The following is a 54,733-nucleotide window of genomic DNA, read 5'->3' as shown; positions in this document are numbered from 1 at the left end:
GATGCTGCCCGCGTTCAGCTCTTGCGCCACCTTCGCCAGCTCATCACGCAACGGCTGGAACTCCTCGTCATTAAACAGACGGCCGCCGCCAAGGCATGACCAGGCCATCGGGCGAATGCGCAACTGCTGCAGCTGATCCAACGTGCCGTCGAGCAGCGTCGGTTGGAAAATGGGCGAAATTTCAACCTGATTGGTTGCCAGCGTAAACGGCAGACGCGACTGCAGCAGCGCGAACTGCGCTGGGGTGAAGTTAGAGACGCCAAAATGGCGCACTTTGCCGCTCTGGTGCAGGGCGGTAAACGCCTGCGCCACTTCATCGGCATCCATCAGCGGATCCGGGCGGTGGATCAGCAGCAGGTCGATAACATCGGTCGCCAGATTACGCAGCGACTGCTCAGCGCTGTGAATAATATGGTGGCTGTCGGTAATGTAGTGACCGAGCGCATGTTCTGGCTTCGCGGTGGTGGCGATACCGCACTTGGTGACAATTTCCATTCGCTCACGCAGATGCGGCGCCAGCTTCAACGCTTCGCCGAACGCTGCTTCACACTGATAACCGCCGTAAATATCCGCATGGTCAACGGTGGTGACGCCAAGGTCCAGGTGTTCTTCAATAAAGCTCACCAGCTGGCGCGGGGACATATTCCAGTCCATCAGACGCCAGTAGCCCATCACGAAGCGCGAAAATTCCGGGCCCTGAGGCGCCAGGGTAATACGTTGAACCATAACCACTTCCTCAATGTAAAATTTGGATTGAGTATACGCACTTTTGCGCTTAAAACAGTGAGGGCTGCTGAGGTTCTTCCGCGTCGGGGGCCTTAGCCGCGCGTAATTTGCGCAGCAGTCGCTGACGGCATAGCCGCAGCACGTCCTGTTTTTGCGCGTCGCTCATTTTCTGCCAGTTAAAACGTTCGTCGCGACTGCGAAAACAGCCGCGGCAGAAACCGCGCTCGTCCGACTGACAAATTCCCCGGCACGGACTTTGAACCGGGAAAAACTCCAGTTGCTCCGCCACGTTGGCCCCCTTTTTACCTCATCATCTCTTCATTGAAGACGTTTAATTCGCCGGACGCAACTTTTCTCCCTTTTGGTGCGGGCCTGACGGCCGGTTTAAAAAATGTATTTGCATTAGACCAATTGGTCTATTACAGTGCCTGCCATGAGCAAATCAATTGAACATGATACCCGTGAACACATTCTGGCTACCGGCGAGCGTCTTTGTATGCATCGCGGCTTTACCGGAATGGGTCTGAGCGAACTCCTGAAAACGGCGGAAGTGCCGAAGGGATCGTTTTATCACTATTTCCGTTCAAAAGAGGCGTTTGGCGTCGCGATGCTGGAGCGGCACTTTGCCGATTACCATCAGCGGCTGGAACAGCACTTCACGCAGGGGGCGGGCAACTACCGCGATCGCCTGCTGGACTACTACCAGCACACGCTCGAACAGTTTTGCCAGCAGGGGCTGATTAGCGGCTGTCTGACCGTCAAGCTCTCTGCTGAAGTGTGCGATCTTTCCGAAGATATGCGCGCTGAAATGAACAAAGGCGCCAGCCAGATTATGGTTTTGCTGGCGCAAGCGCTGGAACATGGCCGCCGCGAAGGCTGCCTGAAGTTCAACGGCGATGCCACCACCACCGCCCAGGTGCTCTACTCCCTGTGGCTGGGGGCGAATCTGCAGGCGAAAATTTCGCGCTGCTCGGCACCGCTGGAAAGCGCGTTGACGCACGTCAGGAATCTGATTGCCGCGCCGGACTAATCCCGGCGTTTTTATTTAACTCATTACTAGACGACCGGTCTACTCAGGAGTCATTATGTCGCAAGAAAAACTGTTTACCCCACTGAAAGTGGGTGCGGTTACCGCCCCGAATCGCGTGTTTATGGCCCCGCTGACGCGTTTGCGCAGCATCGTACCAGGCGACATCCCTACCCCGCTGATGACGGAATATTATCGCCAGCGCGCCAGCTCGGGCCTGATCATCTCTGAAGCGACTCAGATATCTGCCCAGGCGAAAGGCTATCAGGGCGCCCCTGGTCTGCACAGCCCGGAGCAAATTGCCGCCTGGCAGAAAATTACCGCTGGCGTTCACGCTGAAGACGGCCGCATCGCCGTTCAGCTGTGGCATACCGGGCGTATCTCACATAACAGCCTGCAGCCAAACGGCGAAGCGCCGGTTGCGCCTTCGGCGCTGAGCGCGAATACCCGTACCTCGCTGCGTGACGAAAACGGCCACGCCATTCGCGTCGATACCTCGATGCCGCGCGCGCTGGAGACCGCTGAAATCCCGGGGATCGTTAACGATTTCCGTCAGGCGATTGCCAACGCCCGCGAAGCCGGTTTCGACCTGGTTGAGCTGCACTCCGCTCACGGCTACCTGCTGCACCAGTTCCTGTCGCCTTCTTCTAACCACCGTACCGACCAGTACGGCGGCAGCGTTGAAAATCGCGCCCGTCTGGTGCTGGAAGTGGTTGATGCAGGGATTAAAGAATGGGGCGCCGAGCGTATCGGGATCCGCGTATCGCCGATTGGCACGTTCCAGAACGTCGATAATGGCCCGAACGAAGAAGCGGATGCGCTGTATCTGATTGAAGAGCTGGGTAAACGCGGCATTGCCTATCTGCACATGTCTGAACCGGACTGGGCGGGCGGCGAACCGTACAGCGACGCGTTCCGTGAAAAAGTGCGCGCCCGCTTCCACGGCCCGATTATCGGCGCAGGCGCCTACACCCCGGAAAAAGCGGAAGATCTGATTGAAAAAGGTCTGATTGACGCCGTGGCGTTTGGCCGCGCCTATATTGCCAACCCGGACCTGGTTGCCCGTCTGCAGCATAAAGCCGAGCTGAACCCTCAGCACCCGGAAAGCTTCTACGGCGGCGGCGCGGAAGGTTACACCGATTACCCAACGCTGTGATCCCGCATTGATAGCGGCGGCCATCCGCCGCTATACTAGTCAGATTATTCATAAGTAAGGACGAGGGATATCATGCGTTTACTGCATACCATGCTGCGCGTCGGCGACCTGCAACGCTCCATTGATTTTTACACCAAAGTTCTGGGCATGAAGCTGCTGCGCACCAGCGAAAACACCGAGTACAAATACTCTCTGGCGTTCGTCGGCTATGGCGAAGAGCGCGATGAAGCGGTGATTGAGCTGACCTACAACTGGGGCGTGGATAAATACGACCTGGGCAACGCCTACGGCCATATCGCCCTGAGCGTGGATAACGCCGCCGAAGCCTGCGATCGCATCCGCCAGAACGGCGGCAACGTGACCCGTGAAGCTGGCCCGGTAAAAGGCGGCACCACGGTGATTGCGTTTGTTGAAGATCCGGACGGTTATAAAATCGAACTGATCGAAGAAAAAGATGCCGGCAAAGGGCTTGGCAACTGATTATCCCCGGGTGCGGCTGCGCACCCGTTTTTTTACCCGCCTTTCCAAGCCGCGGCAAAATTTGCCATAATGCGCGCTACTTTTTCTAAGTTAAGAGATTCTGATGTCCGACAATGTGCAACTTAATGGTCTATGCGACCGTTTTCGTGGGTTTTATCCTGTAGTCATTGATGTTGAAACTGCGGGATTCAATGCCAAAACGGATGCCCTGCTCGAAATAGCGGCAATTACGTTGAAAATGGATGAGCAAGGCTGGCTGATGCCGGACACCACGTTACATTTCCACGTTGAACCGTTTGAGGGTGCGAACCTCGAACCCGAAGCGCTGGCGTTTAACGGTATCGATCCGAATAATCCGCTGCGCGGCGCGGTGAGCGAATATGACGCCCTGCACGCGATCTTTAAAATGGTGCGTAAAGGCATTAAAGACAGCGATTGTAACCGCGCGATTATGGTGGCCCACAACGCCACCTTCGATCACAGCTTTATGATGGCTGCCGCCGAACGCGCGTCGCTCAAGCGCAATCCTTTCCACCCGTTTGTCACCTTCGACACCGCCGCGCTGAGCGGTCTGGCGCTGGGACAGACGGTGCTGTCTAAAGCCTGCGCCGCCGCAGGCATGAACTTCGACAGCAGCCAGGCCCACTCGGCCCTGTACGACACCGAGCAGACGGCCATCCTGTTCTGTGAAATCGTCAACCGCTGGAAGCGTCTCGGCGGCTGGCCGTTGCCTATCTCCAGCGAAGAATAGCGCCATAAAAAAAGCGACCCGCGGGTCGCTTTTTGCTTTCTGTGCCTGGCAGCCGATTATTCAGCTTTCGGCTCTTCCGCATATTTCGCCGCGGTTTCTTTGATCAGCGGCTGCAGTTCGCCACGCTGATACATTTCGATGATGATGTCACAGCCGCCCACAAGCTCGCCGTCAACCCACAGCTGCGGGAAGGTTGGCCAGTTCGCGTATTTTGGCAGCTCCGCACGAATGTCCGGGTTCTGCAGGATATCAACATAAGCAAAGCGCTCGCCGCAGGCAGACAAAGCCTGTACGGCCTGGGCGGAGAAACCGCAGCTTGGCAGTTTCGGGGAACCTTTCATGTACAGCAGGATCGGGTTTTCAGCGATCTGGCGCTGAATTTTTTCAATTGTTTCGCTCATTGTCTTGCTTCCTCAAACTTCTTTTTACGGCAGTAGTCCACCATTGTAGCGTCTTGCGGCGTGAACAGAAAATAACATTTTATTCACGCCTTACTATTTTATCGTCTGATGGGATAAGTTGCCTTATCAATATGTGTTTATCGGCCGACAGATGAAAAAGCTGCTCGTTTTTTAACTCAATCTGTATCAAATGATGTTTTTTTTTGCACTTGCTAACGAAACAACGTTTTAGACTGACAAACACTATTAACATTTCGTGTTTTTATGGATTAGAATCGTTGAGTTTTGTAAACCATACCCAGGCAAGGATATTAAGCCTGCATACTCAGAGGGTTGTTCAGTGGCGCAGATAAAAAAATGGTCGTTCACGCTCTGTGCATTGTTGTTTACATCGTTATCCTTCACGCCGTTGGCGCATGCAACAGGGCATGCCAAAACACCCACGGCGCAAAAGTCTCTTCCGGTAAAAGGCAGTGAGCGTAAGAAAAAGAATACGGTCAGCAAATCAAATACCCGAAAAAAGACCACCACCACCGTGGCGAAGAAAAAAACGACTCCGGTCACCGCAAAGAAAGCGACCACCACGTCTCGTAAAACCGCCGCAACGAAAACCCGCAAAGCCAGCGCGGTAAAAACCGCCAACGTGGTGACCACCTGTAAGCCCTCGCGCAAAGGCCACAAAAAAAGTTGCACCACCAGCCCGGTAGAATCGCAGCCCACCACCATTGCTCAGGCGCACAAAATTCGCGTGCAAAAAGCGCAGAAAACCGCCATGAACAAACTGATGGGTCAACTGGGTAAACCGTATCGCTGGGGCGGCAATTCCCCACGAACCGGTTTCGATTGCAGCGGCCTGGTTTACTATGCGTATAAAGATCTGGTGAATATCCGTATTCCGCGTACCGCCAACGAAATGTACCACCTGCGCGACGCGCGCCCGGTTAACCGTAGCGAACTGGAAAGCGGTGATTTAGTCTTTTTCCGGACGCAGGGTCGCGGCACCGCCGATCACGTCGGCGTGTATGTCGGTAACGGTAAGTTTATCCAGTCACCGCGCACCGGCCGTGATATCCAGATTACCTCGCTGAGCGAAGACTACTGGGTTCGCCATTATGTTGGCGCCCGCCGCGTCGTCACCCCGAAGACCATTCGTTAATTACTTACCCCGTTTGTTAATAAACGGGGTAAGCTTATCTTTTCTCTCACCTTTTAATTTGCTACTCTATCCCCACTCAATACAGGGTTATTGAGAGTACACAATAATAAAAGGAGAGTAGCAATGTCGTTCGAATTACCTGCATTACCGTATGCCAAAGACGCACTGGTTCCACATATTTCCGTGGAAACGCTGGAGTATCATTATGGCAAACACCACCAGACTTACGTTACCAACCTGAACAACATGATCAAAGGCACCGCGTTTGAAGGCAAAACGCTGGAAGAGATCGTGCGCACCTCAGAAGGCGGTGTGTTCAATAACGCCGCTCAGGTCTGGAACCACACCTTCTACTGGCACTGCCTGGCACCAAACGCCGGTGGCGAACCGACCGGCGCTGTGGCAGAAGCGATTAACAAATCCTTCGGCAGCTTCGCAGAATTCAAAGCGCAGTTCACCGATGCCGCAGTGAAAAACTTCGGCGCGGGCTGGACCTGGCTGGTGAAGAAAGCGGACGGCTCCCTGGCTATCGTATCGACCTCTAACGCGGGCACTCCGCTGACGACCGACGCCACGCCGCTGCTGACCGTTGACGTGTGGGAACATGCTTACTACATCGACTACCGCAATGCCCGTCCGAACTACCTTGAGCACTTCTGGGCGCTGGTAAACTGGGCGTTTGTGGCCGAAAATCTGGCAGCGTAAGAAAAAAAACCGGCGTCGCAATGCTTCGCCGGGGTGTTGATTAACGCAGAAGGCTGCTCCTTCTGCGTTTTTTGTTTTACTGGCTGGCCAGCGCCTCTGCACTGCGACGACGTCCGCTCAGCAGGACCACCAGCAGCGCCAGCGCGGCGATAATCGCCCCCATCACCGGCACAAAGCTGTAACCCAGGCCGCCGGAAATCACCGCCCCACCGGCCACCGCGCCCAGCGCGTTGCCAAGGTTAAACGCCCCGATATTCACCGATGACGACAGGCCCGGCGCTTCGTGTGCCACGCGCATGACGCGCATCTGTAACGGCGGCACCACGGCAAAAGTTGCCGCGCCCCACACCACCATGCTGAACGCGGCGCCAACCGGCGTTTGCGCAAGGAACGGGATTGCCAGCATGATCGCCATTAACAGCAGCAGAAAGCCTTTCAGCGTACCGCTAACCGAACGGTCGGCAAACTTACCGCCGAGATAGTTACCAATGGAGAAGCCCACGCCAATCAGCACCAGCATCAGCGTAATGAACCCTGGCGTCGCATTGGCAATCGTGCGCAGCACCGGCGAAATATAGGTGTAAAGGGTGAACATCGCGCCCGCCCCCAGTACAGTCGTCAGCAGCGCGGAGAGCACCTGCGGACGCACCAGCACCGACAGTTCGCGTTTCACATCCGGCTTCTCCCCCGCCCCGCCCTTCGGCAGCGACAGCCACAGACCGATAATGGCGATAATCCCCAGCCCGGCGGTAGCCAGGAACGACATGCGCCAGCCAATGGTTTCCCCCATCCAGGTCGCAGCTGGTACGCCGCCGATATTGGCGATAGTCAGGCCCATAAACATGGTCGCTACCGCGCTGGCCTGCTTGTGTTTTGGCACCACGCTAGCCGCCACCACCGACCCCAGGCCGAAGAACGCGCCGTGGTTGAGGCTGGTGATAATCCGCGACAGCATTAAGGTGGTGTAGTCCGGCGCAATAGCCGACAGCACGTTACCGAGGGTAAAAATAGCCATCAGAAAAATCAGCGCGTTACGACGCGCGCGGTGAGAGAGCAACAGCGTCATCAGCGGCGCCCCCACCATCACCCCAACCGCATAGGCGCTAATCAGCATCCCGGCAGCAGGAATCGAGACGTCAACGCCCTTTGCGATGACCGGCAACAGCCCCATCGGTGAGAATTCTGTGGTCCCTATGCCGAATGCCCCGATGGCAAGCGCGAGTAACGGAAAATTGATTTTCATGCAAAAGCTCCAGGTGGCCGCACGACGGACGCGGCATGGCAATATGGGGCAAAAGCATGACATTAATCACAGAAAAACAGAAGTGTACAAAACAGCAAAAGATTATTGCTAATTTGATAACAATAAGACAGGAGGGAGCGTGCGCTCCCTCACAGAGGAATTAATGCAGAACAGCGGTAAGACCTGCGGCGACGATCAGCCCCAGCACAATAACGGTTGTGGTGAGCGACATCTTAAGTTCGGTACTCATCAATTTTTCTCCTTTTCATTACCACAGTAAAACTGAGCTCACTCATTTTTGCACAGATAATCGTAAAAATCTTCACAGATTTAGCAGGATGTTGGTTTTTGCTCTTCCACTTTGCGTCCAGATACGTCAAAATTCGACGCTTATTTATAAGCGTACCGGCCATTGACCCCCTCCTGTCGTCCTGTATCGTTTTCCCGGCGAACCGCAACCCACAAATTGCGTCAGGGTGTGTAAAGGCAAACGTTTTCGTTTCGGGTTTATCAGGGGCAGGCCAGGGTCTGGAGTGAGATGGAATGGCAACAATTAAAGATGTAGCGAAGCGCGCAAACGTTTCCACTACAACCGTATCACATGTAATTAACAAAACGCGTTTTGTCGCTGAAGAGACGCGCGAAGCAGTGTGGGCGGCGATCAAAGAACTGCACTATTCACCGAGCGCCGTGGCCCGCAGCCTGAAGGTCAACCACACCAAATCGATTGGTTTGCTGGCGACCAGCAGCGAAGCGGCCTACTTTGCTGAGATTATCGAAGCCGTTGAGAAAAACTGCTTCCAGAAAGGCTATACCCTGATCCTCGGCAACGCGTGGAACAACCTCGAGAAGCAGCGGGCCTACCTGTCTATGATGGCGCAAAAGCGCGTCGACGGCCTGCTGGTCATGTGTTCCGAATACCCCGAGTCGCTGCTCACCATGCTGGAAGAGTACCGCCATATCCCGATGGTGGTGATGGACTGGGGCGAAGCCAAAGCCGACTTTACCGACTCGGTGATTGATAACGCTTTTGAAGGCGGCTATATGGCCGGTCGTTATCTGATTGAGCGCGGCCACCGCGATCTTGGCGTTATTCCAGGTCCGCTGGAACGCAACACCGGCGCAGGCCGTCTGGCGGGCTTTATGAAGGCGATGGAAGAAGCGCAAATCAACGTTCCGGCGAACTGGATAGTCCAGGGCGACTTTGAGCCGGAGTCGGGCTATCGCGCCATGCAGCAGATCCTGTCCCAGCATCCGCGCCCTACCGCCATATTCTGCGGCGGCGATATCATGGCGATGGGCGCACTGTGCGCCGCCGATGAAATGGGCCTGCGCGTGCCGCAGGATATTTCGCTGATCGGTTATGATAACGTGCGTAACTCGCGTTTCTTTACCCCGGCGCTGACCACCATTCACCAGCCGAAAGATTCGCTCGGTGAAACGGCCTTCAATATGCTGATGGACCGTATCGTCAGCAAGCGTGAAGAGTCGCAGTCGATTGAAGTGCACCCGCGCCTGATTGAACGCCGCTCGGTAGCCGACGGCCCGTACCGCGACTACCGTCGTTAAGTATTATCTGCGGGCGTCCTGAACGGGCGTCCGCAGCCACTCCTCGTTCAGCGTCTCGCTATCTCCCAGATACTCCAGCAGCCAGCTTAACGCCGGTGACGCTTCACTCTGTTGCCACGTCAGGCAGCAGGCCGCATCCGGGAACGGATTCTCCAGCGCCAGCGCCACCCACTCCCCGCTCTCGAGCCACGGCTGCGCCAGATGCCCCGGCACCATCGCCGCACACAGCCCTGCTGAAATACAGGTTTCCGACGACGCCCAGTCCGGCACCACGACGCGTTTCTGGTTATCCAGCAGCCAGGTCGTGCGCTTGGGCAGCGAGCGCGAGGTGTCTTCCCGAACCAGCGACGGCCAGTTTCGCAATACGTCATCGCTTAGCGGCCCTGCCATCTTCGCCAGCGGATGAGAACTGGCCACCACGCAGTGCCAGTTGAGCATGCCCATATCGCGAAAGGCAAAGCGCCCCCCGACCGGAATCGCCTGGGTGGCGCCAATTGCCAGCTCCACGCGCCCATCCGCCAGCGCGTCCCAGACGCCGTTGAACACCTCCTGGTAGACAATCAACTCGACATCGCTGAAGTGGCGATAAAAATCGACAATCAGCTGGCGCGTACGCTGAGGTTTGACGATGTTATCCACGGCAATCGCGAGCTGACCGCGCCAGCCGTTGGCAATCTGCTGACACTGTTGCCGCGTGATCTGCATTTTTTTGATAACAGAACGCCCTTCCTTCAAAAACCACGCCCCGGCTGGCGTTAATTCGACGTCACGGTGGCGGCGCTCAAACAGCGGTACCGCCAGCCACTCCTCAAGCTGTCGCACGGTGTAGCTTACCGCAGAAGGCACCCGGTGTAGCTCCTGGGCCGCCGCGCTAAAACTGCCGTTGCGCGCCACCGCATCGACCACTTCCAGAGAATATTCAGACCACATTTTCTGCCTGCAAAAATTTTGAATCCATGACTCAAATATTAGCGTTTCACAACCGTGAATGCACTCTCTACACTCGGCGGCATAGTTTGAACGACGATAAAAAGGGTAATTTATGCAACCTGGGAAAGGTTTTTTAGTCTGGCTCGCGGGGCTGAGCGTGCTGGGCTTTCTGGCGACCGATATGTACCTACCGGCGTTTGCCGCGATTCAACAAGACCTGCAAACCCCGGCTTCCGCCGTCAGCGCAAGCCTGAGCCTGTTCCTCGCAGGTTTCGCCGTGGCGCAGCTGCTGTGGGGGCCGCTGTCCGACCGCTATGGTCGCAAACCGATCCTGCTGACCGGTTTAACCATCTTTGCCGTCGGCTGCCTGGGCATGCTGTGGGTTCGTGACGGCACGACCCTGCTGGTGCTGCGTTTTGTGCAGGCGGTGGGCGTATGCGCCGCGGCGGTCACCTGGCAGGCCATGGTCACCGATTATTATCCGGCCCAGCGCACTAACCGTATTTTTGCCACCATCATGCCGCTGGTCGGCCTGTCTCCGGCGCTGGCCCCGCTGCTCGGCAGCTGGCTGCTGGCCCACTTTGACTGGCAGGCCATCTTTGCCACCCTGTTTATCATCACTCTCGTGCTGATGCTGCCCGCTCTGCGTCTGAAGCCTGCGCACCCTAAAAAGGCCGCCAGCGATCAGAAGCTCACCTTTATGCATCTGCTGCGCAGCAAAGACTACCGCGGTAACGTGCTGATCTACGCCGCCTGCTCTGCCAGCTTCTTCGCGTGGTTGACCGGTTCGCCGTTCATTTTGCATGAAATGGGCTACAGCCCGACGGTCATCGGCCTGAGCTATGTGCCGCAGACGATCGCCTTCCTGATCGGCGGATACGGCTGTCGCGCCGCGCTGCAAAAATGGCAGGGTGCCCAGATGCTGCCGTGGCTGCTGGTATTCTTCGCGCTGAGCGTCATCGGGACCTGGGCTGTCGGCCTGGCGGAAGGTGTCTCCCTGACCGCGCTGTTGATTCCGTTCTGCATTATGGCCACGGCCAACGGTGCGATTTATCCGATTGTCGTGGCGCAAGCGCTGAAGCCGTTCCCGCAGGCAACCGGCCGCGCGGCGGCGCTGCAAAACACCCTCCAGTTGGGGCTGTGCTTCCTGGCAAGCCTGGCGGTCTCTACGCTGATTGCCACCCCGCTGCTGACCACCACCAGCGTCATGCTGGCCACCGTGGTTCTGGCCGGGATAGGCTACCGCATGCAGCTGTCGGCGCGTCGCGCTGAACGTCAAAACAAACACGCCACCTCTCACGCCTAAATATCACTCATATCAATGCCATGAGTAACGATTAGGACGCTAAGTTTTATGTTGAATCAATGAACTTAGCGTCCTATACTGGATCGGCATCACACAATTAATATACATTTAACTAATTAAACGGGCGCAGGATGGCGTCTCGTTAAACCATGGATTGGCTTTCGGCAAGGGGTTCTTCCCTTCCTCTGTGCTACGTCGGATAGCAGACTCACGAATTTTTCGTGACATTTCTCACAAACCAGAAAAAAGCGTCTACGCTGTTTTAAGGTTCTGATCATCAGGTCGGGATGGAGAAGCTATGAGTTCATCGTGTATAGAAGAAGTAAGTGTACCGGACGACGACTGGTATCGTATCGTTAGCGAGCTGCTAAACCGAGCAGGCATTGAAATCAACGGCAATGCCTCCTGCGATATTCAGGTCAGAAATCCGCGTCTTTTCAAACGTGTTTTACAAGAAGGTTCGTTAGGTCTTGGCGAAAGCTATATGGACGGTTGGTGGGAATGTGACCGTCTGGATATCTTCTTCGACAAGGTGCTGCGTGCCGGATTAGAAAACCAACTCCCACACCATTTCAAAGATACGCTGCGCATTGCCGGCGCTCGCCTGTTTAACCTCCAGAGCCGCAGACGCGCCTGGCAGGTCGGTAAAGAGCACTACGACCTCGGCAATGACCTTTTCAGCCGCATGCTCGACTCCCATATGCAATATTCCTGCGGTTACTGGAAAGAAGCCAAAACCCTGGAAGAGGCCCAACAAGCCAAGCTGGATCTCATTTGCCAGAAATTGCAGCTGAAACCGGGTATGCGCGTGCTGGATATCGGCTGTGGCTGGGGCGGTCTGGCCGCCTTTATGGCGAAAAACTACGGCGTGACCGTTAAAGGCGTGACGATTTCCGCTGAACAGCAAAAAATGGCGCAGCAGCGCTGCGAAGGGCTGGACGTCGAAATATTGCTCCAGGACTATCGTGACCTGAACGATCAGTTTGACCGTATTGTCTCGGTAGGGATGTTCGAGCACGTGGGGCCGAAGAACTACGACACCTATTTTAACGTGGTCGATCGCAACCTCAAGCCCGATGGGCTGTTCTTACTGCATACCATCGGCTCGAAGAAAACCGACAATAACGTTGACCCGTGGATCAATAAATACATCTTTCCGAATGGCTGTTTACCGTCTGTTCGCCAGATTGCCGTCGCCAGCGAGCCTCACTTTGTGATGGAAGACTGGCACAACTTTGGCGCCGACTACGATACGACGCTGATGGCCTGGCATACGCGTTTCCTCGCCTGCTGGCCGGAAATCGCTGACAACTATTCTGAACGATTCAAACGGATGTTCAGCTATTATCTCAACGCCTGTGCGGGTGCCTTCCGCGCGCGCGATATCCAGCTGTGGCAGGTCATGTTCTCCCGAGGGGTGGAACAGGGTCTACGCGTCGCACGTTAGTGCTTAAACGCCTGCGCCGTCCGACGCAGGCGTTTTTCTTTACTCTGCAATCGCCTGGGCCGCTGCCGCTGCTTTCGCCGCCATCACCCGTTCAACGGTATCGACTACCGCCTGGGTCTGCGGGTCAATCTCGATATTCACGCGATCGCCGAGGCGTTTTTTACCCAGCGTGGTGCGTTCCAGCGTTTCCGGGATCAGGTGCACGCAGAAACGGGTGGCCGTCACCTCCCCGACCGTCAGGCTAATACCGTCGATGCCGATAAAGCCTTTATACAAGACATATTTCATCAGCGACGGATCCTGGATTTTAAACCAGATTTGCTTATTGTTTTCCGAGGTCAGAATTTTCGCCACTTCCGCCGTGGTCATAATATGGCCCGACATTAAGTGGCCGCCAATTTCATCGCTGAATTTCGCCGCGCGCTCAACGTTAACCACATCACCCACCTGTACATCGCCCAGATTGGTAATACGCAGGGTCTCTTTCATCAGGTCAAAGCTAATCTGGTCGCCGTTGATTTCCGTTACCGTTAAGCAGCAACCGTTATGCGCCACCGACGCGCCCGTCTCCAGGCCGGACAACATATGTTCCGGCAGCGCCACGACGTGGGTGCGGAAGTTCGGTTTTTCATCAATGGACACGATTTTTGCCGTGCCCTGCACAATACCAGTGAACATATCCTTAACTCCTGTTAATCATTGTGCCGGTATCGCTACCGGTTCATCTGCTACGCACAATAGCAGTTGATAAAACAGGTTGCCACCTTCCGCGACGATACCCCTTTTTTTTGACTAGATTAATAGCAAATCCTCGCTACAATATCGGAGCAATTCCTCTATTTATTCTTCTTGCTGCCGGTTAAGGCGGCTTTTCTGTCTCCCGTGCCCGCGCGCGGCGAGAATAAATAACAACAATACAGGTGTTCACGTGCAGAAGTATTTTAGCGAAGCGCGTCAGTTATTAGCTCTGGCTATCCCGGTTATCCTTGCGCAGGTTGCCCAAACGGCAATGGGGTTCGTCGACACAGTTATGGCCGGGGGCTACAGCGCCACCGACATGGCCGCCGTGGCCATCGGGACCTCTATCTGGCTACCGGCGATTCTCTTCGGCCATGGCCTGCTGCTGGCCCTGACGCCGGTGATAGCCCAGTTGAATGGTTCCGGCCGCCGCGAACGCGTCGCGTTACAGGTTCGCCAGGGGTTCTGGCTGGCCGGATTTGTCTCGGTGCTGATCATGATCGTGCTGTGGAACGCCGGTTATATTATTCGCTCGATGCATAACATCGACCCGGCATTAGCCGACAAAGCGGTTGGCTATCTGCGCGCGCTGCTGTGGGGCGCGCCGGGCTACCTTTTCTTCCAGGTGGCGCGTAACCAGTGCGAAGGGCTGGCGAAAACCAAGCCAGGAATGGTCATGGGCTTTATCGGCCTGCTGGTGAATATTCCGGTCAACTACATCTTTATTTACGGCCACTTTGGCATGCCGGAGCTCGGCGGCGTGGGCTGCGGTGTCGCCACCGCCTCGGTTTACTGGGTGATGTTCTTTAGCATGCTCTACTACGTGCGCCACGCGGGATCGATGCGCGATATCCGCCATAGCGAGCGTTTCAGCCGCCCGGATTTCTCCATCCTCAAGCGTCTGACCACGCTCGGGCTGCCGATCGCGCTGGCGCTGTTCTTTGAAGTGACGCTGTTCGCGGTTGTTGCCCTGCTGGTGTCACCGCTGGGGATTGTTGACGTCGCCGGGCACCAGATTGCGCTCAACTTCAGCTCGCTGATGTTCGTCCTGCCGATGTCGCTGGCGGCGGCGGTCACTATCCGCGTCGGCTTCCGTCTGGGCCAGGGCTCAACGCCGGACGCACAGGTTTCTGCCCGCACCGGTCTGGGGGTTGGCGTGTGCATGGCGGTTTGTACGGCAATCTTCACCACCCTGATGCGTACCCATATCGCGCTACTGTACAACGATAATCCGGAAGTCGTTACGCTGGCCGCCCAGCTGATGCTGCTGGCGGCGCTGTACCAGATTTCCGATTCTATCCAGGTTATCGGTAGCGGCATTTTGCGCGGTTATAAAGATACCCGTTCGATCTTCTTTATTACCTTTATCGCCTACTGGGTGCTGGGTCTGCCGTGCGGCTACATCCTGGCGCTGACCGATCTGGTCGTGGAACGTATGGGCCCGGCGGGCTTCTGGTGGGGCTTTATTATTGGCCTGACGTCAGCGGCGGTGATGATGATGCTGAGAATGCGCTTCCTCCAGCGCCAGCCGGCGTCGGTCATTCTGCAACGCGCCGCGCGTTAATGCGGTAAGCCCCCTCGCCTTTCAACGGTCGAGGGGGCGCTGCGCTTAGTGATGCAGCATCTCATCCACCACCTGCTTTTTGGTCAACTGGTACGGATAATACGTCGGCCAGTTGTCCATTTCCGTCAGTAGCGCTTCCTGAGATTTATTGCCCATAAAGATGTGGAAATGCGCCGATTTTCGCGGCCCGATGATATGGTCGCTGAACTGCACGTATTTTGGCGCCGCGCTGTTAGCATCCTCGCACTCAAAGAGATAACGTACGCCCTTCTTGCCAGACGCGTAGGTTAAGACTTTATGCCCGGCGTAGCGATACTGGCAGGCGCTGACCTTATCGCCGACGTGAAATTCCATCACCCCATTTTCAATGCCGATCATATTGACGTCGGTCGCATAGCCGACGCGGTAATACTCTTTAATCTGCGCGAAGTTTTTGCTCTTATCCTTCGCCGCTTTCTGCTGGAACACCGGATCCAGATCGCCGGATAGCAGCAGCCCATTCACCGATTCCCAAACCCCCTCCCAGTCTTCCAGCGTGCGATCCTTCACGTCGCTGACGTCAAAAATACCTTCCGCCGCCTTCTGCTCTTTCTCGGTTAGCGGCTGCCCGCGATCGTGATGCCCGTGCGACAACGCCTGGCCGCTGACCAGCAGCGAGCCCAGAACCAAAGCCATTTTTCCCAGATGTTTCACGTGTGTTTTATCCTGATGGTTAGCATGAGACTCAAAACGTTATAACATAACATTACAAATTTCAATCATCGCTAACAAAAAGGATCAATGAGCGGATTGTGCAGGAAAGAGACGAAATGACGCCCGGATAAAATCGAGGGAGATCAAAGGAGTTTGACACGCCGCAGAAAAATGCAGCAGAGCTGGGCAAAAGTTCTCCAGTCGGGTGAAATCACACATTTTCCGCTTGCCACAGCCCGTCGCTGCCGCTAATATTCGTCCCCGTTGCCGCAAGCAACAATGCGTTCGTAGCTCAGTTGGTTAGAGCACCACCTTGACATGGTGGGGGTCGTTGGTTCGAGTCCAATCGAACGCACCATTATGCGTTTATAGCTCAGTTGGTTAGAGCACCACCTTGACATGGTGGGGGTCGTTGGTTCGAGTCCAATTAAACGCACCATTACGCGTTCGTAGCTCAGTTGGTTAGAGCACCACCTTGACATGGTGGGGGTCGTTGGTTCGAGTCCAATCGAACGCACCATATCTTCCCGATATGGTGCCTCTCTTCTCTCTTTATTTTCCCTTATTCTACAGCTTCGTTAATCGTTGCACGCTGATGCTATCCAGCTTTCCATCCAGCGTTTCCAGAAAATCATCGTGATACGGCATCGCCACGTGTTGCTTCAGCGCCTCCTCCGACGTCCAGCGCTCGATAAAGACAAACGATACCCTGCCCTCATTCCCCAGCTCGCGCACGTCGGGAATCGCCCGGCTTTCATGCAGGTCGTACTGCAGGCATCCGGCTTCCTGATGCGTGAGGGGGACCATAGCCTGCGCGGCTTTTCTAATCGTGTCGATATGCTCCGGGCGGGGCGTCAGGGTAGCGACAATTTTAACTTCACTCATGTGAGATCCTTTTGCGTCAATAACGAAACCTGGGGCTTCACAAGGAAACCTGGATTATTCAGGCTAGCAACGGAGTCTCAATTACGCCAACCGAACGCTATTCCCGACGGAGAAATCGGGCTACCACGAGCGCCCGCTTCGACGCCCGTCGGCTGGCTGGGGAGGATTATTTTACCAGCGGTTGTTTTTTCTCGACGTCTTTCAAACCGCCTTCGTTAACGGCATTCTTATAGCCCATCTTCTGCAGCAGCGTTTCCGCTTTGCCTGACTGATTGCCGGTATTGCAGTACAGATACAGCGTGTCATTTTTATCCTGTGTTACTTCGCCGATGCGATCCGCCAGTTGCTTCAGCGGGATATTCACCGCCCCCTTAACGTGCGCCTCCTGATACTGGTCCGGCGTGCGGACATCAATCCAGTGTTCAGCGGCCCAGGTGGCGGTGGAGGCCAGCAGTACTGCGCCAGCAAGCAGCAAGTTTTTCAGCAGTCGGGCTTGTGTAGACATAATATTTCCTCGTTAGTGAATGTCACATCGGATTATAGCCCTCTGTTTTATAAGGGATAGGTAGAAAGAACGGTAAAAAGTGACCGGTGTCGTGAAATGGGTCTTTACACCACCGTCCGGGGCATCCGAGGCCGTAACGGCTAATCCTGTTTCAGATACTGGGCCAGTACGGCGACAAAAGCGTGAAGTTGTTCCGAGGTAATGCCGTTATGACGGCCGATCGCATAGTGGCTTTTCAATCCGAATAACGCGGTTATCCGGAAACAACAACGGGCACCTCAGGTGCCCGCTTCAAGAAAAACGGGCCACATGCGGCCCGCTAATGATTAACACACTTCCAGCGCTTGCTCTTTGGCCCTTTCAGCCTGCTTTCGATAGTGGTCATACCGTGCACAAAACCACAGCCTTTGCTGCTCATTCATGTTGCCGGTGATCGTGCTGATGTCGATGGGATGGCCCACCGCGTGCATATGCGCAAAGCTGCGGGCCAGAAAATCAAAATTTGTTAATGCCTGTAGATCCTGTTTCTGCATTGCATATCCCTCCGATCTGGTACTCGTTTTTAAGGTTATATGCTTTCCTGTTTCCAGTATTCGCCTGTTATCGATCTCTCTTTGAACACTGCGTGCGCATTCAGCCGCGCTACGTCACATTTCAGCGGGAATGTGGATGTGGATAGCGAAATGACGGTTTGTGCTGAATAGACGATCACGTCCATAAGCGGGTACATCAATCAACATTTTTGCAATATACTCTGACAAGTGTAGAACAGAGTGAGTACATAACTAATGGAAATCGATCTTAATAATCTGATTTTTGACGGTCTGGAAGAAGCGGAAGAGCGCAATGCGGAACGTCTGGAGGATGCAGATAAGAAAGCGCAGGCGATTGTCGCCGATGATGACTGCGGCGACGCCTGCAAAATCTGATAACGGAGCCGGCATTCAACGCCGGCTTTTTTTTACTCACTACCGGCGCTGAATGCGCGTCATCTGTCAAGGTTTACGCTGCATACGGCGCATGGCGCAATGATAAGCGCCGTTACGCACCGAGCGCCGCAGGACCGCCGCAATCAGATGCACGCCGCCCCGCACCGCCCGCTGCTCCAGCGGGTGCAAGCGTAACCCCAGCATCTCCTGAGCCCATTCGGGCAACAGATCGATACCGGCCTTCATAAATATCATGCCCGCCGGCTGCGCCAGACGCCCCGGTAGCCGCGTGGTCATCAGCACCCTCGCCACTTCGCGCGTCCGTTCATCACAGCGCAGCTGCGGACGCATTGCGGCGAGATAATCGGCCACCGCATCCGGCGTTTTCGGCACGTTGCGCGCCCCCAACCGCTCAGCAATGCTGGCCGACTCGATAAAGTACTGTGCCTGACGCGCAGGCGTGACCACCGTGCGTCGATAGCGCAGGTGCGAGGCCATAAACGAACTGCATTCCGCGACGTGTACCCAGGTCAACAGATCCGGGTCACTGGCGGCATACGGTGCCCCGTCGGCGTCAATGCCGCTGATCCGCGCGTGAATGGCCTTCACTTTCGCAATCAGCCGCTCGGCATCGGGTTCAGTGGCAAAGGTGGTGGCGGAGATAAACTGGCTGGTGCGGCGCAGGCGGCCAAAAATATCCTCGCGAAAGGAGGAGTGATCCCAGACGCCCGCCAGCGCCAGCGGGTGCAGCATCTGCAGCAATAGCGCGCTGATGCCGCCGCACAGCATAGAGCTAAAATCACCGTGCACCGGCCAGATGGCCGACTGCGGGCCAAACAGCCCCGGTTCACCGACCGGGCGCTCAAAATCAATTTCGTTGAGCGCCATCCCCGTCAGGCCGAGCACCTGACGTTCAATGCGCTGGCGTAGCCATTCCATTGCCGCCCCCTCGTTGGTTAGACCTGACGCGCGTTATCCAGCCACGCGTAGACCGCCGCCAGATCCTGCTCGGCCAGCCCGTTCTGCGCCGCCGTCTGCCAAAGCTCGGCAATATCGCTCATCATCGGCATCGTGCCCTGCGGCGCACTGGCCAGCGCCAGACGCGCATCTTTCAGCGCGTGCTGAAGCTGCATCTGCGGGGTGTAATCGTCATTGCGGATCATCTCCAGCTTACCCTTCACATAAGGTGCCGCCAGCGGGCCGCCTTCCAGCGTTTCCCACAGCTGGTTGGGGGTGAAACCAAACTGTTTTGCCAGCTGCATGCTCTCCGCAACGCCCTGCATCATGGCGATAAGCCAGGCATTGATCACCAGCTTCATTTTCTGACTGTTACCCGCCTCGCCGTACCACTGAGTGCCACGAGAGATCGCGTCGAACACCTGCTGTGCGGCGCCCGCTCGCGCCTGGTCGCCGCTGGCCATCACCAGAATTTGCGCGTTTTCCGCTGGCGCTTTGGTGCCAGACACCGGCGCGTCGAGATACAGCATGTCCGGTCGCAGCGAATGAAGCAGCGCGATCGCCTCTGCCGTCTCCTGAGTCCCGATGGTGCCCATCTGGCAGAAGGTCGCGCCCTCCGCGCAGGACGGCGCGATGGCGCGGATAATCGCCTGAGTGGCAGCGCCATCGGTGAGCATCGCGATAATCACCTGTGCGTCAGTCACCGCCAGCGCAGCGTCGTTGCACAGCTGAAGACCCTCAGGCTGGAGATCTTCGCCGCGCCCCGGCGTACGGTTCCAGCCGTACACCGTGAACCCTTTTTTCAGCAAATTGGCGGCAAACGCGTGGCCCATTGCGCCCAATCCCAGAACCGCTACCGCGGGCAGTGCCTTCATCTTTTTCTCCTCACATGTTCGGTCATTTTTTGTAGACTGCTGATTTTTCGGCCGCAATGCAACCGGATAATCCACTGCCGCCGTCCCTCCTTTCTAAGCAATAAAGGCCCAACCTTTACATACTCTTTCAATCCCTCGTCACTTCCCTACAGTCTCCTTACGCATAATACTCGTTTTAACTTTTAGACAACATTTGCAACTTTGAGGGATTAGAGTGATGCGTCAAACTCTGCAACTTTCACGCTGGCTGGCGGGCCTGGTCCTCGCCGTTAGCGTTGCGCTGCCGGCCAGCGCTAACTCCTGGCCGTTACCGCCTCCCGGCAGCCGGCTGGTTGGTGAAAACCGCTTCCACGTCGTCGAGAACAACGGCGGCTCGCTGGAAGCCATCGCCAAAAAATACAACGTCGGTTTCCTGGCGCTGTTACAGGCTAACCCCGGCGTCGACCCTTACGTGCCCCGCCCCGGCAGCGTGTTGACGATCCCGCTGCAAACGCTGCTGCCTGATGTACCGCGTGAAGGCATCGTGCTTAACCTGGCCGAACTGCGGCTGTACTACTACCCACCGGGCAGCAATACCGTCACCGTCTATCCGATTGGCATTGGTCAACTGGGGGGCACCACGGTGACGCCAACCATGGTCACCACCGTTTCTGATAAACGCGCCAACCCCACCTGGACGCCTACCGCCAATATCCGTGCGCGCTATCGCGCCCAGGGCGTTGAGCTACCGGCGGTGATGCCTGCCGGCCCGGATAACCCGATGGGCCACCACGCCATTCGCCTCGCGGCCTACGGCGGCGTGTACCTGCTGCACGGCACTAACGCCGATTTTGGCATCGGAATGCGCGTCAGCTCCGGCTGTATTCGCCTGCGCGATAACGATATTAAAGCCCTGTTCGATCAGGTGACGCCTGGCACGAAGGTCAACATTATCAATACGCCAATTAAGGCCTCGGTGGAGCCAAACGGCGTTCATCTGGTGGAAGTTCATCAGCCGCTATCCGAGCATATTGATGACGACCCGCAGACGCTGCCAATCGTACTTAACGCGAGCATGAAAGCCTTCAGCCAGAGCCCGAATACCGATGGCGAGGTGATGAACAAAGTGATGGATGTGCGCTCCGGGATGCCGGTTGATGTCACCCGTCATCACGAGGTTGCGCAGCAAAATATGTAGCAGATAACAGAAAAGAAAAGGCCCTGAGCGTATTCCGCTCAGGGCCTTTTTTATCGCAGTGGCATAAGCATTATGAGGGTTTTAATGCTTATTTATAGATTACCGCAGTACCGTGGAGGGAGTTCGGACCGCTAACGGAAGTGATGCGGAAAGATTTCGCCCCCATTTCATCGGCTTTCTGTGACAGTTCTTGTTCCAGGGATGCCAGGTTCGGGCCCGCAGAGGCGGCAATGTTGCCGACTTTGTGCTGGTCTGCTGGAGTGGATTGCACTTCAACAGCGGCAAAACTTGCAAATGATAGTGAGCTCAGGACTGCGGCGATGGCCAGGGTTTTTACGTTTTTCATGATTTATACCTTGCAGATGAATTTTTGTAGGTCAGACGTTATTAACTTAACGATCGATAAAATAATAATAATGAGATCCAGGTCACACGTCAACGTATTTTTATAACGATCGTTTATTTAATTAGATTTCATATATTTTTCATATGAATATGCTCATCTCTTTTTTACGCCGGAAGCGCTAGCCCCCGTCGACGATTATTTTTATAATGAGCATTCACTAAACACCGACTAAGGTAGGCGGCACGATGACAACTGACACGCAAAGTTGCGCGAAAAAAGGCCGTGGTCGACCTAAAGTATTCGACCGGGAAGCGGCGCTTGATAAAGCAATGACGCTATTCTGGCAATATGGCTATGAAGCAACCTCCCTCTCCGACCTGGTCGAAGCCACCGGAGCCAAGGCCCCCACGCTGTACGCTGAGTTTGTGAATAAAGAGGGGCTCTTCCGCGCCGTTCTTGACCACTATATCAGCCGTTTTGCGTCGAAAAATGAGGCCTGTCTGTTCTGCGATGAGCAGACGCTGCTGGAAGCGCTGCGTAACTATTTCACCGCCGTCGCGACCTGCTTTACCAGCAAGGATACCCCTGCTGGCTGCTTTATGATTAACACCTCTGCGGCGCTGGCGGCCTCTTCAAAGGAGATCGCCAAAACCATTAAGTCGCGCCACGCGGTGCAGGAACAGACGCTGTGCCAGTTCTTACAGCTGCGACAGGCGCGCGGAGAGATTCCGGCCGAGAAGAACGTTGCCGAGCTGGCGCAGTTCCTGAGCTGTATTTTACAAGGGATGTCGATTAGCGCGCGCGAAGGCGCAGACTTTGCAACGCTGATGCAGATTACCGACACCACGCTGCGGTTGTGGCCGCACATGATTGCCGCGTAATAAAAAAACGCCCCTCAGTCTGGGAGACTCAGGGGCGAACAGCACACTAACGCTTTTTTAGGCTTTATTCAGTACCAGCTGACCGTTGCTATCCAGCGGAATCTGGTCGCCAGGCTGTTTATCCATCCGGATTTTCCCCTGCTGGTCGCCGATTTTGTAGGTTACATCGTATCCGAGCGTCTTCTCAGACTTGTCGTACACGGTTTTACAACGCTGTTCAGTCGTCGTATAGGTGTCATTGTTCTGCATCGCGCCCTGCACCTGGTTACCGGCATAGCCGCCCCCCAGCGCGCCGACGACGGTGGCGACGTCTTTACCGCGCCCACCGCCAAACTGATGGCCAATCACCCCACCCGCAACGGCACCCAGCACCGAACCGGCAATACGGTTTTCATCCTGTACCGGACGACGGTGCGTCACCGTCACATTACGGCACTCCTGACGCGGGTTTTTAACGGTTTCCTTGATTGGCGTAGCGGAGATCACCTGCGCATACTGCGGGCCACGATCGAATACGTTCATACTCGCTACGGCGGCAACCCCAAGCGCGGCTGCAACGCCAATACCAATACCCGCCAACATTGATTTATTCACGGGACTTCCTCCTTTGTTGCTATTGCTAACAATTGTGCAACTTAACGCAAACGGCAGCTATCAGACAAAAGCGCAAAAAACAGGATTTTGTGTGGGAATAGAGGTGTTTGAGAGAATTCTGAAGACGGGAACGAGCAACATGGGCGCATGGCCGGAAGGCGCTGCGTTTATCCGGCCTGCATGCGGATCGGCATGCAGGCCGGGAGCAGATTAGTGCAGTTTCAGGCGCGGGCGAATAACGCGGTTGATGCTGCCCACCAGCATCATCAGGCCGGTTTTGCAGTAGCCGTGCAGCGCAATCTGGTGCATACGATACAGTGAGATATACACCATACGCGCGATACGCCCTTCAATCATCATGGAGCCACGCATCAGGTTACCCATCAGGCTACCCACCGTAGAATAGTTGGACAGCGACACCAGCGAGCCGTGATCTTTGTAGGAATACGGCTTCAGCTCTTTCCCTTTCATCTGCGCCAGAATGTTGTTCAGCGCGCAGGTGGCCATCTGGTGCGCAGCCTGGGCGCGCGGCGGCACAAAGCCCCCTTCCGGACGCGCGCAGGACGCGCAGTCGCCGATGGCGTAGATATCCTGGTCGCGGGTGGTTTGCAGCGTCGGCTCAACCACCAGCTGGTTGATGCGGTTAGTTTCCAGGCCGCCAATCTCTTTCATAAAGTCTGGCGCTTTAATCCCTGCCGCCCAGACCATCAGATCGGCCTGAATATACTCGCCATCTTTGGTGTGCAGACCACCTGCATCGGCGCTGGTCACCATCGTCTGGGTCAGCACGCGCACGCCCATTTTGGTCAGCTCGCTGTGCGCTGCGCCGGAAATACGCGGCGGCAGCGCCGGCAGAATGCGTTCACCGGCTTCCACCAGCGTGACGTTGAGCGCTTCGTTGCTCAGCCCTTTATAGCCGTAGCTATGCAGCTGTTTCACCGCATTGTGCAGTTCTGCCGACAGCTCTACGCCGGTCGCCCCGCCGCCAACAATGGCGATGTTCACCTTGCCGTTGGCGCCAAGGTTAGCGGAATATTTGAGGAACAGGTTCAGCATTTCCTGGTGGAAACGACGCGCCTGATGCGGGTTGTCGAGGAAGATGCAGTGCTCTTTCACACCCGGGGTATTGAAGTCGTTCGAGGTGCTGCCCAGCGCCATCACCAGGGTGTCGTACGCCAGCTTGCGCTCGGGTACCAGCAGCTCGCCCTTCTCGTCGCGCAGCTCGGCCAGGGTAATGGTTTTGGCTTCACGGTTGATATCCATCACCGAACCCAGCTGGAACTGGAAGTGATGATTACGCGCGTGCGCCAGATAGCTCAGCGCATCCACGCCTTCGTCCAGAGACCCCGTCGCCACTTCGTGCAGCAGCGGTTTCCACAGGTGGCTATGGTTGCGATCCACCAGCGTGATTTTGGCTTTTTTACCCTTGCCGAGTTTACGCCCCAGCTGAGTCGCCAGTTCCAGGCCGCCAGCGCCGCCACCTACAATTACAATTTTCTTCATTGGCGTAGTCACGAGACCCCCTTAAAATTTATTAACCAATTGTTAATTAAAAGTTATAAGCATAGCTCTTAATTAACAACAAGTTACTAACAAGAAACCATTCAGCTGCAATGAGAATAACATGAATGGTGCATTGGTCATACCAAAATTGATGTGCATCAAGTTTTATCGCGCAGAAGTTGAACGAACGGCGTTCTGGCGGCCTGAAAAATCCGCGGTGCGGTTAAAAATTAACAAAAAAAAGCCCCGGCAACCCATGGCTGCCGGGGCGTTAAGCCACGTCATTTAACCTAACGTTTTAAACGCTTTAATTCGCTGCAGGTGCGGCGAGATATTTTTAAACTTATGGCCCTGCTCTTCATCCCAGATGATTTCATAGTAATGATGCAGCATCTCGGCTGAACGCTGGCTGTCCAGCGCATCATCGTGACGGGATAAAATCGCCAGGCAGCGGTCGCGGTTCTTCTCGCGGAAGTTATTCACGCATTTGGTGGCAATATCGATGTACTCTTCCGGGCGATCGATCTTGCCGTCCATGTTCTCGTTCGGGAACAGGTTCGGGTTAAACATCACCTGGCGGATATCGCACAGAAAACCAATGCGCTCTGCCCAGTAGCCGCCCAGCCCCACACCGCAAATCAGCGGGCGCTCGTCAGCGTTCAACTGCAGCATTTTGTCGACTTCTTTCAGCAGATGCTGCATGTCATGCTTCGGGTGCCGCGTACTGTAGCTAATCAACCGCACGTCCGGGTCGATAAACTGCAGCTGTAGCACCTTTTCATGGTTGCCTGGGCTATTCGAGTCAAAACCGTGTAAATAGATAATCATCGCGTCCTCACCACACCATTACTCCCACACCGGGAGGGTTAATGACCAGCCTTCACTTCCTGCCAGCGTTCATGGAGTTGCTCCAGCTGAGCGCTAACCGTTTTCCAGCGGGCGGAGTCCATCAGTTCCTGACGGCTAAATGAACCTTTATGATACAACTTCGTAACACGCTCTGCGTTGATCGGCGACAGGTTATCCAGCACGCTCACCGCCCCCTTACGATTATTGCAGACGAGGATCATATCGCAACCGGCATCGAGCGACGCCTGCCCGCGTTCGGCGTAGCTGCCCATAATCGCCGCGCCTTCCATTGACAGATCGTCAGAGAAAATCACGCCGTCAAAGCCCAGCTCGCCGCGCAGCACGCTTTGCAGCCAGTGCGCAGAGCCGCTGGCCGGGCGCGGATCAACGGCGTCGTAAATGACGTGCGCGGGCATAATGGCGTCGAGCGCGTTTTCGCTAATCAGCGTTTTAAACACTGCCATATCCTTCGCGCGGATGTCCGCTTCCGGACGCGGATCGTGCGGCGTCTCTTTGTGCGAGTCGGCGGTCACCGCCCCGTGTCCCGGGAAGTGTTTGCCGGTGGTTTTCATCCCGGCGGCGTGCATGCCGTCAATAAAATGACGCGCCATCACCAGCGCTTTCTGCGGATCCGCATGATAAGAGCGCTCGCCGATAGCGGTACAGATATGGCCCACGTCCAGCACCGGCGCGAAGCTGATATCAATATCCATGGCGATCATCTCGCTGGCCATCAGCCAGCCCGCATCGGCCGCCATCCGGCCGCCTGCTTCTTCCCCCAGCACGGCGGCAAAAGACTGCGCGGCCGGTAAACGGGTAAAGCCCTCGCGGAAGCGCTGCACGCGGCCGCCCTCCTGATCGACGGCCACCACCAGCCGATGGTGAGACGCGCTGCGAATCTGGCGCACCAGTTCGCGCAGTTGCTCGGGGTCATGGTAGTTACGGCTAAACAGAATTAAGCCGCCGACCAGCGGGTGCGCCAGAATTTCACGTTCTTCGGCATCCAGCTCGTAGCCTTCCACATCCAACATTACTGGCCCCACACGGCCTCCTTTTTGTTCTTAAGCTGCAGCCAGGTTTGATTGGCCAGCGTGATAAATTGTTCGTCGCCGGTTTGTTGCCAGCGACACTCGAACCAGCCCGCCATCAGCATCAGCACCCACGGGCGCCAGCGCAGCGTCTGTCGCCACAATAGTTCCGGGGCGATGTGCGCCAGCTCGGCGTAGACCTGCGTCAGCTGATGACGCTGTTGATTATCCGGCGTCCATACGGCCGCCAGCTCCAGCGCGATATCACCGTCGCCGGCGTATTCCCAGTCGATCAGCTTTAAGCCCCCTTCCGCGTGCACAATATTGCCCGCGTGGACGTCCATATGCAGCGGCGCCAGGCGTAACGGCTGTGGCTCGCCCTGACGACGCAGCCGTTTCAGGCTACGCAGCCAGAAAGGCGTGCGGCGCGACGGACTACACTGCTGCCAGTACTGCTCCAGCAGAGGCAAAAGCGCCAGCCGCCAGCCGAATCGACGTTGCTGGTGTAAATCATACAGGAGAGTCGCCAGCGGTCGATGCGCCGGGAGCACGCTTTTGATCTCTCCGGCTAAAAAATCGACGGCCATCCAGCCGGGCGTATAAAAAACCGGCTTTGGTGCCAGGGTGGCGGGTAACTGACGAAGGGCATGATATTGACGAAGGAATTCGCTTTCCGGCGCGTCGGGCGCATGGTGCTGGCGAAGGACCAGCCGCCGTTCAGCGTTTTGCAGAATACAGCTGCTGCCGCTCAGCCCCGAGGTTTCGGGGCTGGCGACGATGCGGTAGTGCGGAAATTCGCGTGACAGCAGCGCGTCACGCGAAAGCTTATTGTTGCGCAACCGCACCTTTACCCGACCAGACAATCTCACCGGTCTGCACCAGCATCAGCTGCATTTGCAGGGTTGGCGCATTTACGTTGCCGGTGGCGTTAGAGTACAGCACGTACTGCGCGCCCACGGTACGGGCAATGCCCATCGCTTTACTGCGCGAGCCGAGGCTATCCTGCGGCGACAGACCCAACTGCTGTTTCGCGACCGCCAGCTGCTGAGCGGAAACCAGCGTGAAGGTACCGTTGCCCGCCAGCGCATTACGCAGCGCGGTGGTCGCCTCACCGGCGTTCAGCGAACCGTTGGTACGGTTGTTGACGCTGTCGACCAGCAGAATGCTGCCCGCCGTCACGCCGCCGGTTTGCAGCATTTTGCCAACCAGCGGCTGCACTGCGCCGTTCCAGTCATAGTGACGCACGCGCGGCGTTGGCTGCGCAGGCTCACCGCCATGTTCAATCGGCCCCGGCTGCTGTGGGATCGTCGGCACGCTCGGTACCGTCGGCACCGGCTGCTGCGGTTCGACAGGCTGCTGTGGCTGCTGCGGATTGGCCGTATCTACCGGCGCCGGTTGTTCGCGCACCACACACCCTGTCAGTACCAATGCCAGCGAGGCAATCAACGCGTAGCGACCCAATTTACTCATTCCAGCTTACCTCTCAAAGATAAAGATAAAGTCGGGCTTTATGCGCCCCTAAACCGTTAGCCGTCCCGTAGAGCGTAACCGAGCCCATCGCGGGAACGGTGATGCTGCGCGGCGCTTCCAGCGGGTGCATTTCCAGCCCTCTGGCGTCATACCAATAAAAACGGTAGTGGACGGTGACCGGCTCACGCCTTTCGTTGAACAGCTTTGTGCTGGCGGTAGCCTGAATATCTGACGACGCGATCTCGGGCTTTTCCGCGCTGATGCCTGCCGCCAGAACGTTAGACTCCATCACCAGCGTCTGCTGCTCGCTGACGGCGATTTCCGGGCGCGAATGACACCCGGCGAGGAGCGCCGTACCCAGCAAAAGACCCAGATATGCCGATTTCATAGTTTAGCCTTTATGCGCCAGCATCGGCCCCAGCGGGCGGCCGCCCAGCAGGTGCATATGAATATGGTAAACTTCCTGCCCGCCGTGGCGGTTGCAGTTCATGATCAGACGGTAGCCGTCTTCCGCAATACCTTCATCCTGCGCGATTTTCGCCGCCACGGTAATCATACGACCCAGCGCCTGCTCGTGCTCGGCGGTCACGTCATTAGTGGTGGCAATCAGGGTATTAGGGATAATCAGAATATGGGTCGGTGCCTGCGGAGAGATATCGCGAAACGCGGTGACCAGCTCATCCTGATACACGATATCCGACGGGATTTCACGACGAATAATTTTGCTGAAAATGGTTTCTTCTGCCATAAATAATTCCTTTATTATTCTCATATGCCGTCGGTAAAATCGTTGCCGACGAACAGCTTAGATGCCAGAGTATGAGCGAGTTACGCTACCTCTTTCAACAGTAATACGATTTTTCTTACCGTCTCACGTTACTTACGTACCCACTGGCCGTTAATGCCCTGCACATATTCGCCCGGCAGCGCTTTATCGATCAGCTTTTTCCCCGCCAGCCGCGCCACGTCCTGCTGCGACATATTGTTGCTCTGCGCCAGCTGCTGATAGCTTTCGCTACGGGCTTGATTGATTTTTTTCACCAGCGCCAGCGTGTCATTATCCTGAACCCGCGCTGCCAGATAGCCGCCCTGGGTTTCGCCCACCCGCCCTTGGGTTCTCGCCTCTGCCAGCGTTAGCGCCTGTGCCTGAATGCTAAACAGACCTAACAACAGCACCGCGATTATGCGTATTTTTCTCATCATGGACGGCCTCAGAATAAGTCGCTACGCGATTTCAGCAGATCCTCAACGTCCTTATCGGCCTTGATGCGGATTTCGTGCTCAATCTTAACGTTCATATTGATGGTAATCGGCTCTTTTGGCGCCGCCACCTCAATGCGGGGTACGCAGCCCGATAGCAGTGCCGTGGCCGCGACGCCCAGCATGGCGATGGTTAATTTCATTGTTGCTCCTTACATTCCGTGCCGCGGCGACACGGTACACCGGGAAGGGTCGCGTGTTGCTCAAGCCATGACTGAAGTTTGTCGCCAAAGCGCAGGCTTCGCCACAAATCAAAAACATTCTCCTGGTGCGTGTAATTCAGGCGCACCGTACTGCGCTTCTCGTCCATCACCCCGGTGCCGGTCACCGTGGCCTGCAGCGTCAGCATGCCCAGGCTATCGAGGTTGATTCGCGTCCACGATCGAGAGATTTCCATATAGCGCAACCAGTTGATGGCCGCGCCCGCGGCGATATTATCGGCGGCTACCGCGTCGGCGGTGTCTTTATCCAGCCGCAGGGTCATCGGGCCAGGATTATGCAGCCAGCCGTCCTTAATGATCCATTTGCTGTCGTTCAGCCACAGCGGTAATGCGCCGTCAACGGGGCCGGACATGGCAAACTGTTTCGGGTTAACCGCGCTCACCAGCTCGCTGGTAGAAATCTGCTGCAAGCGCAGCAGCGCCGCATCGCGCTGCGGCATTCGTAGCTGCTGCATCGTCACTTTCCCGCCAAGTACATCAACGCTGACGTTGCTTAACTGTAGCGGCTCGGCATCGCTCCACGGCCAGGTGCCCTGCAGGTCGGCGGTCACGTTGCGCGCGGTAACCTGGTTGACGATTTCGGCAATGCGCAGCGACACCGGGCGGCGCGTGCCTAACTGCCAGACGCCTGCCTTCAGGCGGAACGGCAGCACAAAATCGACGCCGTTGATTTCGTTATCCGGCATCCACGCGCTGCCGTTGCGCAGCACGCCGTGACCACCGGCCTCAAATCCTTGCCCGGCGGCGGCAGAAAACGCCACCTGTGCGTACAGCGTGCCGTCACGTAGCTTCATTTTCCAGTCCGGCGGTACCAGCGGCTGGAAGACCTCCAGTGACTGTTTTGGCCACCACGCTTGCCCGCGCAGGCGCTCGCCGTCCCAACGGCCCATCACGCGTACCGGCCCAATCTCCTGCGCTTTCAGGTCGCCTTTAAACTGGAAGAAGGTGGGATCGCGCCCCTTGACGCTGAAGGACAACGCCGACGCGGGCAGCACGCTACCGCCGGTAAAACGGGTTTCGCTCGCCTCCAGCGCCAGCGCGCCGGTAAAGGAAGGATGCTGCTCATTGCGGAACCAGTGAATCGGCCGTTCCAGCTTGAGACGCGGCTTATCAATAGTCATGGTGCCGTATTGCAACTTGTCGAAGCCGGTCGACAACGCGTTCAGCACAATCGCGCTGTCGCGCCACTCGCCGGTTCCGGTCACATCCCAGCGCGCCTGCATCGGCGTAAAGTGGCCGTCGCCCCAGTAGCGCCACTGCCAGGTGCCTTTATCCGGCAGGAAATTGTCCGCCTGGCCATCCAGATGCAGCACAAAATCGCCGGTCTCCTGTTCGTGGGCACGCAGGATCGCCTGCAGGCGGCCATCGATTCCCTGGGTGGAAATCTTCACCCCCGCCAGCGGCCAGCGCACCTCATCAATATTCAGCGCATCAATTATTCGGCCGCGCGAGCGCAGTAGCGCCCCGGGCTGGAACGCCAGCACCGGCGTCACCAGCGGGCCGCTGAGGTGAGCGGGCAGCTTCGCGTAAAAGATCAGGTCGCCCTGCTTCGCTTCGCCCACCAGCTGGAGCGGCATGTTGCTGTTATCCATACTCAGCACGCCCGGCCCGACGTTCAGAACCGCCACGCCCTTGCCCGCATCGCCGGCGGTCAGCACGCTGAGGCGGCCGGTTACCTGCGTTTTATCGACGCCCTGCTGCCAGTTTTCCAGCTTCACGCCCACGCGGCCGCTAAGCGGTATCCCCGCCTGATACGGCCAGCTCCAGCGCCCATCGCTGATGGTGAGCTGCTGTTCCGTTAAGGTCCAGGGCAGATCCAGCAGCGGGTCGCCTTCGCCGCGGGCCATCACGATCAGTTGCCCCTGATTGCCGTCCCAGTTGAGTTCGGCATCCACCAGAGACGGCACCTGCGGCACCTGGAAAGTGGATTCCAGATGCCCTTGTACCGGCAGCCCGTCGGGTACCAACGGCATCGTGAATTCGCCGAGCAGCTTAACCGGCGGCTCGCCTTCAATCAGGCTGGCGTGCAGTTCGCTCACCGTCAGCGACTGGCCGTGCAGCCGGGCGCGTAGACGGATCTGTTCGCCGCTATATTCCACTTCCTGCCGCTGTGGGGTGAGTGAAACGGTGAGTTTGCCCTGCCATTTCTCCCACGGCGAGATACTCAGCGCGTCAATGGTTAGCCAGGTATTGGGCAGCATCGACTGCCACTCCGCCAGCGTGCGCGGCGCGCCGGGCACCGCATCGTTTTCCGGTAGTTTATTAAAACAGAGGGAGTTGAGATTGGCCGAGGCGGCATGCAGCCGCCAACGGCTAGGATGTGACAGGGTCACGTCCTTGAAGCTCGCCAGCTCGCAATCCCCCGCAAGATAGCGCAGATCGGGAATACGCAACGCTGTACGCGTCAGCCGGGGGCTTTCATTGAACGCAATGCGCGTACCTGCCGGAAGCCAGATGCCCACCAGCGTAGGAACCCAGTACCCCAGCGTCATCACCAGCGTGAGCGGCAGCAGTACTAAAAGCAGGAGTAGCGCAATGATGGCTTTATATTTACCCTTCATGGGTGCAGTGATATCCAGATTGAACAAGCAGTGATGCCAGACCGCGCAGCGAGCAGCCCAAAGGCACATATTGTGTCATGTCAGACCAGAGAGTGAAAGCCGCCGTGATGATTTAAGAATAGCGGCTGTAAAACAAAACGTGAGGAATTTCAGTTGATTCTGATTGAGAACTGCGATTCGCGCCCCCATTTAAAACGCGTATACTGAAGAGAGTTTCTTTACCTATCCTTAGCTTTCAAAATATTTTTATACTTTGTAAGATTTTTTGAAATATGCTAACTTGACTCTAAAATCATTGGAGAAAAGTCTCATGAAAATAGCCGTTTACAGTACTAAGCAGTACGATAAAAAGTATCTGCAAAATGTTAATCAGGCATATGGCTTTGAGCTTGAGTTTTTTGATTTCCTGTTAACGGAAAAAACCGCCAAAACCGCCCATGGCTGTGAAGCGGTTTGTATTTTCGTTAACGATGACGGTAGCCGTCCGGTGCTGGAAGAGTTGAAAAAGAACGGCGTGAAGTACATCGCGCTGCGCTGCGCGGGCTTCAACAACGTTGACCTCGACGCGGCTAAAGAGCTGGGTCTGCGCGTAGTGCGCGTGCCCGCCTATGACCCGGAAGCCGTGGCCGAACACGCCGTTGGCCTGATGATGACGCTGAACCGCCGTATTCACCGTGCCTATCAGCGTACCCGCGATGCTAACTTCTCGCTGGAAGGGCTGACCGGTTTCACCATGTTCGGTAAAACCGCAGGCGTGATTGGCACCGGGAAAATCGGCGTGGCGGCCCTGCGTATTCTGAAAGGTTTCGGCATGCGTCTGCTGGCGTTTGACCCGTATCCAAGCGCCGCCGCGCTGGAGCTGGGCGTGGAGTACGTCGATCTGCCGACGTTATTCGCCGAGTCCGACGTCATTTCGCTGCACTGCCCGCTGACGCCGGAAAACTATCACCTGCTGAACGCCAGCGCCTTTGAGAAAATGAAAGATGGCGTGATGATCGTCAACACCAGCCGCGGCGCGCTGATTGACTCGCAGGCGGCGATTGAAGCTTTAAAAACGCAGAAGATCGGCGCATTAGGGATGGACGTGTATGAAAATGAACGCGATCTGTTCTTCGAAGATAAGTCTAACGACGTGATTCAGGATGATGTGTTCCGCCGTCTTTCCGCCTGTCACAACGTGCTGTTCACCGGCCACCAGGCGTTCCTGACCGCAGAAGCCCTGACCAGCATCTCCGAAACTACCCTGCAGAACCTGCAGCAAATCGACGCTGGCGCAGACTGTCCTAACGCTATCGCCTGATGCCCTTCACTCCCCGGCAACCGTCGGGGAGCATTTTCGGATAAGCCCCACAGACACCGCCCGCTGTACAGTTATGCTTCTAATACATTCACACGACTAATAGTTAATAAGAAGCACTGTACAATGAAGAACCTGTTTTTCCTGCTGACTGCGGCTGCCCTTCTTTCTGGCTGCGTCTACAACAGCAAAATGTCAACGAACGCTGATCAGCTTCAGCATCACCGCTTTGTATTAGAGAGCGTGAACGGTAAAACGTTAAGCAGCAAAGGCGCGCCGCTCGAACTGAGCTTTGGGGAAAAGCAGCCGATTCTTGAGAAGATTTATGTGTCGGGCAATATGTGTAACGGTTTTTCCGGCACCGCTACCCTGCACAAAGGCGAGCTAAAGACGAGCGAACTCGCCATGACGCGCAAACTGTGCAGCGACGCCCAGCTTAATGAGCTGGATGCCACGTTCAGCAATATGCTTCGTCAGGGCGCGCAGGTGGATTTAACCGAGCAACAGCTGACCCTCGCCACGGCAGACCAGACGCTGGTCTATCGCCTGGCCGATCTGGTGCACTAAGGCTTAGTAGCTGCCGCAGGTGCCGGTAGCAAGAGACTGCTCGCTGCAGCGTTTACCATTTGGCAGCGCGCACATACCGATACTGGAGCCGTCCAGCTGACGCGCGGCGGACAGTGAGCCACCGATCATCGCACAGTTCGCTTCACCCGAACTGGACATCGCCGCCCTCATCCCCGGCGTCACGTGTGCAGCCGTTGCCTGCTGAACAGGTTCGCTGCTGCACGCGGATAATAACAGTGCCGCACAGCCCACTAAAAACGCAGCTCGCATCTCTTCTCTCCGTATCGCAAAAATAAGAACAAACCTAAGCATCATAGGCAGCGCAGGCCGCTCCGTCGAGAGACGAAGTGCGCATTTATGCGCTACAGAAACATTTTCTGGCAATTTTGTGGCTGAAATCGGCGATTGCCCCAACACCGACACACATCAAGGACACAAAAGCAAAAATGATTCAGCCTGCCCTTTGCTAGACTTAACACAACAACATCCACCAGAGTGATGTGTCAGTCAGGGATGATTTCCGGTTGGCGGCACTGTCCGTGAACCTCTTTTTTGCGCAATGTAAGGTGTCATAATCAATGATCACAATTGACGGTAATGGTGCAGTCGCCTCGGTTGCGTTCCGTACCAGTGAAGTCATCGCCATTTACCCGATCACGCCAAGTTCGACCATGGCTGAGCAGGCCGACGCGTGGGCGGGCAACGGGCTGAAAAACGTCTGGGGCGATGTCCCGCGCGTGGTAGAGATGCAGTCAGAAGCCGGCGCGATTGCCGCCGTGCACGGGGCGTTGCAGACCGGGGCGCTGTCGACCTCGTTCACCTCGTCGCAGGGGCTCCTGCTGATGATCCCCACGCTGTATAAACTGGCCGGGCAGCTGACGCCGTTCGTACTGCACGTGGCGGCGCGCACCGTGGCAACCCATGCGCTGTCCATTTTCGGCGACCATTCTGACGTGATGGCGGTGCGCCAGACCGGCTGCGCCATGCTGTGCGCCGGTAGCGTGCAGGAAGCGCAGGATTTCGCGCTGATTTCCCATATTGCGACGCTCAAGAGCCGGGTGCCGTTTATTCACTTCTTCGATGGCTTCCGCACGTCGCATGAGATTAACAAAATCGTGCCGCTGGCCGACGATACGATCCGTGGCCTGCTGCCGCAGGAGGACATCGCCGCCCACCGCGCCCGGGCGTTAAACCCGGAGCATCCGATTATTCGCGGCACCTCCGCTAACCCAGACACCTACTTCCAGTCTCGTGAAGCCACCAACCCGTGGTACAACGCGGTGTACGACCACGTTGAGCACGCGATGGATGATTTTGCCGCCGCGACGGGCCGCAGCTATAAGCCGTTTGAATATTACGGCCATCCGCAGGCGGAACGCGTGATTGTGATTATGGGCTCGGCGATCGGCACCTGTGAGGAAGTGGTGGATGAACTGCTGACGCGCGGCGAAAAAGTCGGCGTGCTGAAAGTCCGTCTCTACCGCCCGTTCTCAGCGACACATTTATTACAGGCGCTGCCGGACAGCGTCCGCAGCGTCGCGGTGCTCGACCGCACTAAAGAGCCGGGCGCCCAGGCGGAGCCGCTGTATCTCGACGTGATGACGGCGCTGGCGGAAGCCTTCAACCACGGCGAACGCGAAACCCTGCCGCGCGTGATTGGCGGGCGTTACGGTCTCTCCTCCAAAGAGTTTGGCCCGGACTGCGTGCTGTCTATCTTCCACGAGCTGTCGCAGGCGAAACCGAAACCGCGCTTTACCGTCGGCATCTATGACGACGTGACCAATCTCTCCCTGCCGCAGATGGAAAACACCCTGCCGTCGCATGCGCGTCTGGAGGCGTTGTTCTACGGCTTAGGCAGCGATGGCAGCGTGTCGGCCACCAAAAACAACATCAAGATCATCGGCAACTCTACGCCGTGGTTTGCCCAGGGCTATTTCGTCTACGACTCCAAAAAAGCGGGCGGCCTGACGGTCTCTCACCTGCGCGTGAGCGATAACCCGATCCGCTCTGCCTATCTGGTAGCGCAGGCCGATTTTGTGGGCTGCCACCAGCTGCAGTTTATTGATAAATACCAGATGGCTGAGCGCCTGAAGCCCGGCGGGATTTTCCTGCTCAATACGCCGTACAGCGCCGATGAAGTTTGGGCGCGTCTGCCGCAGGAAGTGCAGGCGGTACTGAACCAGAAACGTGCGCGCTTCTTCGTGATCAACGCGGCGAAAATCGCCCGTGAATGCGGGCTGGCGGCGCGTATTAATACCGTCATGCAGATGGCATTCTTCCACCTGACGCAAATTTTACCGGGCGACAGCGCGCTGATGGAGCTGCAAAACGCCATCGCCAGAAGCTACAGCAGCAAAGGCCAGGAGCTGGTTGAGCGCAACTGGCAGGCGCTGGCGCTGGCCCGCGAATCGCTGTTTGAAGTGCCGCTACAGCAGGTGAACGCCAGCAGCCCGAACCGCCCGCCGGTGGTCTCCGATGCCGCGCCGGACTTCGTCAAAACCGTCACCGCCGCGATGCTGGCTGGCCTCGGCGATGCGCTGCCGGTCTCCGCCCTGCCGCCGGACGGCACCTGGCCGGTCGGCACCACGCGCTGGGAGAAACGCAACATCGCCGAAGAGATCCCAATCTGGAAAGAGGAACTCTGCACCCAGTGTAACCACTGCGTCGCCGCCTGCCCGCACTCGGCGATTCGTGCAAAAGTGGTTTCGCCAGACGCGATGGAAAACGCCCCAGCGTCTCTGCATTCTCTGGACGTGAAATCGCGCGACATGCGTGGTCAGAAATACGTGCTGCAGGTGGCGCCGGAAGACTGTACCGGCTGTAATCTGTGCGTCGAGGTGTGCCCGGCAAAAGATCGCCAGAATCCAGAAATCAAAGCCATCAATATGATGTCGCGTCTGGAGCACGTCGAAGAAGAGAAAGTGAACTATGACTTCTTCCTCGACCTGCCGGAAATCGATCGCAGTAAACTGGAGCGTATCGATATCCGCACCTCGCAGCTGATCACCCCGCTGTTTGAATATTCCGGCGCCTGTTCCGGCTGCGGTGAAACCCCGTATATCAAGCTGCTGACCCAGCTGTACGGCGACCGCATGCTGATTGCCAACGCCACCGGCTGCTCGTCTATTTACGGCGGTAACCTGCCTTCAACGCCGTACACCACCGATGCCAACGGGCGCGGGCCGGCGTGGGCTAACTCGCTGTTTGAAGATAACGCCGAGTTTGGTCTGGGCTTCCGCCTGACGGTCGATCAACACCGCCAGCGCGTGATGCGTCTGCTGGACGGCTTTGCCGAGCAGATCCCGGCCGAGCTGAACGAGGCGCTGCACGCAGAAGCTACGCCGGAGGTGCGCCGTGAGCAGGTTGCCGCATTACGCAGCGCGCTTAACGGCGTGCAGGGCGCGGAAGAGCTGCTGACCGATGCGGACGCGCTGGTTGAGAAATCCATCTGGCTGATCGGCGGCGACGGTTGGGCCTACGATATCGGCTTCGGCGGGCTGGAGCACGTGATGAGCCTGACCGAGACCGTCAATCTTCTGGTGCGTGATACCCAGTGTTACTCCAACACCGGCGGTCAGGCCTCGAAAGCGACCCCGCTCGGCGCGGTCACTAAGTTTGGCGAGCACGGCAAACGTAAGGCGCGTAAGGATCTTGGCGTCAGCATGATGATGTACGGCCACGTCTACGTCGCGCAGATCTCGCTGGGCGCGCAGCTTAACCAGACCGTGAAGGCGATTCAGGAGGCGGAGTCCTATCCGGGGCCGTCGATTATTATCGCCTATAGCCCATGTGAAGAGCACGGCTATGACCTGGCGCTCAGCCACGATCAGATGCGTCAGCTTACCGCCACCGGCTTCTGGCCGCTGTTCCGCTTCGATCCGCGTCGCGCTGACGAGGGTAAAATCCCGCTGGCGCTGGATTCCCGCCCGCCGTCAGACGCGCTGGCTGAGACGTTGATGAATGAACAGCGCTTCCGTCGCCTGAACAGCCAGCAGCCGGAAGTGGCCGAACAGCTGTGGAAAGATGCGGCAGAGGATCTGCAAAAACGCTACGACTTCCTCGCCATGATGGCCGGGAAAGCGGAAAAGCCAGCGCCGCAGGAATAACCAGATTAAGGTCATTCTGAAACCATAAAAAAAGCCCGAATATCAATTCGGGCTTGTCATTTTAAGATGACGAAGAAGATTAAAGACACACGGCAACATAAATAGATTGTGTGACAAAAAGGCATATAACGGCCGTAGCTTACGTCAGCGTCTTTTATTTGTATAATTTTTATTTTATATATATCAGAACAAATCATTCACGAAAATTATCATCATTTCCAATGAATTATATCCTTTAGATTTTACTCATGCTGTAACAAATGTTTTTTACCATATCAGATTCGTCTCTATTAGCATGACAGTGCTTTCTTAGTCAGAAAGTGCGCGAATAAAAAAATACTAAAGGAATATATTCAATGAACAGAAAAGTACTGGCCCTCGTTATTCCTGCCCTGTTAGCCGCAGGCGCAGCTCATGCCGCAGAAGTTTATAATAAAGACGGCAACAAATTAGACATCTATGGCAAGGTAGATGGTCTGCATTATTTCTCCAGTGATTCCTCTAAAGACGGCGATCAGAGCTATGTCCGTTTTGGTTTCAAAGGTGAAACTCAGATTAACGATATGCTGACTGGCTACGGTCAGTGGGAATATAACGTACAGGCGAACAACCCAGAATCCACAGGTGACGACGCCAATCAAGCCTGGACCCGTCTGGGCTTTGCTGGCCTGAAATTCGGCGACTACGGTTCTTTCGACTACGGTCGTAACTACGGCGTACTGTACGACGTTGAAGGCTGGACCGATATGCTGCCTGAGTTCGGCGGCGACTCCTACACCTATTCTGACAACTTTATGACCGGCCGTGCCAACGGCGTTGCAACTTACCGCAACAATGACTTCTTCGGTCTGGTTGATGGTCTGAACTTTGCCCTGCAGTACCAGGGTAAAAACGAAAACCCGGGCAGCGGTGAAGGCACCAATAATGGCGATCGTAGCGTCCGTAACGCTAACGGTGACGGCTTCGGCATGTCGACCTCTTACGATCTGGGCATGGGTGTCAGCGCTTCCGCCGCTTACGCCACCTCCGACCGTACTAACGATCAGCTGACCAGAACCACCGCTGGCGGCGATAAAGCAGATGCCTGGACCGTTGGTCTGAAATACGATGCTAACAATATCTATCTGGCATCAATGTATTCTGAAACCCATAATATGACGCCGTACGGCGACAGCAATGGTGTTGCGAATAAAACGCAGAACTTTGAAGTTACCGCACAGTACCAGTTCGATTTCGGCCTGCGCCCAGCCATTTCTTACCTGCAATCTAAAGGTAAGGACCTGAACAGCACCACCAGCGATCTGGCAAAAGGTCAGAACGTCACTGGCGATAAAGATCTGGTCAAATATATGGATATTGGCGCGACTTACTACTTCAACAAAAATATGTCCACCTACGTTGATTACAAAATCAACCTGCTGGACGGTAACGATAGCTTCTACGCGAACAACGGTATCTCTACCGACAACATCGTCGCAATGGGCCTGGTTTACCAGTTCTAATACGATTAAAAAACCCGCCTTCATGGCGGGTTTTCTTTATTTACTGCACCACGCTTTCGCCGTGGATTTCACCTTTAAAACCGGTTTTGGCAATCGCCGCTAATAACCGTTGATTATCAAAACTCTCCGGCACCACCACCACCGCCTGGCGCGTTTTCAGCGAAGCTTTGGCCTTAATCACGCCGTCGGTGCTGCGCAGCGCCTGGTTAATGGAAATCACGCACAGCGGGCAGTTCATTTCACCGACATCAATGGTGACCTGTTTATCGGCCGCCCAGCTCAACGGCGTAAACATCAGCAACGCCAGATACAGCCATTTTTTCATTCCATCCACTCCCAGACCCACGGTAAGACATACGGATAGGTAATCAGGGCCAGCACCAGCGGCACCGCCAGCCAATACAGCCACACCAGCACCCGACGGCTCACCACGTTAACGCACACCGGTTTCGGCGATAAATGTAGACGCCAGAATCCTCGCGCCATCAGGCCAACGGCGACAATCACCATCGGGATTTGTAACCAGCTGGCGCCGGGGATTCCCACCAGCCCGGCGGCAGAAATGCCAAAAACCAGATACAGCAGTGGCCCAATGCAGCACAGCGTTGATGCGCCAGCGGCGACGACCGCCGCCAGCAGCGTCAGCAACCCGCCCTTAATGCTGTTCGACGCTGACATAGTCATAGCTAAAGGCAGCAGGATCGTAGAAGTTCAGCGGATCGCCATCCACTTCGGCGTACGGGTAGCCCAGATTGTTCACATCGCCCTGCTCTGCGGCCGGCGACAGCGCGAAATCACGCGCGTGGTTAAAGCCCACCCAGTTCATTTCCCAGTTGCCGAACAGATAATCGTTCACCGCGTTCACCGCCGGGTCGCCGTTCTCTTTCTTCTCGGTCAGACGCATTTTGGTGACGTCCGCCGGATCCGCCGGCATCCAGCCGAAACCGGCCAGCCAGAACATCGCGCGGCAGTGCTGGCCGCCGCTGATTTTGGCCACGCCTTTATCGTCGGCGCTGCCAAACGCTTTCGCCGAATAGTGATTCAGCTTACGGCTCGCCCCCAGACGGATGCCGAACATTTCTCGCGCCGGGATCCCCACCGCGCGGCACAGCGCCACAAATACCGAGTTAATATCGGTGCATTTGCCGCCCAGCTTGCCGGTTTTAAGGATTTCCCCCACGTCGCCGGTACCGCAGCCAATCACCGCGTCATCACGATGCATATGGGTGCTGACCCAGTCGTGAATCAGACGCGCCTGCTTCAGCGGGGCTTTTTCGCTGCCGATAATCTTCAGCGCGGTCTCTTTCACCAGGCCATCAACCGGAATATGCGGGGTCGCCAGCAGGAACGGTTTAATCTCATCCGGGATCACCGCGCCTTCAACCGGCAGCTGCCAGTCGGCCAGACGGTTATCTTTCAGCACTTCCCAGTCGCGGGTTTCAATGTCCATTTCCACTTTAATATCCAGCGGACCGCTTGAGGCCGGCCAGGTCACGTACAGCACTTTCGCGCCGTAGCGGTTATTGGCATTCAGGGTGGCGGTCTGGTAGTTGCCGCTGAAGGAGAGATTCAGCAGCTGCTGGAAGGCGGTATCTTCCGGGATGGGGATCCACAAATTGACCTTCCCGGAAGAGCCTTCCGGTGCTTTCAGGCTGTAAGTTTGGGTCATAACAAAACGACGGAATTTGCCAGAAGCCGCAACGGCAGGCTGAGCCTTCGCGTCCGTTTTAGCAAAAACCGGGCTTACCAGGCCCAGCGTCGAGAGGGCCGCGGCACCTTTCAGGAAGTTACGCCTTTGCATTGTGTATCCTTCATCACCAGAAAAAGCTGGCGCTTAACCCCGCACCTGCGGAGGTTGGCCGCTATTATGCGACCATGCATTCATCACCACAATGAATTAGAGGCCATAAACCCGCTTTCAGCGAAAATAACGGCCAAAAAATAGCGTTATGTTATAACAAGAGTCGGGTATGTCTAATTCTGATAACCATGCCTTTACATGCACAATACCCACAAAGTTACTGGCGTTTAATATCTGCTATTGGCTATTTTTTGACGCCATCGTTCACTCTTTAGCTAATAACCGCCCTCATTTAACACCCGGTAATAAACAGGCAACGATGAAATAATCTGTTAACTTAATTGCTTGTTATCAATCATGTTACCTGTAAACTGTTTTGCGAGTTCGCCGGGTAATGGGTATTTATATTGCCTCAGCGCAGCCGTGCTGAATCACGGCAGGTGGGCAATTGATTATAAAAAATAAAATTCATGTGGTTTTATGTTACAAATGAAAAGAAAATCAACAGAAAAACAAAATAAAGACTCATTTATTACGTCTCGTTACACAATAATCTGTCTGGGGATCCTTGGCTGCCTGGGCGTGTTATTGGTGAGAGTGGCCGACCTGCAATTTTTAAATCACCCGATGCTGGCAAAAGAGGCCGACCAGCGTTCGCTGCGCACCGTGGTGCTGCCCACCAACCGTGGCACCCTGGTCGATCGCGATGGCGAAGCCCTTGCCATGAGCGTGCCATCCCGTGACGTGGTGGTCGACCCGGTAAAAGTGGTGGAGGCCAGCCCGAATTTCCACGATGCCAAATGGCAATATCTCGCCTCCGCGTTGAATACCACCGTCGATCGCATTGCGAGCAAAATTTATCAGAACGCCCACCGTCATTTTCTATTTCTGGATCGCAAAGTTGAGCTTGGGATTGCGAAAGATATCGCCGACCTGCATATAAAAGGCATCAGCGAAGTTTATGACGACAGCCGTTTCTATCCGATGGGCGAAGCGGCGGCCCCGTTAATAGGTATCGTCGGCGCGGATAATAACGGGCTGAACGGCGTTGAGCGTGGCTACGACACTATTTTACAGGGCGAGCCGGGGAAAGAAATTTATCGTAAAGATGCCAGCGGCGGCATTATTAGCGTTCTCGATTACGATGCGCCGAAACAGCCGCCCACCGTGCAGCTCAGCATTGATAAATTCGACCAATACACGCTGTACAGCAAACTGCGCGACGGCGTGCTGCTGAATAAGGCCGATTCTGGCGCGGCGGTGCTGGTTAAAATCGATACCGGCGAGATCCTCGCGATGGCTTCCTACCCGTCGTATAACCCCAACAATTTCGATAACGCCACGCAAACACAGATGCGCGACGTAGCGATTAACGACAGCTTTGAACCGGGGTCGACGGTTAAGCCGCTGGTGATCGTCGAGGGGCTGGAGAGACACATCATTCAGCCGAATACCCTGCTGGACACCACGCCGTATCGCGTCAACGGTCACCTGATCCGCGACGTTGGCCATTGGCCGCAGCTAACGCCAACTGGTATCCTGCAAAAATCGAGCGATATTGGCGTCTCGCATATTGCGCTGGCGATGCCGGCGCAGGCGCTTGTCGATACCTATCAGGCGTTCGGTCTCGGCAAACCGACCGGCCTTGGGTTAAGCGGAGAAAGCGTGGGCTATTTCCCGCTGCACCGTCGGCAGTGGGCCGATATCGAACGCGCCACCTTCTCTTTCGGCTACGGTTTGCGCGTCACCCCGCTCCAGATTGCCCGCGAGTACGCGACGCTCGGCGCTTTTGGTGTTTACCGCCCGCTGTCGATTACCAAAGTTACGCCGCCGGTGATGGGCCGACAGGTAGCGGACCCCGAGATCGTTAAAACCGTGGTGCATATGATGGAGAGCGATGTGCTTCCCGGCGGCAGCGGCGTGCGCGCGGCGGTGCCGGGCTATCGCCTGGCGACCAAAACCGGGACCGCGGAAAAGCTGGGTGATAGCGGCAAATATGACGGCGGCTACGTCAACTACACCGCTGGCGTCGCGCCGGTGAGCCATCCGGAAGTGGCGCTGGTGGTGGTGGTCAACAACCCGACCGCCGGGACCCACTTCGGTGGCTCGGTGGCGGCCCCCATTTTCGGCAATATTATGGGGCCGGTGCTGAAGAATATGAACATCGCGCCGGACGCGCTCATCCAGTAATCCCCACGATTTGGCTGCGGTATTCACCGCTCCCGCAGCCATTTTTCATACTGCGCAGGCCACGCGAGAGTTTTGGTTCCTGCTCTGCCCATCCCAAAGCCATGCCCCCCGGAAGGATAACGGTGCATTTCTACCGATACGCCTGCACGAAGACAGGCCGCCTGCAAAATTAAGGTATTGTGCGGATCGGACACCGAATCATCTTCCGCCTGGGCCAGAAACATCGGTGGAGTCGTCGGGGTCACGTAATGTTGTACTGACCAGGCGGCATCCTGCGCCTCCGTCGCATTCTTCCCCAGTAATACCCGATGCGTCGAAGTGTGGGTGTAAGGTTTCTCCAGCGTCACGATGGGATAAATCAGCGCCGCGCCATCGGCTCGCGGCGGTAGGTTATCCAGCGCATCAAGTGGCGTATAGCTGCGCTCGTCAGCGCGCGTTACCGCCATTCCCAACAAATGCCCTCCGGCGGAAAATCCCAGCACGCTCACCTGATTCTCCCGCTGACGGATGATGCGCAACGCCCGCTGGGCATCCTGTAAAGCAACGCGAGAGCCGTCGCGCCAACCTTCCCTCGGCAGACGGTAGCTGAGTATATAGGCGGTATAACCTCGAGCTACCAGCCAGCGTGCGGCGGGCCAGCCCTCCTTCGCGACCTCAACGCGGGTATAACCACCGCCCGGCGCGACCAGCACGCCGTGCCCATTTGCCTTTAACGGCGTCAGTATCGTGAAGAAGGGAACCGCGATATGACGCTGCGCCCCGTGCACGCTCAGTTGCAATGGCCCTGTTGGACCGCCGCCGCCGGGCGGAATATCCGGCCATAGCGGCAGCATCACTGTAGATATTTCTGAAGGTGTAGATGAAGACAGCCCCACCCTCGCCGCCAGCAGCGTGGCACTCAAACTGAGAAGAAATTGACGACGACGCATAGTGTCACTCTGACGCGAAAAATGTTTTCAGTTAAGCACATAAATAAAAGGGGAAAATGAAGGTCGTCGGGCTAAATTCTGAAAAAAAGCATAATACTGTGTATTTATACAGCACCTTCATTGCAAGGGTTATACGCGCTGCTATAGGATCGCGGTAATCCCACGTTGTGGGAGAGGCGCAGCGTTGCGGGGGCTTGATCCCCGGCGGCATCTGTTGCTGGAAAGAGAAAACCCCCGCACGTTGTTCGATATCATCTGGCAACATAACGGGGGCTAACCTTGATCCTAGCAGTTCAAGAATAGCCGCTAACCATTGCCATTGCAATCAGGATGGCTTTATGACACTGATGCAGTGGGCACTTATGTTCTGGCACGATCTGGCCGCTCCGGTCATGGTCGGCGTGCTCACCGGTCTGATCCTCGGCTGGTGGCACAGGCGGAAGTAAGCGCCCGGGCGTCAGGCTGCCTGAATGGCAACATGCGCCCGAACCGGGCCGCAGGGGAAACCTTGCGGCTCTTTTCGTTGCTGGGTATTTTCTCATAAGCCATTCGGGGTATTCCGCCTACAGGATTTGCATTTTCCTTCGTTATATAATCAAATATACATCGTTTATTTCCCTCCGCTATGAGCGACTCATGTCTACATTACAACGATTACTCTTTTGCCTGGCCCTGGCCTGTGCAAGCCTGACGGCGGCGACTCCCGCGCTGGCCGACCGTACCGTGACCGACCAGCTTGGCCGCCAGGTCACCCTGCCCGATACCGTGAACCGCGTGGTGGTGCTTCAGCACCAGACGCTAAACCTGCTGGTACAGCTCAACGCCGCTGACGATATCGTCGGCGTACTGAGCAGCTGGAAAAAACAGCTCGGCCCCGACTTCGCCCGCTTTATGCCCAACATTAAAACGCTGCCGATGCCGGGCGACCTGACCCAGGTGAATGTGGAAAGCCTGCTGGCGCTGCACCCGCAGGTGGTGTTTATCGCTAACTACGCGCCGGCGGCGATGATTCAGCAGATAACCAACGCCGGTATCCCGGTGGTAGCGATCTCCCTGCGCCAGGACGCGGCGGGTGAGAAAAACAAAATGAACCCGTCGATGGCCGATGAGGAACAGGCCTACAACGAAGGGCTCAAGCAGGGTATTCGTCTGATTGGTGAAGTGGTTAACCGCACCGCCCAGGCGGAGGCATTGATTGACTACACCTTTGCCGCACGCGCCAGATTTAACGCCCCGGTGGCGGATATCCCGGCGGCGGATAAAGTGCGCGTGTATATGGCAAACCCGGATCTCAACACCTACGGATCCGGGAAATACACCGGCCTGATGATGCAACACGCGGGCGCGATGAACGTCGCGGCCGCCACGGTGAAAGGCGCGCGTCAGGTTTCGCTGGAACAGGTATTACAGTGGAACCCGCAGGTTATTTTTGTACAGGACCGTTACCCTGAGGTGGTCAAACAGATCGTCAACGACCCGCAGTGGCAAGCCATTGACGCGGTGAAAAATCATCGCGTGTGGCTGATGCCGGAATACGCCAAAGCCTGGGGCTACCCAATGCCGGAAGCGCTGGCCATTGGCGAATTGTGGATGGCGAAAAAGCTCTACCCGCAACGCTATAAAGATGTTGATGTCGACGCGCAGGCGCAGGATTACTACCACCGTTTCTATCGCACCGACTGGCAGGCGAATGCACATCAGTAGCCGCCCCAAAACGTTACAGGGTGGGCTAGTGCTGCTCACCCTGGCCGTCGCCGTCGTCTCCCTCTGCTTTGGCCAATATCGCTTATCGATTGGCGACGTGCTGGCCCAGCTTGCGCATCCGCATAATACGGCGGATATCGCCCATCAGATTGTCTGGTCAGTTCGCCTGCCGCGCATTCTGATGGCCCTGCTAGCGGGCGGCGCGCTCGGGCTGTGCGGCGCCACGTTGCAGGGCGTTTTCCATAATCCGCTGGTTGATCCCCATATTATCGGCGTCACCTCCGGCTCCGCCTTTGGCGGTACGCTGGCGATCCTGCTCGGGCTGAGCATGCCGCTGATGATGACCACCACTTTCTTCTTCGGCCTGCTGGCGCTGACGCTGGTGTATCTGCTGGCCGCGCTACAGGGGCGTGAAAGCACGCTGGTGCTGATCCTCGCGGGAATTATTCTCAGCGGTTTCTTCGCCGCGCTGGTCAGTCTGATGCAGTATATGGCCGACACGGAAGAGGTGTTGCCGACGATTGTCTTCTGGCTGCTCGGCAGTTTTGCCACCGCCAACTGGAACAAAGTGCTGCTGCTCGCCCTTCCGGTGGCGGTCGCCGCGCTGGTGCTTTACAAACTGCGCTGGCGCATCAATCTGCTGTCGCTGGACGACAAAGATGCCCGCGCGCTGGGCGTCAGCGTCACCGCACTGCGTCGCGGCGTCCTGTTGTGCTGCGCGCTGCTGGTTGCCGCGCAGGTCGCGGTCAGCGGCAGCATTGCCTGGGTGGGGCTGGTGATCCCGCATCTGGCGCGGATGCTGTCCGGTGCCGATCATCGGCGTCTGCTCCCCTGCGCCTTCTGGATGGGGGCCAGCTTTATGGTGCTGGTCGACGATCTCGCCCGCACGCTGACCGCCGCCGAGATCCCGATTGGTATTATTACCGCGCTGGTTGGCGCGCCGATATTTGCCGTGATGCTGGTACGCGCCAGCCGAAAAGGAGTGCTCAAATGACGCCGACGTTAACGCTATCACAGCTGGAATATGGCCATCAGTCGCCGCTGTTTACTCCGCTAGATCTGCGCTGCCAGCCAGGTGAAGTCTGGGCCATCCTCGGTGCCAACGGCCGCGGTAAAAGTACCTTGCTCGATACCCTGACCGGCGTGCTGCCCGCGCTATCGGGCACCGTGGCGATCTCCGGCGGCGTGGGCATTGTGCCACAGTCGTTCCGTACGGCCTTCGCCTGGCGGGTGAAAGAAGTGGTGCTGATGGGGCGCGCGCGTCATATCGCCCTCTTCGCCCAGCCGCAGGAGGAGGATGAGCGCCAGGTGCTGGAGGCGCTGACACAGCTGAATATTTGCACGCTGGCCGACTCGCTGTTCAGCAACCTATCCGGTGGCCAGCAGCAGCTGGTGATGATCGCCCGCGCGCTGGTCAGCGCCAGCCAGAACATCCTGCTGGATGAGCCCTGTTCAGCGCTAGACCTCGGCAACCAGCAAACGGTCCTGCAGCTCATTAGCGACCTGTCGCATACCCAGTCGCGCACGGTGCTGTTTACCACCCACGATCCCACCCACGCCCTGCAGGTCGCCAGCCATACGCTGCTGCTGATGCCGGGCGGCCAGTGGCTGGCCGGGCCGACCGCTGAGGTGGTGCAGGAAGAAAATCTCCAGCGCGCTTACGGCGTGCAGGTGCGCAAGCTGCAGCTTGACGATTATCCTGCTCCGGTGATCGCGCCGCTCTTTACGCTTCGCCGCTCGCCGGTATAAACCCGGCGTCGCGCAGGCAGCGCTGCCCCTCTTCAGCGAAAATAAACTGGCAGAACCGGCGCGCGGCGTCGCTTTCCTCAAGGCAGGTCAGGTAGTATTCACAGTGGATATTCCACGGCGCAGGGATAGCGACGCTGCGCACCGCATCCTGATTCGTCAGCGCCGTGGCGTAATGCGCGTAGCCAATAAACAGATCGGCGTGCCCTTGCTCAATCAACCATTGGCTGGCAATCACCCCGTTCGGCAGCGTGAGCGAATCGCGCCCGCCGACCAGCGGCATCGCCCGCTGCTTCAGCGCCTTTCCCACTCCCGGATGGCGGGACTCAATACGCTCAAACAGCTGCCAGGTGTAGTCGCCCGACGGGTCGCACAGCGGCGTGGAGGTACCTAACCGCAGCGTGGGGTCCGTCAACAATTCCAGCCACGTTTTTCCCCTTGTCTGGGGCGTATTGCGGGCGGTAAGCATCAGCGCGTTACGGGCAAACAAATGGAGACCGCTGGCGCGCCCCGCCTCACACAACGCCTGCGGATGCTGACGATTGGCCGAGGCGAACAGCGAACACGGCGCACCGTTTTCAATGCGCTCCCGCAGCAAGCCTGCCGGGCCAAAAACCGGCTCAACCGCGATGCCGGTTTGCGCGGTGAAGGTTGCCATCAGGGGGATAAATGCGCGGCGAAGGCTGCCGGCCGCCAGAAGCGTTAAGGTAGAGTGCATAAGAGGGTACGTAATAGCCCGAACATAACCGTTATATTATCCGGGCTATTACGCTATTGACCAGCGCTTTAGTAACGAATTTCCGCCAGCGCCTGGAGCTGCTCCGGCGTTGCCACCGGCAGATGGAAGAAATCCAGATAGGCCGGGATCATCTCAAACAGCATGTCGGTGCCTCGCTGCACCGGCAAACCCCGAGCCATCGCGGCCTGCAGGAACGGCGTATATTCCTGCTTCATAACCACCTCGCCGACAAAGGTTCCGGCATCAAGACGTTCGATGTCCACCGGCAGCGGATCGCCGGGTGCCATGCCGAGCGGTGTGGCGTTGACCACCAGCGAGTGGCCCGCCGGATCGTTGGCCATCAGCGTGATATTCAGCCGCGGGTAGTGGGTGTGCAAACGGTCCGCCAGCGCCTGTGCCGCGCTTTCGCGGGCGTCCACCAGCGTCAGCGCGCTGACGCCCGCAGCGGCCAGCGAGGCGGCAATCGCCGACCCTACGCCGCCGCTGCCCACCACCAGCGCCCGCGCGCCGATGGTGCGAAAGCCCTTACGCTGAATACCGCGCACAAAGCCGTCGCCATCAAACATATCGCCGGTCAGCGAACCGTCGGCTTCCCGGCGCATCGCGTTACAGGCCCCGGCAATCTGCGCCGTCGGGCTAAGACGGTCCACTAACGCGCAGGTCGCAACTTTATGCGGCATGGTCACCAGCGCACCCGCGATGTTGGTCAGCGAGAACAGCGTGGGGATCAGCGCCGCGTAGTCTTCCGGCTTCACGCCCATCGGCACCACTTTGACATCCACCCCCTGGTCGGCAAACCAGGGGTTGTAGATCATTGGCGCTTTAAAACTTTCGGTTGGATAACCCAGATGAGCAATTAACCGCGTATGCCCACTAATTTGCATTTGTGCCCTCCTGCTCAGGCAGATCCAGTTCAATGCGTTTCACATCGCCGAGAATAAACACGTACGCCACCACGCCGAGCAGCGCCGCGCCGCCGATGTAGATCATCGCGTAGAAGAAGCTGCCAAAGGCCGCCACGATAAAGCCAATCACCAGCGGCGTGAGAATGCCCGCCAGGTTGGCGCAGAAGTTAAACAGGCCGCCGGTGAGGCCGCCCAGCCCTTTTGGCGCCATATCAGAGATTAAGGTCCAGCCGAGGCCGACCATTCCTTGTCCGAAGAAGGCAAAGGACATCACCAGGATCACCGCCGTGTCGCTGGTCAGCCAGTTGGCGCTGATAATGCAGCTCGCCATCAGCAGCCCGGCGATAATCGGCAGTTTACGCCCGAGGTTAGCGCTGCCGGTGGCCTTCAGCAGTTTGTCGGAAACCCAGCCGCCAAACATCACGCCGCCCGCCGCCGCGAGGAACGGCAGAATGGCGAAGAAACCTACCTTCAGCCACGGCATATGACGCTCGGTCGCCAGATAGGTCGGGAACCAGGTGAGGAAGAACACCAGTACGGTGTTGCCAGCAAACTGGCCGATGCTGGCGCCGATAATCTGCCGTTTGCGCAACAGCTGGCGCACCAGCGGCCAGCTGAAGGCTTTACGCTGCTCTGCACCGGTGGTCATGCCGCCGCCGGCGGTGATGTATTCGCGCTCCTGCTGACTCAGACGGCGGTCTTCATGCGGTTCGCGATAGTGACGCCACCACACCAGCGCAAACAGCAGCCCGACCACGCCAACGGTGATAAACAGCGTACGCCAGCCAAAACCGTCCATAATCCAGAACAGCAGCGGCGCGAAGCAGGCCAGCCCGAGATATTCACCGACGGTGTAGACCGCGGTCGCCTTGGCCCGCTCGTGCTGCGGGAACCATGCGCTCACCACCCGGCTATTAACCGGGAAGCACGGCGCTTCGCTGACGCCGAGGCCAAAACGGCACAGCAGCAGCGTTTTCAGACCGACGGCGAAACCGTGGAACAGCGTAAACAGCGACCACAGGCTGAGCGCCAGAAAATAGGTCACCTTATTACCAAAACGGTCGAGGAACATGCCGCCCGGAATCTGCGCCAGCGCATAGGTCCAGGCGAAGGCGGAGAAAACAATCCCCATCACCGCGGCGCTGATGCCCAGCTCCTGGGTCAGCTGCGGCGCGGCGATGCCCAGCACGGTGCGGTCGAGATAGTTAATCATGGTGCCTACCGCCAGCAGCGCCAGAATACCGATGCGCCGCCGGGAGCGGGGTACCGCGTTAACCGCCTCAGCGGTAGCCACGCGATTTTGGCCGAGTGAGTTCATAGTGTTTACCTGTCGTTGTCGAGTGCAGATGAAAGTTTATTGTTATGGTCTGTCTGCTAGCGTACCGGGTGGTACATCCCCTCCGCTAACGGTACTGCATCGCCGCCAGCCGCACGGCGGCGTTCACCGCGCCGTATTGCGCGTAGCCGTGGCGTCTTTCGGTTAATTCAAAGAAGAAGCGTCCTTCGCTGAACGGCCAGGTGTAGCGATGGAGAAATTCGCCGCCCGCCCCGTCGCGATCGTAGAGGATCTGCTGGCGCTGTAGGATATCCGCCTGCGCCGCGTCGCCGAAGCGCGCCTGCAAATCGTCGTAATAGTTCGCCGGTACCGGCAGCGACAGCGAGGCCGCCAGCGGCTGGCTCTCCAGCAAACCGGTAAGATCGCGGCTGGCAAACGCCGCATGCTGGAGCCCCGCCCCCTGATAACAGGCGACCGAGCGGGCAATCTGCGTCGCGCGGCTCTGGGAAATATTCAGCGCCAGACGCACGTTACCCTGCGGGCTTTGTACCGCCAGGCTGCGCACCAGGCCATAGGGATCCGGCATGGTCTGCTCGTGTTCCAGCGTGAAGCCCAGCACCGCGCGGAAGAACATCACCCAGTTATCGCGGCTGTCCGCCTCCATCCCCAGCGCCAGATGATCGATGCCCAGCAGCTGCCCCTGCGTCGCCGCCTCGGTGAGGTTGAAATCCTGCGAATAGATGTCCTGCGGGTCCTCCACCAGATAGACCAGGCTACCGTCCGGGGCGCACACCGCCGGGATAGTGCTCTCGTTCGGCCCCACCTCGCCCTGCCAGGTGGCGTAGCCGTAGTCTCTGGCGCGGGCGACGATTGGCGCGCTGGCGCTGACCCGCAGCGCCATAGCGCACAGCGACACGCCGTGACGTTGATAGAAGTGATCCGCCCAGCTGTGCGGCTGATAGTTAATAATCACCCGCGCGCCGCCGTTGCTCCACAGCGCCACCTGTTTGGAACGGTGCATCCCCGCCAGCTGGAAGCCCATCCCGCCGAGCATGGCGCTGAGCTTTTTCGCCTCGGCGGGGCTGGCAGCAAATTCTATAAATTCGATGTCTTTAAAGGTCGGGAGATCGGCGGTCTGAAACAGCTCGGCGTCGCTTTCTCCCAGCGCGCGGCGGGTTTGCTCCTCCAGCCACAGCAGCGAGCGGTAGCCATCTTTTGCCGTCGCGCCGTTTGGCGACGCGCGGAAGCCGTCGTTAAAGATCTCCAGCGACCACGGCCCGCGGTAGCCTAAGCGGGTCAGCTCGCGGGTAAATTCCACCAGCGGCAGCTCACCCTGACCTGGGAAGCAGCGGAAATGGCGGCTCCACTCAAGCACGTCCATTTTCATCAGCGGCGCGTCGGCAAGCTGCAGGAAGGTTACTTTGTCCATCGGCACTTCGTGCAGGCGGCTAAGATCGTCGCCCAGCGCCAGAATATGGAAGCTGTCGAGCACAATCCCCAGCGCCGGGCTGTCGACCGCTTTTACCCGCTCCCACGCCTGATACCAGCGGTTCACGTGGGTGCCCCACGCCAGCGCTTCATAACCAATACGAATGTTTTCCTGCTCCGCGAGCGTCGCCAGCGCCCGCAGGTCGGCCACCTGCAGATCAAAATCGGCGGAACAGTCGGCCTGCACGTTGCTGCACAGCAGCATCGTGTCGCAGCCCAGTTCATGCATCAGCGCAAACTTGCGCTTTGCCCGCGCCATGTTGGCGGCAAACTGGGCGCGCGTGCCACCTTCAAAATCGCGAAACGGCTGAAACAGCGTGATTTTCAGCCCCAGATCGTCGGCCATGTTACGGACATCCGCTGGCGTACCGGTATAATAGAGCAAATCATTTTCGAATATTTCAACGCCCTGATAACCCGCCGCCGCAATTGCGCTCAGTTTTTCAGGCAGGGTTCCGGAAATGGATACGGTAGCAATAGAACGCAACATAGTTTCACCTGGCTCATGCTGTAACAGTTGCATCGAATATGAATCATTTGGTTCAGCTACGCCAGAATTGGTTGCTAAATTGTGATCATTGTGTGTATTTTTTGTGCCCGGTAAAAATGAACAGGAGTTGTTATGTCAGCCATTGCTCAAGATGAAGCACAGTCGCTAAAAACACGGATTTTTACCGCCGCCATTGCGGTGTTTGCTGAACATGGGCTGGCCGGCGCCCGCATGGAGCAAATTGCCAGCGAGGCGCAGACCACTAAACGGATGGTGGTTTACTATTTCAAAACCAAGGAGCTGCTCTACCAGGCGGTTCTGCAATATGTCTATTCGCGGATCCGCGAAACCGAGCAGCAGCTGGGGCTGGAAAACCTGCCGCCGGTCGAGGCGCTAGTACAATTGGTGAAGTGGAGCGTTCGCTATCACGTTGAACATGCGGACTTTATGCGGATTATCTGTATGGAGAATATGCAGCGCGGAAAATGGCTGCTGGCATCGGGCGATCTGAAGCGCCTGAACAAAAGCGCCCTCTCCCTGCTGGAGCACATTTTACACCGCGGGCAGGAACAGGGGATTTTCCAGCCCGCCCTTGAGGCCCGCGACGTACATCGGCTGATCAGCAGCTTCAGCTTCTATCAGGTGTCGAACTTCTATAGCTTCAATAGCCTCTATCTTGAAGGTCCGCTTCCAGATATTGATGATGAAGCGCTGATTCGCCATCACAGCGAGCTGGCGGTGAAATCGATTCTGCGCTTCGTTATCGCCTGATCGGCAGGTTACGGCTGCCCTGAAAGCGCCGTGACCACTTTCTGCATCGCTTCCCGGGTCAGCTCAGTGCGCTGGACTTTATTATTCGCCAGCGCGGTACGCAGCACGCCGGCAATGACAATGTGCTTCGGCTCCTGGCCTAAATCGCGCATCTCCAGCACCACCTTGCCCACAACGCGACACATTTCCTGGTATAATACGTCGTCTTTCGTTTGATTTCCCATCATTTACGCTCGCTATTTTCCATTAAGAATCAAATCATTATTGTTTCGTTTCGCCGAGAAAGCAAATTAACGCCCCACCGTAGCGACGCCGGAGAAAGCGCGTTGCGCATCGTCGCTGTTACATTTTCACGCAAAAATCGTTTTTGTTTTGTTAATTAACCGGTTTTGATTTTGAAACAGCGTTTTTATTTTCTTTTTTCGCCATAACATCGTATAATCCGCCACGTTTCTTTCTTGAATGGTTTCAGCTCATTGGACTACATCAATAAACGATTAAAACATCGCCTTTTTGACTATGCTGAACCTCTAGCACACTTTCCTCTGCACGCTTTTTTTATGTCACCTATCCTTATGGCGTGGCATAGCAACTTTCGTAACACAAGTTTGACTCCGTGGCCGTGCGCGCATGGAGCGAGAATTCAAAATCCCAATCCTTCTCAATCTCAACTTAAAGACTAAGACTGTCATGAAAAAGACCAAAATTGTTTGCACCATCGGGCCGAAAACCGAATCCGAAGAGATGTTAGGCAAAATGCTCGACGCGGGCATGAACGTTATGCGTCTGAACTTCTCCCACGGCGACTATGCTGAACACGGTCAGCGCATCCAGAACCTGCGCAACGTGATGAGCAAAACCGGTAAGAAAGCGGCTATCCTGCTGGATACCAAAGGTCCGGAAATCCGTACTATCAAACTGGAAGGCGGTAACGACGTTTCCCTGAAAGCGGGCCAGACCTTCACCTTCACCACCGACAAATCCGTTGTCGGCAACAGCGAAATCGTTGCTGTGACCTACGAAGGTTTCACTAAAGATCTGTCCGTTGGCAACACCGTACTGGTTGACGATGGCCTGATCGGCATGGAAGTGACCGCGATCGAAGGTAACAAAGTTATCTGTAAAGTGCTGAACAACGGCGACCTGGGCGAAAACAAAGGCGTTAACCTGCCGGGCGTTTCTATCGCTCTGCCGGCGCTGGCTGAGAAAGACAAACAGGACCTGATCTTCGGTTGCGAACAGGGCGTTGACTTCGTTGCGGCTTCCTTTATCCGTAAACGTTCTGACGT

60 protein-coding genes and 3 tRNA genes (1 of these 63 cut by a window edge) are annotated in these 54,733 nt (G+C 56.7%); 28 read left to right on the top strand and 35 right to left on the bottom strand.

Annotation, left to right across the window (positions count from 1 at the left end; translation table 11 throughout):
- Together ACK5JN_RS08600 and ACK5JN_RS08595 are read right to left on the bottom strand one after the other, a co-directional pair.
- Positions 1-726, bottom strand: partial view of an aldo/keto reductase gene (locus ACK5JN_RS08600; protein ID WP_416869776.1) — the 5' portion only. Its footprint begins 171 nt before the window's first position; 726 of the gene's 897 nt are visible here — the first part of the coding sequence; it begins with the start codon at positions 724-726; its stop codon lies off the left edge, out of view.
- 49 nt (positions 727-775) lie between these two features.
- Entirely contained in the window at positions 776-1,015 is a 240-nt protein-coding gene (locus tag ACK5JN_RS08595; protein WP_416869775.1) for a DUF1289 domain-containing protein, read from the bottom strand.
- Positions 1,016-1,159: 144 nt separating this feature from the next.
- Here ACK5JN_RS08595 and ACK5JN_RS08590 point away from each other — a divergent pair, with 144 nt between their 5' ends.
- The 4 genes from ACK5JN_RS08590 (at position 1,160) to rnt (ending at position 4,140) form a co-directional block, all read left to right on the top strand.
- Positions 1,160-1,756 (top strand): TetR/AcrR family transcriptional regulator, encoded by a 597-nt coding sequence (locus ACK5JN_RS08590; protein WP_416869774.1) that lies wholly within the window; start codon positions 1,160-1,162, stop codon positions 1,754-1,756.
- Between the two features lie 55 nt (positions 1,757-1,811).
- Complete coding sequence (locus ACK5JN_RS08585; protein ID WP_416869773.1) at positions 1,812-2,909, top strand: alkene reductase; 1,098 nt, start codon at positions 1,812-1,814, stop codon at positions 2,907-2,909.
- A gap of 72 nt (positions 2,910-2,981) precedes the next feature.
- Positions 2,982-3,389, top strand: a complete 408-nt coding sequence (gene gloA / locus ACK5JN_RS08580) for a lactoylglutathione lyase (RefSeq protein WP_416869772.1) — start codon at positions 2,982-2,984, stop codon at positions 3,387-3,389.
- Positions 3,390-3,492: 103 nt separating this feature from the next.
- Positions 3,493-4,140 (top strand): ribonuclease T, encoded by a 648-nt coding sequence (gene rnt / locus ACK5JN_RS08575; protein WP_416869771.1) that lies wholly within the window; start codon positions 3,493-3,495, stop codon positions 4,138-4,140.
- A gap of 56 nt (positions 4,141-4,196) precedes the next feature.
- Here the strand turns inward: rnt and ACK5JN_RS08570 are convergent, their stop codons facing one another.
- Positions 4,197-4,541: a Grx4 family monothiol glutaredoxin gene (locus tag ACK5JN_RS08570; protein WP_035896299.1), complete on the bottom strand. Its 345-nt coding sequence runs from the start codon at positions 4,539-4,541 to the stop codon at positions 4,197-4,199.
- 340 nt (positions 4,542-4,881) lie between these two features.
- On the opposite strand from ACK5JN_RS08570, the gene ACK5JN_RS08565 reads away from it, so the two are divergent.
- On the top strand, positions 4,882-5,697 hold the full coding sequence (locus ACK5JN_RS08565) for a C40 family peptidase (RefSeq protein ID WP_416869770.1): 816 nt from the start codon (positions 4,882-4,884) through the stop codon (positions 5,695-5,697).
- 123 nt (positions 5,698-5,820) lie between these two features.
- Positions 5,821-6,402: a superoxide dismutase [Fe] gene (gene sodB, locus ACK5JN_RS08560; protein WP_416869769.1), complete on the top strand. Its 582-nt coding sequence runs from the start codon at positions 5,821-5,823 to the stop codon at positions 6,400-6,402.
- Positions 6,403-6,478: 76 nt separating this feature from the next.
- On the opposite strand, the gene ACK5JN_RS08555 is transcribed toward sodB, so the two are convergent.
- Positions 6,479-7,645 carry an MFS transporter gene (locus ACK5JN_RS08555; RefSeq protein ID WP_416869768.1) on the bottom strand — a complete coding sequence of 389 codons (1,167 nt, stop codon included), beginning with the start codon at positions 7,643-7,645 and terminating at the stop codon, positions 6,479-6,481.
- Between the two features lie 160 nt (positions 7,646-7,805).
- Positions 7,806-7,895 carry a YnhF family membrane protein gene (locus ACK5JN_RS08550; RefSeq protein WP_100249952.1) on the bottom strand — a complete coding sequence of 30 codons (90 nt, stop codon included), beginning with the start codon at positions 7,893-7,895 and terminating at the stop codon, positions 7,806-7,808.
- A 293-nt stretch (positions 7,896-8,188) separates the two neighbouring features.
- Here ACK5JN_RS08550 and purR point away from each other — a divergent pair, with 293 nt between their 5' ends.
- Positions 8,189-9,214, top strand: a complete 1,026-nt coding sequence (purR, locus tag ACK5JN_RS08545) for an HTH-type transcriptional repressor PurR (protein ID WP_416869767.1) — start codon at positions 8,189-8,191, stop codon at positions 9,212-9,214.
- A 3-nt stretch (positions 9,215-9,217) separates the two neighbouring features.
- Here the strand turns inward: purR and punR are convergent, their stop codons facing one another.
- A complete protein-coding gene (gene punR, locus ACK5JN_RS08540) occupies positions 9,218-10,144 on the bottom strand; it encodes a DNA-binding transcriptional activator PunR (RefSeq protein ID WP_416869766.1) in 927 nt (308 codons plus the stop codon).
- Between the two features lie 112 nt (positions 10,145-10,256).
- Between punR and punC the strand changes: the two genes are divergently transcribed.
- Together punC and cfa are read left to right on the top strand one after the other, a co-directional pair.
- The gene (gene punC / locus ACK5JN_RS08535; protein WP_416869765.1) at positions 10,257-11,450 is read left to right on the top strand and encodes a purine nucleoside transporter PunC; all 1,194 of its coding nucleotides are present in this window, start codon (positions 10,257-10,259) and stop codon (positions 11,448-11,450) included.
- Between the two features lie 298 nt (positions 11,451-11,748).
- On the top strand, positions 11,749-12,897 hold the full coding sequence (cfa, locus tag ACK5JN_RS08530; protein WP_416869764.1) for a cyclopropane fatty acyl phospholipid synthase: 1,149 nt from the start codon (positions 11,749-11,751) through the stop codon (positions 12,895-12,897).
- A 39-nt stretch (positions 12,898-12,936) separates the two neighbouring features.
- On the opposite strand, the gene ACK5JN_RS08525 is transcribed toward cfa, so the two are convergent.
- The gene (locus ACK5JN_RS08525) at positions 12,937-13,575 is read right to left on the bottom strand and encodes a riboflavin synthase subunit alpha (protein WP_416869763.1); all 639 of its coding nucleotides are present in this window, start codon (positions 13,573-13,575) and stop codon (positions 12,937-12,939) included.
- A gap of 250 nt (positions 13,576-13,825) precedes the next feature.
- Between ACK5JN_RS08525 and mdtK the strand changes: the two genes are divergently transcribed.
- Positions 13,826-15,199 (top strand): MdtK family multidrug efflux MATE transporter, encoded by a 1,374-nt coding sequence (gene mdtK / locus ACK5JN_RS08520; protein WP_416869762.1) that lies wholly within the window; start codon positions 13,826-13,828, stop codon positions 15,197-15,199.
- 45 nt (positions 15,200-15,244) lie between these two features.
- On the opposite strand, the gene zinT is transcribed toward mdtK, so the two are convergent.
- Complete coding sequence (zinT, locus tag ACK5JN_RS08515; protein ID WP_416869761.1) at positions 15,245-15,874, bottom strand: metal-binding protein ZinT; 630 nt, start codon at positions 15,872-15,874, stop codon at positions 15,245-15,247.
- A gap of 299 nt (positions 15,875-16,173) precedes the next feature.
- Between zinT and ACK5JN_RS08510 the strand changes: the two genes are divergently transcribed.
- The 3 genes from ACK5JN_RS08510 (at position 16,174) to ACK5JN_RS08500 (ending at position 16,412) form a co-directional block, all read left to right on the top strand.
- Positions 16,174-16,250: transfer RNA gene (locus ACK5JN_RS08510), tRNA-Val, on the top strand.
- Positions 16,251-16,254: 4 nt separating this feature from the next.
- A tRNA-Val gene (locus ACK5JN_RS08505) sits at positions 16,255-16,331 on the top strand.
- 4 nt (positions 16,332-16,335) lie between these two features.
- Positions 16,336-16,412, top strand: a tRNA-Val gene (locus tag ACK5JN_RS08500).
- A gap of 47 nt (positions 16,413-16,459) precedes the next feature.
- Here the strand turns inward: ACK5JN_RS08500 and ACK5JN_RS08495 are convergent.
- The 3 genes from ACK5JN_RS08495 to glgS all read right to left on the bottom strand — a co-directional run bounded on the left by ACK5JN_RS08495 (position 16,460) and on the right by glgS (position 17,815).
- Entirely contained in the window at positions 16,460-16,777 is a 318-nt protein-coding gene (locus ACK5JN_RS08495; protein ID WP_416869760.1) for a putative quinol monooxygenase, read from the bottom strand.
- A 166-nt stretch (positions 16,778-16,943) separates the two neighbouring features.
- On the bottom strand, positions 16,944-17,282 hold the full coding sequence (gene pspE / locus ACK5JN_RS08490) for a thiosulfate sulfurtransferase PspE (protein WP_416869759.1): 339 nt from the start codon (positions 17,280-17,282) through the stop codon (positions 16,944-16,946).
- A gap of 326 nt (positions 17,283-17,608) precedes the next feature.
- On the bottom strand, positions 17,609-17,815 hold the full coding sequence (glgS, locus tag ACK5JN_RS08485) for a cell surface composition regulator GlgS (RefSeq protein ID WP_416869758.1): 207 nt from the start codon (positions 17,813-17,815) through the stop codon (positions 17,609-17,611).
- Between the two features lie 255 nt (positions 17,816-18,070).
- Between glgS and ACK5JN_RS08480 the strand changes: the two genes are divergently transcribed.
- Positions 18,071-18,211, top strand: a complete 141-nt coding sequence (locus tag ACK5JN_RS08480) for a hypothetical protein (protein ID WP_416869757.1) — start codon at positions 18,071-18,073, stop codon at positions 18,209-18,211.
- 66 nt (positions 18,212-18,277) lie between these two features.
- Here the strand turns inward: ACK5JN_RS08480 and ACK5JN_RS08475 are convergent, their stop codons facing one another.
- Both ACK5JN_RS08475 and ACK5JN_RS08470 read right to left on the bottom strand, forming a co-directional pair.
- Positions 18,278-19,150, bottom strand: coding sequence for an oxygenase MpaB family protein (locus tag ACK5JN_RS08475; protein ID WP_416869756.1), 873 nt, complete (start codon positions 19,148-19,150; stop codon positions 18,278-18,280).
- Between the two features lie 17 nt (positions 19,151-19,167).
- Positions 19,168-20,043 (bottom strand): NAD(P)-dependent oxidoreductase, encoded by an 876-nt coding sequence (locus ACK5JN_RS08470; protein ID WP_416869755.1) that lies wholly within the window; start codon positions 20,041-20,043, stop codon positions 19,168-19,170.
- Positions 20,044-20,260: 217 nt separating this feature from the next.
- Here ACK5JN_RS08470 and ldtC point away from each other — a divergent pair, with 217 nt between their 5' ends.
- Entirely contained in the window at positions 20,261-21,220 is a 960-nt protein-coding gene (gene ldtC, locus ACK5JN_RS08465; protein ID WP_416869897.1) for a L,D-transpeptidase LdtC, read from the top strand.
- 88 nt (positions 21,221-21,308) lie between these two features.
- On the opposite strand, the gene bhsA is transcribed toward ldtC, so the two are convergent.
- Positions 21,309-21,566: a multiple stress resistance protein BhsA gene (gene bhsA / locus ACK5JN_RS08460; protein WP_064545779.1), complete on the bottom strand. Its 258-nt coding sequence runs from the start codon at positions 21,564-21,566 to the stop codon at positions 21,309-21,311.
- 245 nt (positions 21,567-21,811) lie between these two features.
- Here bhsA and ACK5JN_RS08455 point away from each other — a divergent pair, with 245 nt between their 5' ends.
- Positions 21,812-22,447, top strand: a complete 636-nt coding sequence (locus ACK5JN_RS08455) for a TetR/AcrR family transcriptional regulator (RefSeq protein WP_416869754.1) — start codon at positions 21,812-21,814, stop codon at positions 22,445-22,447.
- Between the two features lie 57 nt (positions 22,448-22,504).
- Here the strand turns inward: ACK5JN_RS08455 and ACK5JN_RS08450 are convergent, their stop codons facing one another.
- Entirely contained in the window at positions 22,505-23,041 is a 537-nt protein-coding gene (locus ACK5JN_RS08450; RefSeq protein ID WP_416869753.1) for a glycine zipper 2TM domain-containing protein, read from the bottom strand.
- Positions 23,042-23,251: 210 nt separating this feature from the next.
- A complete protein-coding gene (locus ACK5JN_RS08445) occupies positions 23,252-24,556 on the bottom strand; it encodes an NAD(P)/FAD-dependent oxidoreductase (RefSeq protein ID WP_416869752.1) in 1,305 nt (434 codons plus the stop codon).
- Between the two features lie 109 nt (positions 24,557-24,665).
- Between ACK5JN_RS08445 and ACK5JN_RS08440 the strand changes: the two genes are divergently transcribed.
- Positions 24,666-24,833, top strand: coding sequence for a hypothetical protein (locus tag ACK5JN_RS08440; protein WP_416869751.1), 168 nt, complete (start codon positions 24,666-24,668; stop codon positions 24,831-24,833).
- On the opposite strand, the gene ycfP is transcribed toward ACK5JN_RS08440, so the two are convergent.
- The 9 genes from ycfP to ACK5JN_RS08395 form a co-directional block, all read right to left on the bottom strand.
- A complete protein-coding gene (ycfP, locus tag ACK5JN_RS08435; protein ID WP_416869750.1) occupies positions 24,830-25,372 on the bottom strand; it encodes an alpha/beta hydrolase YcfP in 543 nt (180 codons plus the stop codon). The two genes, ACK5JN_RS08440 and ycfP, sit on opposite strands and share 4 nt — an antisense overlap.
- 38 nt (positions 25,373-25,410) lie before the next feature.
- On the bottom strand, positions 25,411-26,436 hold the full coding sequence (gene nagZ, locus ACK5JN_RS08430; RefSeq protein WP_416869749.1) for a beta-N-acetylhexosaminidase: 1,026 nt from the start codon (positions 26,434-26,436) through the stop codon (positions 25,411-25,413).
- A complete protein-coding gene (gene thiK, locus ACK5JN_RS08425; protein WP_416869896.1) occupies positions 26,424-27,266 on the bottom strand; it encodes a thiamine kinase in 843 nt (280 codons plus the stop codon). The genes nagZ and thiK overlap by 13 nt, the downstream gene beginning before the upstream one ends.
- Entirely contained in the window at positions 27,247-27,882 is a 636-nt protein-coding gene (lpoB, locus tag ACK5JN_RS08420) for a penicillin-binding protein activator LpoB (protein ID WP_416869895.1), read from the bottom strand. The genes thiK and lpoB overlap by 20 nt, the downstream gene beginning before the upstream one ends.
- Before the next feature lie 22 nt (positions 27,883-27,904).
- Positions 27,905-28,279, bottom strand: a complete 375-nt coding sequence (locus ACK5JN_RS08415; protein ID WP_416869748.1) for a YcfL family protein — start codon at positions 28,277-28,279, stop codon at positions 27,905-27,907.
- 3 nt (positions 28,280-28,282) lie between these two features.
- Positions 28,283-28,639, bottom strand: a complete 357-nt coding sequence (hinT, locus tag ACK5JN_RS08410; protein WP_416869747.1) for a purine nucleoside phosphoramidase — start codon at positions 28,637-28,639, stop codon at positions 28,283-28,285.
- A 128-nt stretch (positions 28,640-28,767) separates the two neighbouring features.
- Positions 28,768-29,091 carry a YdbL family protein gene (locus ACK5JN_RS08405; protein ID WP_416869894.1) on the bottom strand — a complete coding sequence of 108 codons (324 nt, stop codon included), beginning with the start codon at positions 29,089-29,091 and terminating at the stop codon, positions 28,768-28,770.
- 11 nt (positions 29,092-29,102) lie between these two features.
- The gene (locus tag ACK5JN_RS08400; protein WP_416869746.1) at positions 29,103-29,294 is read right to left on the bottom strand and encodes a YnbE family lipoprotein; all 192 of its coding nucleotides are present in this window, start codon (positions 29,292-29,294) and stop codon (positions 29,103-29,105) included.
- Positions 29,291-31,933 carry a YdbH family protein gene (locus ACK5JN_RS08395; RefSeq protein ID WP_416869745.1) on the bottom strand — a complete coding sequence of 881 codons (2,643 nt, stop codon included), beginning with the start codon at positions 31,931-31,933 and terminating at the stop codon, positions 29,291-29,293. Before ACK5JN_RS08395 ends, ACK5JN_RS08400 begins: the two co-directional genes overlap by 4 nt.
- Positions 31,934-32,243: 310 nt before the next feature.
- Here ACK5JN_RS08395 and ACK5JN_RS08390 point away from each other — a divergent pair, with 310 nt between their 5' ends.
- Both ACK5JN_RS08390 and hslJ read left to right on the top strand, forming a co-directional pair.
- On the top strand, positions 32,244-33,233 hold the full coding sequence (locus ACK5JN_RS08390; protein WP_416869744.1) for a 2-hydroxyacid dehydrogenase: 990 nt from the start codon (positions 32,244-32,246) through the stop codon (positions 33,231-33,233).
- Between the two features lie 123 nt (positions 33,234-33,356).
- Positions 33,357-33,797, top strand: a complete 441-nt coding sequence (gene hslJ / locus ACK5JN_RS08385) for a heat shock protein HslJ (RefSeq protein ID WP_416869743.1) — start codon at positions 33,357-33,359, stop codon at positions 33,795-33,797.
- A 3-nt stretch (positions 33,798-33,800) separates the two neighbouring features.
- Here the strand turns inward: hslJ and ACK5JN_RS08380 are convergent, their stop codons facing one another.
- Complete coding sequence (locus tag ACK5JN_RS08380; RefSeq protein ID WP_064545809.1) at positions 33,801-34,067, bottom strand: DUF333 domain-containing protein; 267 nt, start codon at positions 34,065-34,067, stop codon at positions 33,801-33,803.
- Between the two features lie 308 nt (positions 34,068-34,375).
- Between ACK5JN_RS08380 and nifJ the strand changes: the two genes are divergently transcribed.
- Both nifJ and ompC read left to right on the top strand, forming a co-directional pair.
- Entirely contained in the window at positions 34,376-37,903 is a 3,528-nt protein-coding gene (nifJ, locus tag ACK5JN_RS08375) for a pyruvate:ferredoxin (flavodoxin) oxidoreductase (protein WP_416869742.1), read from the top strand.
- A gap of 356 nt (positions 37,904-38,259) precedes the next feature.
- Complete coding sequence (gene ompC, locus ACK5JN_RS08370; protein ID WP_416869741.1) at positions 38,260-39,405, top strand: porin OmpC; 1,146 nt, start codon at positions 38,260-38,262, stop codon at positions 39,403-39,405.
- Positions 39,406-39,445: 40 nt separating this feature from the next.
- Here the strand turns inward: ompC and ACK5JN_RS08365 are convergent, their stop codons facing one another.
- Genes ACK5JN_RS08365 through ACK5JN_RS08355 form a run of 3 tightly spaced genes read right to left on the bottom strand, consistent with a single transcriptional unit; the run spans position 39,446 to position 41,206 of the window.
- Positions 39,446-39,730 (bottom strand): heavy-metal-associated domain-containing protein, encoded by a 285-nt coding sequence (locus tag ACK5JN_RS08365; RefSeq protein ID WP_416869740.1) that lies wholly within the window; start codon positions 39,728-39,730, stop codon positions 39,446-39,448.
- Complete coding sequence (locus ACK5JN_RS08360; RefSeq protein ID WP_416869739.1) at positions 39,727-40,089, bottom strand: hypothetical protein; 363 nt, start codon at positions 40,087-40,089, stop codon at positions 39,727-39,729. The genes ACK5JN_RS08365 and ACK5JN_RS08360 overlap by 4 nt, the downstream gene beginning before the upstream one ends.
- Positions 40,061-41,206 carry a transglutaminase domain-containing protein gene (locus tag ACK5JN_RS08355; RefSeq protein ID WP_416869738.1) on the bottom strand — a complete coding sequence of 382 codons (1,146 nt, stop codon included), beginning with the start codon at positions 41,204-41,206 and terminating at the stop codon, positions 40,061-40,063. Before ACK5JN_RS08355 ends, ACK5JN_RS08360 begins: the two co-directional genes overlap by 29 nt.
- 489 nt (positions 41,207-41,695) lie before the next feature.
- On the opposite strand from ACK5JN_RS08355, the gene ACK5JN_RS08350 reads away from it, so the two are divergent.
- Entirely contained in the window at positions 41,696-43,396 is a 1,701-nt protein-coding gene (locus ACK5JN_RS08350) for a penicillin-binding transpeptidase domain-containing protein (RefSeq protein ID WP_416869737.1), read from the top strand.
- Between the two features lie 23 nt (positions 43,397-43,419).
- Here ACK5JN_RS08350 and ACK5JN_RS08345 read toward each other — a convergent pair whose 3' ends face one another.
- A complete protein-coding gene (locus ACK5JN_RS08345; protein ID WP_416869736.1) occupies positions 43,420-44,325 on the bottom strand; it encodes an alpha/beta hydrolase in 906 nt (301 codons plus the stop codon).
- 338 nt (positions 44,326-44,663) lie between these two features.
- On the opposite strand from ACK5JN_RS08345, the gene ACK5JN_RS08340 reads away from it, so the two are divergent.
- From ACK5JN_RS08340 to ACK5JN_RS08325, 4 genes are all read left to right on the top strand, one after another.
- Complete coding sequence (locus ACK5JN_RS08340; protein ID WP_416869735.1) at positions 44,664-44,771, top strand: type I toxin-antitoxin system toxin Ldr family protein; 108 nt, start codon at positions 44,664-44,666, stop codon at positions 44,769-44,771.
- Positions 44,772-44,961: 190 nt separating this feature from the next.
- Positions 44,962-46,029, top strand: a complete 1,068-nt coding sequence (locus tag ACK5JN_RS08335; protein ID WP_416869734.1) for an ABC transporter substrate-binding protein — start codon at positions 44,962-44,964, stop codon at positions 46,027-46,029.
- On the top strand, positions 46,016-47,023 hold the full coding sequence (locus ACK5JN_RS08330) for a FecCD family ABC transporter permease (RefSeq protein ID WP_416869733.1): 1,008 nt from the start codon (positions 46,016-46,018) through the stop codon (positions 47,021-47,023). Before ACK5JN_RS08335 ends, ACK5JN_RS08330 begins: the two co-directional genes overlap by 14 nt.
- Positions 47,020-47,778: an ABC transporter ATP-binding protein gene (locus ACK5JN_RS08325; RefSeq protein ID WP_416869732.1), complete on the top strand. Its 759-nt coding sequence runs from the start codon at positions 47,020-47,022 to the stop codon at positions 47,776-47,778. The genes ACK5JN_RS08330 and ACK5JN_RS08325 overlap by 4 nt, the downstream gene beginning before the upstream one ends.
- Here ACK5JN_RS08325 and ACK5JN_RS08320 read toward each other — a convergent pair.
- The 4 genes from ACK5JN_RS08320 to ACK5JN_RS08305 all read right to left on the bottom strand — a co-directional run bounded on the left by ACK5JN_RS08320 (position 47,753) and on the right by ACK5JN_RS08305 (position 52,673).
- Positions 47,753-48,493 carry a substrate-binding domain-containing protein gene (locus tag ACK5JN_RS08320; protein ID WP_416869731.1) on the bottom strand — a complete coding sequence of 247 codons (741 nt, stop codon included), beginning with the start codon at positions 48,491-48,493 and terminating at the stop codon, positions 47,753-47,755. The genes ACK5JN_RS08325 and ACK5JN_RS08320 overlap by 26 nt on opposite strands.
- 68 nt (positions 48,494-48,561) lie before the next feature.
- Positions 48,562-49,398: a shikimate dehydrogenase family protein gene (locus ACK5JN_RS08315; RefSeq protein WP_416869730.1), complete on the bottom strand. Its 837-nt coding sequence runs from the start codon at positions 49,396-49,398 to the stop codon at positions 48,562-48,564.
- Positions 49,388-50,737, bottom strand: coding sequence for an MFS transporter (locus ACK5JN_RS08310; RefSeq protein WP_416869729.1), 1,350 nt, complete (start codon positions 50,735-50,737; stop codon positions 49,388-49,390). Before ACK5JN_RS08310 ends, ACK5JN_RS08315 begins: the two co-directional genes overlap by 11 nt.
- 85 nt (positions 50,738-50,822) lie before the next feature.
- Positions 50,823-52,673, bottom strand: coding sequence for a bifunctional sugar phosphate isomerase/epimerase/4-hydroxyphenylpyruvate dioxygenase family protein (locus ACK5JN_RS08305; RefSeq protein WP_416869728.1), 1,851 nt, complete (start codon positions 52,671-52,673; stop codon positions 50,823-50,825).
- 132 nt (positions 52,674-52,805) lie between these two features.
- On the opposite strand from ACK5JN_RS08305, the gene ACK5JN_RS08300 reads away from it, so the two are divergent.
- On the top strand, positions 52,806-53,444 hold the full coding sequence (locus tag ACK5JN_RS08300; protein ID WP_416869727.1) for a TetR family transcriptional regulator: 639 nt from the start codon (positions 52,806-52,808) through the stop codon (positions 53,442-53,444).
- 8 nt (positions 53,445-53,452) lie between these two features.
- On the opposite strand, the gene fumD is transcribed toward ACK5JN_RS08300, so the two are convergent.
- Positions 53,453-53,668 carry a fumarate hydratase FumD gene (gene fumD, locus ACK5JN_RS08295; protein ID WP_416869893.1) on the bottom strand — a complete coding sequence of 72 codons (216 nt, stop codon included), beginning with the start codon at positions 53,666-53,668 and terminating at the stop codon, positions 53,453-53,455.
- Positions 53,669-54,134: 466 nt separating this feature from the next.
- On the opposite strand from fumD, the gene ACK5JN_RS08290 reads away from it, so the two are divergent.
- The coding region (locus tag ACK5JN_RS08290; RefSeq protein ID WP_416869726.1) for a pyruvate kinase at positions 54,135-54,733 on the top strand (599 nt) is incomplete at its 3' end.

This window comes from Kluyvera sp. (assembly GCF_047971185.1).
Classification (GTDB): Bacteria; Pseudomonadota; Gammaproteobacteria; order Enterobacterales; family Enterobacteriaceae; genus Kluyvera.
Note: the sequence above shows the minus strand (reverse complement) of the source record. Positions and strands in the feature narration are given on the sequence as shown.

What these genes read in the sequence shown, in the direction of transcription:
- ACK5JN_RS08325 (WP_416869732.1), top strand. Translation starts at nt 47,020, where the DNA reads ATGACGCCGACGTTAACGCTATCACAGCTGGAATATGGCCATCAGTCG.
- ldtC (WP_416869897.1), top strand. Translation starts at nt 20,261, where the DNA reads ATGCGTCAAACTCTGCAACTTTCACGCTGGCTGGCGGGCCTGGTCCTC.
- ACK5JN_RS08350 (WP_416869737.1), top strand. Translation starts at nt 41,696, where the DNA reads ATGAAAAGAAAATCAACAGAAAAACAAAATAAAGACTCATTTATTACG.
- ACK5JN_RS08590 (WP_416869774.1), top strand. Translation starts at nt 1,160, where the DNA reads ATGAGCAAATCAATTGAACATGATACCCGTGAACACATTCTGGCTACC.
- ACK5JN_RS08300 (WP_416869727.1), top strand. Translation starts at nt 52,806, where the DNA reads ATGTCAGCCATTGCTCAAGATGAAGCACAGTCGCTAAAAACACGGATT.
- ACK5JN_RS08340 (WP_416869735.1), top strand. Translation starts at nt 44,664, where the DNA reads ATGACACTGATGCAGTGGGCACTTATGTTCTGGCACGATCTGGCCGCT.
- ACK5JN_RS08360 (WP_416869739.1), bottom strand. Translation starts at nt 40,089, where the DNA reads ATGACTATGTCAGCGTCGAACAGCATTAAGGGCGGGTTGCTGACGCTG.
- ACK5JN_RS08395 (WP_416869745.1), bottom strand. Translation starts at nt 31,933, where the DNA reads ATGAAGGGTAAATATAAAGCCATCATTGCGCTACTCCTGCTTTTAGTA.
- ACK5JN_RS08440 (WP_416869751.1), top strand. Translation starts at nt 24,666, where the DNA reads ATGAATGGTGCATTGGTCATACCAAAATTGATGTGCATCAAGTTTTAT.
- ACK5JN_RS08555 (WP_416869768.1), bottom strand. Translation starts at nt 7,645, where the DNA reads ATGAAAATCAATTTTCCGTTACTCGCGCTTGCCATCGGGGCATTCGGC.
- ACK5JN_RS08330 (WP_416869733.1), top strand. Translation starts at nt 46,016, where the DNA reads ATGCACATCAGTAGCCGCCCCAAAACGTTACAGGGTGGGCTAGTGCTG.
- ACK5JN_RS08470 (WP_416869755.1), bottom strand. Translation starts at nt 20,043, where the DNA reads ATGAAGGCACTGCCCGCGGTAGCGGTTCTGGGATTGGGCGCAATGGGC.
- ycfP (WP_416869750.1), bottom strand. Translation starts at nt 25,372, where the DNA reads ATGATTATCTATTTACACGGTTTTGACTCGAATAGCCCAGGCAACCAT.
- ACK5JN_RS08455 (WP_416869754.1), top strand. Translation starts at nt 21,812, where the DNA reads ATGACAACTGACACGCAAAGTTGCGCGAAAAAAGGCCGTGGTCGACCT.
- ACK5JN_RS08315 (WP_416869730.1), bottom strand. Translation starts at nt 49,398, where the DNA reads ATGCAAATTAGTGGGCATACGCGGTTAATTGCTCATCTGGGTTATCCA.
- cfa (WP_416869764.1), top strand. Translation starts at nt 11,749, where the DNA reads ATGAGTTCATCGTGTATAGAAGAAGTAAGTGTACCGGACGACGACTGG.
- ACK5JN_RS08320 (WP_416869731.1), bottom strand. Translation starts at nt 48,493, where the DNA reads ATGCACTCTACCTTAACGCTTCTGGCGGCCGGCAGCCTTCGCCGCGCA.
- ACK5JN_RS08335 (WP_416869734.1), top strand. Translation starts at nt 44,962, where the DNA reads ATGTCTACATTACAACGATTACTCTTTTGCCTGGCCCTGGCCTGTGCA.
- ACK5JN_RS08355 (WP_416869738.1), bottom strand. Translation starts at nt 41,206, where the DNA reads ATGCAAAGGCGTAACTTCCTGAAAGGTGCCGCGGCCCTCTCGACGCTG.
- ACK5JN_RS08345 (WP_416869736.1), bottom strand. Translation starts at nt 44,325, where the DNA reads ATGCGTCGTCGTCAATTTCTTCTCAGTTTGAGTGCCACGCTGCTGGCG.
- ACK5JN_RS08570 (WP_035896299.1), bottom strand. Translation starts at nt 4,541, where the DNA reads ATGAGCGAAACAATTGAAAAAATTCAGCGCCAGATCGCTGAAAACCCG.
- ACK5JN_RS08405 (WP_416869894.1), bottom strand. Translation starts at nt 29,091, where the DNA reads ATGAGAAAAATACGCATAATCGCGGTGCTGTTGTTAGGTCTGTTTAGC.
- ACK5JN_RS08305 (WP_416869728.1), bottom strand. Translation starts at nt 52,673, where the DNA reads ATGTTGCGTTCTATTGCTACCGTATCCATTTCCGGAACCCTGCCTGAA.
- ACK5JN_RS08550 (WP_100249952.1), bottom strand. Translation starts at nt 7,895, where the DNA reads ATGAGTACCGAACTTAAGATGTCGCTCACCACAACCGTTATTGTGCTG.
- ACK5JN_RS08525 (WP_416869763.1), bottom strand. Translation starts at nt 13,575, where the DNA reads ATGTTCACTGGTATTGTGCAGGGCACGGCAAAAATCGTGTCCATTGAT.
- ACK5JN_RS08495 (WP_416869760.1), bottom strand. Translation starts at nt 16,777, where the DNA reads ATGAGTGAAGTTAAAATTGTCGCTACCCTGACGCCCCGCCCGGAGCAT.
- fumD (WP_416869893.1), bottom strand. Translation starts at nt 53,668, where the DNA reads ATGGGAAATCAAACGAAAGACGACGTATTATACCAGGAAATGTGTCGC.
- glgS (WP_416869758.1), bottom strand. Translation starts at nt 17,815, where the DNA reads ATGCAGAAACAGGATCTACAGGCATTAACAAATTTTGATTTTCTGGCC.
- zinT (WP_416869761.1), bottom strand. Translation starts at nt 15,874, where the DNA reads ATGGCTTTGGTTCTGGGCTCGCTGCTGGTCAGCGGCCAGGCGTTGTCG.
- sodB (WP_416869769.1), top strand. Translation starts at nt 5,821, where the DNA reads ATGTCGTTCGAATTACCTGCATTACCGTATGCCAAAGACGCACTGGTT.
- ompC (WP_416869741.1), top strand. Translation starts at nt 38,260, where the DNA reads ATGAACAGAAAAGTACTGGCCCTCGTTATTCCTGCCCTGTTAGCCGCA.
- punR (WP_416869766.1), bottom strand. Translation starts at nt 10,144, where the DNA reads ATGTGGTCTGAATATTCTCTGGAAGTGGTCGATGCGGTGGCGCGCAAC.
- hinT (WP_416869747.1), bottom strand. Translation starts at nt 28,639, where the DNA reads ATGGCAGAAGAAACCATTTTCAGCAAAATTATTCGTCGTGAAATCCCG.
- ACK5JN_RS08415 (WP_416869748.1), bottom strand. Translation starts at nt 28,279, where the DNA reads ATGAAATCGGCATATCTGGGTCTTTTGCTGGGTACGGCGCTCCTCGCC.
- ACK5JN_RS08390 (WP_416869744.1), top strand. Translation starts at nt 32,244, where the DNA reads ATGAAAATAGCCGTTTACAGTACTAAGCAGTACGATAAAAAGTATCTG.
- ACK5JN_RS08480 (WP_416869757.1), top strand. Translation starts at nt 18,071, where the DNA reads ATGGAAATCGATCTTAATAATCTGATTTTTGACGGTCTGGAAGAAGCG.
- ACK5JN_RS08310 (WP_416869729.1), bottom strand. Translation starts at nt 50,737, where the DNA reads ATGAACTCACTCGGCCAAAATCGCGTGGCTACCGCTGAGGCGGTTAAC.
- ACK5JN_RS08475 (WP_416869756.1), bottom strand. Translation starts at nt 19,150, where the DNA reads ATGGAATGGCTACGCCAGCGCATTGAACGTCAGGTGCTCGGCCTGACG.
- ACK5JN_RS08380 (WP_064545809.1), bottom strand. Translation starts at nt 34,067, where the DNA reads ATGCGAGCTGCGTTTTTAGTGGGCTGTGCGGCACTGTTATTATCCGCG.
- nifJ (WP_416869742.1), top strand. Translation starts at nt 34,376, where the DNA reads ATGATCACAATTGACGGTAATGGTGCAGTCGCCTCGGTTGCGTTCCGT.
- gloA (WP_416869772.1), top strand. Translation starts at nt 2,982, where the DNA reads ATGCGTTTACTGCATACCATGCTGCGCGTCGGCGACCTGCAACGCTCC.
- purR (WP_416869767.1), top strand. Translation starts at nt 8,189, where the DNA reads ATGGCAACAATTAAAGATGTAGCGAAGCGCGCAAACGTTTCCACTACA.
- pspE (WP_416869759.1), bottom strand. Translation starts at nt 17,282, where the DNA reads ATGTCTACACAAGCCCGACTGCTGAAAAACTTGCTGCTTGCTGGCGCA.
- bhsA (WP_064545779.1), bottom strand. Translation starts at nt 21,566, where the DNA reads ATGAAAAACGTAAAAACCCTGGCCATCGCCGCAGTCCTGAGCTCACTA.
- ACK5JN_RS08365 (WP_416869740.1), bottom strand. Translation starts at nt 39,730, where the DNA reads ATGAAAAAATGGCTGTATCTGGCGTTGCTGATGTTTACGCCGTTGAGC.
- hslJ (WP_416869743.1), top strand. Translation starts at nt 33,357, where the DNA reads ATGAAGAACCTGTTTTTCCTGCTGACTGCGGCTGCCCTTCTTTCTGGC.
- rnt (WP_416869771.1), top strand. Translation starts at nt 3,493, where the DNA reads ATGTCCGACAATGTGCAACTTAATGGTCTATGCGACCGTTTTCGTGGG.
- ACK5JN_RS08400 (WP_416869746.1), bottom strand. Translation starts at nt 29,294, where the DNA reads ATGAAATTAACCATCGCCATGCTGGGCGTCGCGGCCACGGCACTGCTA.
- punC (WP_416869765.1), top strand. Translation starts at nt 10,257, where the DNA reads ATGCAACCTGGGAAAGGTTTTTTAGTCTGGCTCGCGGGGCTGAGCGTG.
- ACK5JN_RS08585 (WP_416869773.1), top strand. Translation starts at nt 1,812, where the DNA reads ATGTCGCAAGAAAAACTGTTTACCCCACTGAAAGTGGGTGCGGTTACC.